The organism is Pantoea rodasii (genome assembly GCF_002095465.1).
In the GTDB taxonomy this organism is placed as follows: domain Bacteria; phylum Pseudomonadota; class Gammaproteobacteria; order Enterobacterales; family Enterobacteriaceae; genus Pantoea; species Pantoea rodasii.
This window is the reverse complement of the sequence record NZ_MLFP01000001.1, coordinates 230687-288357: the sequence shown is the minus strand read 5'-3', so window position 1 is coordinate 288357 and position 57671 is coordinate 230687. Positions and strand designations below refer to the sequence as shown.

Annotated in this window: 50 protein-coding genes and 6 pseudogenes (2 of these 56 running past the window's edge); 26 read left to right on the top strand and 30 right to left on the bottom strand. The window is 54.3% G+C overall.

Annotated elements, in window-relative coordinates:
* Positions 1–477 carry the 5' portion of a TonB-dependent hemoglobin/transferrin/lactoferrin family receptor gene (locus tag HA45_RS01380; protein ID WP_100703484.1) on the bottom strand. Its footprint begins 1893 nt before the window's first position, so the window shows 477 of its 2370 coding nt (coding positions 1–477); it begins with the start codon at positions 475–477; its stop codon lies off the left edge, out of view.
* Positions 478–707: 230 nt separating this feature from the next.
* Here HA45_RS01380 and HA45_RS01375 point away from each other — a divergent pair, with 230 nt between their 5' ends.
* The gene (locus HA45_RS01375) at positions 708–998 is read left to right on the top strand and encodes an Rdx family protein (RefSeq protein WP_100703483.1); all 291 of its coding nucleotides are present in this window, start codon (positions 708–710) and stop codon (positions 996–998) included.
* Here HA45_RS01375 and HA45_RS27810 read toward each other — a convergent pair.
* The 9 genes from HA45_RS27810 to HA45_RS01330 all read right to left on the bottom strand — a co-directional run bounded on the left by HA45_RS27810 (position 995) and on the right by HA45_RS01330 (position 8426).
* Positions 995–1261 carry a hypothetical protein gene (locus tag HA45_RS27810; protein WP_244563351.1) on the bottom strand — a complete coding sequence of 89 codons (267 nt, stop codon included), beginning with the start codon at positions 1259–1261 and terminating at the stop codon, positions 995–997. The two genes, HA45_RS01375 and HA45_RS27810, sit on opposite strands and share 4 nt — an antisense overlap.
* A gap of 38 nt (positions 1262–1299) precedes the next feature.
* Positions 1300–1872 carry a LysR family transcriptional regulator gene (locus HA45_RS01370; protein WP_244563350.1) on the bottom strand — a complete coding sequence of 191 codons (573 nt, stop codon included), beginning with the start codon at positions 1870–1872 and terminating at the stop codon, positions 1300–1302.
* Between the two features lie 70 nt (positions 1873–1942).
* Positions 1943–2665, bottom strand: a complete 723-nt coding sequence (locus HA45_RS01365; RefSeq protein WP_100703481.1) for a DUF554 domain-containing protein — start codon at positions 2663–2665, stop codon at positions 1943–1945.
* Between the two features lie 10 nt (positions 2666–2675).
* Complete coding sequence (locus HA45_RS01360) at positions 2676–3254, bottom strand: UbiX family flavin prenyltransferase (protein WP_100703480.1); 579 nt, start codon at positions 3252–3254, stop codon at positions 2676–2678.
* An 11-nt stretch (positions 3255–3265) separates the two neighbouring features.
* Entirely contained in the window at positions 3266–4747 is a 1482-nt protein-coding gene (locus HA45_RS01355) for a UbiD family decarboxylase (protein ID WP_100703479.1), read from the bottom strand.
* A gap of 210 nt (positions 4748–4957) precedes the next feature.
* A complete protein-coding gene (locus HA45_RS01350; RefSeq protein ID WP_100703478.1) occupies positions 4958–5497 on the bottom strand; it encodes a PadR family transcriptional regulator in 540 nt (179 codons plus the stop codon).
* 90 nt (positions 5498–5587) lie between these two features.
* A complete protein-coding gene (locus HA45_RS01345; protein WP_100703477.1) occupies positions 5588–6370 on the bottom strand; it encodes a siderophore-interacting protein in 783 nt (260 codons plus the stop codon).
* Between the two features lie 52 nt (positions 6371–6422).
* Positions 6423–6866 (bottom strand): GlcG/HbpS family heme-binding protein, encoded by a 444-nt coding sequence (locus tag HA45_RS01340; RefSeq protein ID WP_100703476.1) that lies wholly within the window; start codon positions 6864–6866, stop codon positions 6423–6425.
* A 693-nt stretch (positions 6867–7559) separates the two neighbouring features.
* Positions 7560–8426 (bottom strand): helix-turn-helix domain-containing protein, encoded by an 867-nt coding sequence (locus HA45_RS01330; RefSeq protein ID WP_100703474.1) that lies wholly within the window; start codon positions 8424–8426, stop codon positions 7560–7562.
* Between the two features lie 412 nt (positions 8427–8838).
* Here HA45_RS01330 and yghX point away from each other — a divergent pair.
* Positions 8839–9728, top strand: a pseudogene (yghX, locus tag HA45_RS01325) (YghX family hydrolase).
* Positions 9729–9767: 39 nt separating this feature from the next.
* Here the strand turns inward: yghX and HA45_RS01320 are convergent.
* A complete protein-coding gene (locus HA45_RS01320) occupies positions 9768–10139 on the bottom strand; it encodes a winged helix-turn-helix transcriptional regulator (protein ID WP_100703472.1) in 372 nt (123 codons plus the stop codon).
* 101 nt (positions 10140–10240) lie between these two features.
* Here HA45_RS01320 and HA45_RS01315 point away from each other — a divergent pair, with 101 nt between their 5' ends.
* Positions 10241–11095: an SDR family oxidoreductase gene (locus HA45_RS01315; RefSeq protein WP_100703471.1), complete on the top strand. Its 855-nt coding sequence runs from the start codon at positions 10241–10243 to the stop codon at positions 11093–11095.
* A gap of 57 nt (positions 11096–11152) precedes the next feature.
* Here HA45_RS01315 and HA45_RS01310 read toward each other — a convergent pair whose 3' ends face one another.
* A complete protein-coding gene (locus HA45_RS01310) occupies positions 11153–11344 on the bottom strand; it encodes a hypothetical protein (protein ID WP_128598863.1) in 192 nt (63 codons plus the stop codon).
* A gap of 68 nt (positions 11345–11412) precedes the next feature.
* Here HA45_RS01310 and treF point away from each other — a divergent pair, with 68 nt between their 5' ends.
* Positions 11413–13068: an alpha,alpha-trehalase TreF gene (gene treF, locus HA45_RS01305; RefSeq protein WP_100703470.1), complete on the top strand. Its 1656-nt coding sequence runs from the start codon at positions 11413–11415 to the stop codon at positions 13066–13068.
* Positions 13069–13186: 118 nt separating this feature from the next.
* Here the strand turns inward: treF and HA45_RS01300 are convergent, their stop codons facing one another.
* Positions 13187–14011, bottom strand: a complete 825-nt coding sequence (locus HA45_RS01300) for an alpha/beta fold hydrolase (protein ID WP_100703469.1) — start codon at positions 14009–14011, stop codon at positions 13187–13189.
* Between the two features lie 216 nt (positions 14012–14227).
* Here HA45_RS01300 and HA45_RS01295 point away from each other — a divergent pair.
* A pseudogene (locus HA45_RS01295) lies at positions 14228–15816 on the top strand (MFS transporter).
* A gap of 586 nt (positions 15817–16402) precedes the next feature.
* On the opposite strand, the gene HA45_RS01285 reads toward HA45_RS01295, so the two are convergent.
* Entirely contained in the window at positions 16403–17311 is a 909-nt protein-coding gene (locus tag HA45_RS01285) for a LysR substrate-binding domain-containing protein (protein WP_100703467.1), read from the bottom strand.
* 129 nt (positions 17312–17440) lie between these two features.
* Here HA45_RS01285 and HA45_RS29400 point away from each other — a divergent pair.
* Both HA45_RS29400 and HA45_RS01280 read left to right on the top strand, forming a co-directional pair.
* Positions 17441–17914 (top strand): annotated as a pseudogene (locus HA45_RS29400) (antibiotic biosynthesis monooxygenase); the annotation flags it as partial.
* A gap of 105 nt (positions 17915–18019) precedes the next feature.
* Complete coding sequence (locus HA45_RS01280; protein WP_420849074.1) at positions 18020–19888, top strand: amidohydrolase; 1869 nt, start codon at positions 18020–18022, stop codon at positions 19886–19888.
* Positions 19889–19984: 96 nt separating this feature from the next.
* Here HA45_RS01280 and HA45_RS01275 read toward each other — a convergent pair whose 3' ends face one another.
* Positions 19985–20932, bottom strand: coding sequence for a sensor domain-containing diguanylate cyclase (locus tag HA45_RS01275; protein ID WP_100703464.1), 948 nt, complete (start codon positions 20930–20932; stop codon positions 19985–19987).
* A gap of 395 nt (positions 20933–21327) precedes the next feature.
* Between HA45_RS01275 and uxuA the strand changes: the two genes are divergently transcribed.
* Positions 21328–22392: a mannonate dehydratase gene (uxuA, locus tag HA45_RS01270; RefSeq protein WP_100703663.1), complete on the top strand. Its 1065-nt coding sequence runs from the start codon at positions 21328–21330 to the stop codon at positions 22390–22392.
* 103 nt (positions 22393–22495) lie between these two features.
* Here the strand turns inward: uxuA and HA45_RS01265 are convergent, their stop codons facing one another.
* Complete coding sequence (locus tag HA45_RS01265) at positions 22496–23584, bottom strand: oxidoreductase (RefSeq protein ID WP_100703462.1); 1089 nt, start codon at positions 23582–23584, stop codon at positions 22496–22498.
* A 200-nt stretch (positions 23585–23784) separates the two neighbouring features.
* On the opposite strand from HA45_RS01265, the gene HA45_RS01260 reads away from it, so the two are divergent.
* Complete coding sequence (locus tag HA45_RS01260; RefSeq protein ID WP_100703461.1) at positions 23785–24846, top strand: sugar ABC transporter substrate-binding protein; 1062 nt, start codon at positions 23785–23787, stop codon at positions 24844–24846.
* Between the two features lie 7 nt (positions 24847–24853).
* A pseudogene (locus HA45_RS01255) lies at positions 24854–26094 on the top strand (LVIVD repeat-containing protein).
* Positions 26095–26156: 62 nt separating this feature from the next.
* On the opposite strand, the gene fabF reads toward HA45_RS01255, so the two are convergent.
* The 13 genes and pseudogenes from fabF to HA45_RS01195 all read right to left on the bottom strand — a co-directional run bounded on the left by fabF (position 26157) and on the right by HA45_RS01195 (position 38789).
* A complete protein-coding gene (gene fabF / locus HA45_RS29255) occupies positions 26157–27452 on the bottom strand; it encodes a beta-ketoacyl-ACP synthase II (RefSeq protein ID WP_211280894.1) in 1296 nt (431 codons plus the stop codon).
* Positions 27441–28988 (bottom strand): annotated as a pseudogene (locus HA45_RS29250) (DHA2 family efflux MFS transporter permease subunit); the annotation flags it as partial. The gene fabF and the pseudogene HA45_RS29250, both read right to left, overlap by 12 nt.
* On the bottom strand, positions 28985–30025 hold the full coding sequence (locus HA45_RS01245; protein ID WP_100703457.1) for an HlyD family secretion protein: 1041 nt from the start codon (positions 30023–30025) through the stop codon (positions 28985–28987). The gene HA45_RS01245 and the pseudogene HA45_RS29250, both read right to left, overlap by 4 nt.
* Positions 30022–30564 (bottom strand): winged helix-turn-helix transcriptional regulator, encoded by a 543-nt coding sequence (locus tag HA45_RS01240; protein WP_034823322.1) that lies wholly within the window; start codon positions 30562–30564, stop codon positions 30022–30024. Before HA45_RS01240 ends, HA45_RS01245 begins: the two co-directional genes overlap by 4 nt.
* Before the next feature lie 222 nt (positions 30565–30786).
* Positions 30787–31479: an amino acid ABC transporter permease gene (locus tag HA45_RS01235; protein ID WP_100703456.1), complete on the bottom strand. Its 693-nt coding sequence runs from the start codon at positions 31477–31479 to the stop codon at positions 30787–30789.
* A gap of 16 nt (positions 31480–31495) precedes the next feature.
* Positions 31496–32185, bottom strand: a complete 690-nt coding sequence (locus HA45_RS01230; protein WP_205960974.1) for an amino acid ABC transporter permease — start codon at positions 32183–32185, stop codon at positions 31496–31498.
* Positions 32186–32263: 78 nt separating this feature from the next.
* The gene (locus tag HA45_RS01225; RefSeq protein ID WP_100703454.1) at positions 32264–33079 is read right to left on the bottom strand and encodes a transporter substrate-binding domain-containing protein; all 816 of its coding nucleotides are present in this window, start codon (positions 33077–33079) and stop codon (positions 32264–32266) included.
* Between the two features lie 20 nt (positions 33080–33099).
* Entirely contained in the window at positions 33100–33837 is a 738-nt protein-coding gene (locus HA45_RS01220) for an amino acid ABC transporter ATP-binding protein (protein ID WP_100703453.1), read from the bottom strand.
* 12 nt (positions 33838–33849) lie between these two features.
* On the bottom strand, positions 33850–34416 hold the full coding sequence (locus tag HA45_RS01215; RefSeq protein ID WP_100703452.1) for a peroxidase-related enzyme: 567 nt from the start codon (positions 34414–34416) through the stop codon (positions 33850–33852).
* On the bottom strand, positions 34413–34895 hold the full coding sequence (locus tag HA45_RS01210) for a CMD domain-containing protein (protein WP_100703451.1): 483 nt from the start codon (positions 34893–34895) through the stop codon (positions 34413–34415). Before HA45_RS01210 ends, HA45_RS01215 begins: the two co-directional genes overlap by 4 nt.
* On the bottom strand, positions 34892–36346 hold the full coding sequence (locus HA45_RS01205) for an NAD(P)-binding domain-containing protein (RefSeq protein WP_100703450.1): 1455 nt from the start codon (positions 36344–36346) through the stop codon (positions 34892–34894). Before HA45_RS01205 ends, HA45_RS01210 begins: the two co-directional genes overlap by 4 nt.
* A gap of 413 nt (positions 36347–36759) precedes the next feature.
* Positions 36760–37722: a LysR family transcriptional regulator gene (locus HA45_RS01200; RefSeq protein WP_100703449.1), complete on the bottom strand. Its 963-nt coding sequence runs from the start codon at positions 37720–37722 to the stop codon at positions 36760–36762.
* Between the two features lie 158 nt (positions 37723–37880).
* Positions 37881–38789, bottom strand: a complete 909-nt coding sequence (locus tag HA45_RS01195) for a LysR family transcriptional regulator (protein WP_100703448.1) — start codon at positions 38787–38789, stop codon at positions 37881–37883.
* Between the two features lie 156 nt (positions 38790–38945).
* On the opposite strand from HA45_RS01195, the gene HA45_RS01190 reads away from it, so the two are divergent.
* The 10 genes and pseudogenes from HA45_RS01190 to HA45_RS01145 all read left to right on the top strand — a co-directional run bounded on the left by HA45_RS01190 (position 38946) and on the right by HA45_RS01145 (position 50305).
* Entirely contained in the window at positions 38946–40229 is a 1284-nt protein-coding gene (locus HA45_RS01190) for an MFS transporter (RefSeq protein WP_128598860.1), read from the top strand.
* A gap of 14 nt (positions 40230–40243) precedes the next feature.
* The gene (locus HA45_RS01185) at positions 40244–41338 is read left to right on the top strand and encodes a tartrate dehydrogenase (RefSeq protein ID WP_100703446.1); all 1095 of its coding nucleotides are present in this window, start codon (positions 40244–40246) and stop codon (positions 41336–41338) included.
* Positions 41339–41798: 460 nt separating this feature from the next.
* Positions 41799–42578: an MrpH family fimbial adhesin gene (locus HA45_RS01180; RefSeq protein ID WP_128598859.1), complete on the top strand. Its 780-nt coding sequence runs from the start codon at positions 41799–41801 to the stop codon at positions 42576–42578.
* Positions 42579–42732: 154 nt separating this feature from the next.
* Positions 42733–44126, top strand: a pseudogene (locus HA45_RS01175) (MFS transporter).
* Positions 44127–44666: 540 nt separating this feature from the next.
* Positions 44667–45206, top strand: a complete 540-nt coding sequence (locus HA45_RS01170) for a fimbrial protein (RefSeq protein ID WP_100703443.1) — start codon at positions 44667–44669, stop codon at positions 45204–45206.
* Positions 45207–45281: 75 nt separating this feature from the next.
* The gene (locus tag HA45_RS01165; protein WP_128598858.1) at positions 45282–45830 is read left to right on the top strand and encodes a fimbrial protein; all 549 of its coding nucleotides are present in this window, start codon (positions 45282–45284) and stop codon (positions 45828–45830) included.
* A gap of 20 nt (positions 45831–45850) precedes the next feature.
* Positions 45851–48358, top strand: coding sequence for an outer membrane usher protein (locus HA45_RS01160; protein WP_100703662.1), 2508 nt, complete (start codon positions 45851–45853; stop codon positions 48356–48358).
* Positions 48359–48417: 59 nt separating this feature from the next.
* Positions 48418–49179, top strand: coding sequence for a fimbria/pilus periplasmic chaperone (locus tag HA45_RS01155; protein ID WP_128598857.1), 762 nt, complete (start codon positions 48418–48420; stop codon positions 49177–49179).
* Between the two features lie 6 nt (positions 49180–49185).
* Positions 49186–49812, top strand: a complete 627-nt coding sequence (locus HA45_RS01150; RefSeq protein ID WP_100703439.1) for a fimbrial protein — start codon at positions 49186–49188, stop codon at positions 49810–49812.
* A complete protein-coding gene (locus HA45_RS01145; RefSeq protein ID WP_100703438.1) occupies positions 49805–50305 on the top strand; it encodes a fimbrial protein in 501 nt (166 codons plus the stop codon). The genes HA45_RS01150 and HA45_RS01145 overlap by 8 nt, the downstream gene beginning before the upstream one ends.
* A gap of 87 nt (positions 50306–50392) precedes the next feature.
* Here the strand turns inward: HA45_RS01145 and HA45_RS01140 are convergent, their stop codons facing one another.
* A complete protein-coding gene (locus HA45_RS01140) occupies positions 50393–51346 on the bottom strand; it encodes a MurR/RpiR family transcriptional regulator (protein ID WP_100703437.1) in 954 nt (317 codons plus the stop codon).
* Between the two features lie 292 nt (positions 51347–51638).
* On the opposite strand from HA45_RS01140, the gene HA45_RS01135 reads away from it, so the two are divergent.
* The 6 genes from HA45_RS01135 to HA45_RS01110 all read left to right on the top strand — a co-directional run.
* Entirely contained in the window at positions 51639–51944 is a 306-nt protein-coding gene (locus HA45_RS01135) for a PTS sugar transporter subunit IIB (RefSeq protein WP_100703436.1), read from the top strand.
* A gap of 61 nt (positions 51945–52005) precedes the next feature.
* Positions 52006–52347 carry a PTS lactose/cellobiose transporter subunit IIA gene (locus HA45_RS01130; RefSeq protein ID WP_100703435.1) on the top strand — a complete coding sequence of 114 codons (342 nt, stop codon included), beginning with the start codon at positions 52006–52008 and terminating at the stop codon, positions 52345–52347.
* Entirely contained in the window at positions 52340–53656 is a 1317-nt protein-coding gene (locus tag HA45_RS01125; RefSeq protein WP_100703434.1) for a 6-phospho-beta-glucosidase, read from the top strand. The genes HA45_RS01130 and HA45_RS01125 overlap by 8 nt, the downstream gene beginning before the upstream one ends.
* 185 nt (positions 53657–53841) lie before the next feature.
* Positions 53842–55194 carry a PTS cellobiose transporter subunit IIC gene (gene celB / locus HA45_RS01120; RefSeq protein WP_100703433.1) on the top strand — a complete coding sequence of 451 codons (1353 nt, stop codon included), beginning with the start codon at positions 53842–53844 and terminating at the stop codon, positions 55192–55194.
* Positions 55195–55416: 222 nt separating this feature from the next.
* Positions 55417–56034 carry a glutathione S-transferase family protein gene (locus HA45_RS01115; protein ID WP_100703432.1) on the top strand — a complete coding sequence of 206 codons (618 nt, stop codon included), beginning with the start codon at positions 55417–55419 and terminating at the stop codon, positions 56032–56034.
* Positions 56035–56044: 10 nt separating this feature from the next.
* Positions 56045–57671 carry the 5' portion of a 2Fe-2S iron-sulfur cluster-binding protein gene (locus HA45_RS01110; RefSeq protein ID WP_100703431.1) on the top strand. It continues 419 nt past the right edge of the window, so the window shows 1627 of its 2046 coding nt (coding positions 1–1627); it begins with the start codon at positions 56045–56047; the stop codon falls past the right edge of the window.

Sequence of the window (57671 nt, the reverse complement as noted above, 5' to 3'; positions counted from 1 at the left end):
GTCGATGTAATCGCGGCCAATACCAAAGGTGTCTAAACCGGCACGGCTGACGTAGCTGCGTCCGGTGGCATCCGGCAGAGAAACGCCGTCAACGTTGATATCAACGCGGTTACTTTCCAGACCACGGATGTTGTAGCCGGTATAACCCGCGCGATCGAAGCCACTTTTTCCTGCGGAAGAGCCACCGCTTGCACCGGTTGCCGTCACGCCCGGTTCGTAGCGCATGATGGTGCCGAAATCATTGCCACCATCACGCTGCATATCGGCGGCGGTAATAGTACTAGTGCTACCGGCTTGTTTCTCCAGCTTCGGCGCAGTTACCGTCATAACCGGCTCTGCGCTGGTGGATTTGTCAGAAGATAAAGCAAGTGTCGTGTCATCGCTGGCCGCATAGCTGCAAGCGACGTGAATAGCAGAAGATAAAATGGCAACTTTAAACAGACGTTGCTGGGCCTTTCCCTGAAAGAGTGAAGACATGCGCGAAATACCTGGTTAATTGTTAGTATTCGCTCACTGGATTGCTGCCAAAAAAACGCGAAAAGCGTTAATAAACCGTAAAATGTGTGGACTTATTTTATGTAATAAATAATTTCGTCAGGAATGTAATGCAATTGGTAATCATTATCAATAAACTTTACACTAAGATGTATCTTAGACCGCACATTTTGTTAACTTGTTTATTATCAATAATTAAGAAGAGACGCGCGATGTCACAAAAACCGGCAGTGACCATTTATTACTGTACTCAATGCAACTGGCTGCTACGTTCCGCGTGGATGGCGCAGGAATTGCTGCACACTTTTGCCGAAGATTTAAGCGCGGTGACGCTGAAACCCGGCACCGGCGGCGTGTTCGAAATCAGCATTGATGGCACGGTGATTTGGGAGCGTAAACAGGAAGGCGGATTCCCGGATGCAGCCGCGCTGAAGCAGCGCGTGCGCGATTTCTGCTGGCCGGATCGTGAATTAGGGCATGTGGATAAGAAAAAGCCGGGTTAACTCTCCGTCTCATGTTCCAGCGGCCACAACAAACGATCCTGTGCGGTGCTGAGCGTGACGATGGCAGGATGATAGATCATCAAAGGCTCGGCCAGCGGGCACGCGAGGTATTTGCCCTGCTGACTCGGCACGAACTCCGAGCGCGGTAGAAAAGCCGCGCCCTCAAAGCCCTGCTCCATCATCTCCAGCACCAGACGCGGTTCTGATACTTTGATACTGATATTGATGTGGCTCAGGTTGCTAAAAAGCGTGTTGCGCAGCATCTCATAAGTGCCTTCACCGCCAATACGATGCAGCAGAATCAGGGGAATGCCGTTGAGATCGGCAAAGTTGAGGTTTTTCCCGCCAGAATGGCGCTGTAATGCGTGGAAACTACGGTGATGGTATCAATCGGTTCCAGCTCGCGCACAAACCAGGGTTGACGATCGTGCGGCACCTGCATCAGTGCGATATCCACTCGGTGATCGACCAGCATCGCTTCCAGATGGCTGGAATCGGACACCACCACGTTAATATCCCAATCGGGTCGGTTCTGGTAATAATCCATCAGGATTGGAGTGAAATAACGCAAATAAAGGTAAGAAATACCAATGGTGACGCGGCGCTGCTTGTGGGTGGCAATCGTCACCGTCTGCCGCTTTAAACTGTTTACCTGGCTGAGGATATCGCAGGCGCGGCGATAGAGAAAACTGCCCGCTTCAGTTAATACCATGGCGCGCGGCGTGCGCGTAAAGAGTGGCGACCCAATCTCCTCTTCCAGCTCCTGCAGACGTTTCCCCAGCGGCGGTTGTGCGATGTTCAATAGCTTCGCGGCTTTACTGATCGAGCCCTGTTCCGCTATCGTGCAAAAATAATGCAATCGTTTCAGATCCATAATCCCTCCGCGCCCTGTTCGCGCTTACTTTACCATGGCCGAAATCGATCCAACCGCGCTGAGCGCAAGCTTAATGGATATACATGCTCCACAGGTGACTGATCGGCATCACCAGCACCAGTGCAGGTAACATATTCGCCACCGGGAAGGATTTAATTCCGGCGATACGGAAACCGGCGGCCAGCATGACAAAGCCCCCTGCCGCAGTAAAATCACTCATCATTGGCGCCGTGGTATGCGGCATAATCAGCACCGCCGCCGAGGCCAGCACCAGTTGCACGATCAGCTGTGGAATGGCAATCACCGCCACCGCATAACCGAGCAGCGTGGCAAATATCGCTGCCGTGAAGATATCCATGATCGATTTCACCAGCAGGATATTGGCGTCGTGGGTCATTCCTTCAGTCATGGCACCAATAATGCCAGTGCCACTGGCGCAGAACAGCACCATGATTGCCACATACTTTTCAGTAAACGCTTCGCCACTCAACCCGCCTTCTGCGGGCTGGCTTTGAAAACGGCTTACCAGTCCTTTCGCCAGATTTCCTAACCGGCCAATCTTCTGCTCCAGATAGGCGAATTCGCCCAGCGCGGCACCGAGGATCAGCGCCAGGATTACCGCCGGTAAACTGTGGATCTTGCCGATCAAAACGATGCCGAGGCCCATCGACGACAGGCCGAACGTCATGGGCAACGCGACGCGTAACCTTTCTGGTACTTTTGTACCGAGAAAAGCGCCCGCCAGTCCGCCAATCAGCACCGCGCTGCCGTTGACAAAGGGTCCCACTACCATAATTTACTCCTCATTTATCGTTATGCTTCTCACCCCAACGTTTCAGGTTAGCCACGTCGAGATCGAACAGATCGAGGGCGCGCGCCACGCTGTGATGCACCATCTCATCCACCGACTGCGGCTGCTGATAAAAAGCCGGAACCGGAGGATAAATAATCCCGCCCATCTCCGTGACTGACTGCATATTGCGGATGTGCGCCAGATTGAGCGGCGTTTCTCGTACCATCAGCACCAGCCGACGCCGCTCTTTCAGGATCACATCCGCTGCTCGCGTTAGCAGATTGCTGGTCAGCCCATGGGCAATCGATGCCAGCGAGTTCATTGAGCAGGGTGCCACCAGCATGCCGAGGGTTTTGAACGATCCGCTGGAGATCGACGCGCCGAGATTACTGATGCTGTGCACCTCATCGGCCAGATCCACCACCTCCTGTCGCTGCCACTGGGTTTCCATCGAACGCGTCACTTCTGCGCCTTTGGTCACCACCAGATGCACCTCAACATCCTGATCGCGCAGCAACTGCAGCGCCTTCATGCCGTACTGAAATCCTGACGCGCCGCTAATGCCGACGATAATGCGCCTTCTGCTCACTGCCACCTCACTTACTCAAAATCAGGAAGAAAACGTTCCACATCCACCTCTTTGAACTTCGAACGTTCGAAGTGCGCCTTCATGTGCCACGGCACGGTGCAGTCAAAGATGGTTTTGCAGGTCACGCCCTGCTGGCTAATGCTGACGCTGTATTCCGGCACCTGTGAAGGATCGAGCGGATGGCAGCGCACACCGGGAATGGTGAGGTGATCGACATCGCCCTGATAGCGGGTTTGCATCGCCCACAAAATGTCGTCGGTATCGAACACATCGACATCGTCATCCACCAGGATCACATGCTTGAGTTCGGAGAAGGCGGCAAAGGCGATTAAGGCCGCCTGACGCTGGCGCCCTTCATCCACTGCGGAGGCTTTTTTAAACTGGATCACCGCCAGTAATTTGCCGCCGCCAGAGGTGTGCGCATTGACGTTCAGCACACGGCCCGGCATCGCACGTTCCAGCATATCCAGAATGCTGGCTTCGGTCGGAATGCCTGCCATGCTGACGTGTTCGCCACTCGGGCCCAAGGTGGTTTGCAGGATCGGGTGTTTACGATGGGTGACGGCTTTCACCTTGATTACCGGCAGTTCAGCTTTGGCTTCGCCGGTATAACCCGGAAACTCTGGCATCGCTTTACCGGTGTTGGTGTTCTGATCTTCGCGCACACGCACGTTGGGCAGCAGTTCACCTTCAATCACAATTTCGGCATGGGCGATGGCTTTTTCGTTAATGCTTACGCACGGCGTTAACTGCACCGGATAGCCGCGCAGCGCACCAGCAATACTGAGTTCGTTGTAGCCCAACGGCGTGGTCGGTGGTTCAAAGCAGGCGGCGATCTCAATTGCAGGATCGACACCAATACTGATCGAGATCGGCAACGGCTGTCCGGCCTTTTCCGCTTTTTCACGGAAGGCGTCGATGTGACGACCCGGCGTCAGCCACATCGACAGCTCATCACGGCTCTGAATGCACAGGCGATGGATGGTGATATCCGACTCGTGGGTTTCCGGATCGGAGGCGTAGCACATGCCCATGGTGAAATAGGGACCGGCATCCTCTTCGGTATTGGTGGGCGCAGGTAACAGCGTGCGCAGATCGAAAGCCGGATCTTCTGCGTAGTGCACCACTTCCTGGCACTGCGGTTTGGTGCTGGTGACCACCGGCGCAATTGCGTGGTGGACGGAATCTTTCAGCAGGAAGCCTAGCTTTTCAGGCGGACAGTTGAGCAGATGACCGACGCGCTCACGAGTCGACATCAAACCGGTGACGACACGCACATCGGGGAAGCCTTTAACCTTATTGAACATCATCGCCGGGCCTTTGCGCGTTGGACGTTCACAGGTGCCACCTGCGCCGACATAGCGATAAACACCTGACAGTTCGGCGTGTGGATCGACTTCAGTATCGGTGCTGACAAACTCGCCTTTCAAGCTGGTGAGTAGCGCGATGGCCGAGCGCAGATCGTGCACGGCTGGGGTTTTATTTTCAGACATACTTCTCTCCATAAACGCGTTAACTGCGATGAAGAAAAAGTAGCGCCAAAATAAAAAAAGTTAAAAACTACCGTTTATATTCACAGGCTAAACCTTTTTGGTATGCCTGTAATAAAGGATGTAGGGATGTTTTTATTTTATTAATTTCGTAGCAGAAAGGTTAATACCACAGGCAATAAAAAAGGCGCGATAAGACGCGCCCTTAACCTGTTAACTGTTCGAGATTTTTTCTGTCGCTTCGTTCAGTGCATTAATCACAATACTCAGCGACTCAGGCGAAATATCTTCCTGGGATAAGCGATGATTTAGCGTATGCCGAATATGATGAATCGCCTGCTCGACTTCCGGAATACTGCGGTTATTCACCAGAATCGCCAGCGAGGTCAGGCGCTCAATAATATTCGCAATATTCTCGCCGTTCTCGGCTAATAACGCACGACCGCCATCATTAAGCGCGTAGGCTTTACGTGATGCATGCGCATCCACCACGCGGATCGCATCCATCTCTTCGAGTAACGTGAGGTTTGGATAGATGATGCCCGGGCTGGGGGAGTATTCCCCTTTCGACAGCTCTTCAACCGACTTAATCAACTCATAGCCATGAGCTGAACTGTTGGCGAGAAAGTGCAGCATCAGCAATCGGATATCACTGGCATCCAGCATCCTTTCACGGCGCTTTTTACGCGCACCTGCACACATTGCACGTTGTGCATTATCGGACTGCCATGGAAAATCCCGCTGATGTTTCATTGCCTTCCCTGAGGTCAATTAAGGGAGGTTGATAGTAGTCTGCCACCTGGCAAAATTCAACACAGGCGGCAACGGGCGCGGCGAAGTCAGTTATTTCTGATGCCAGTACGCCACCGCACGCACGAAGTCAGTGTGTGCACCACGGCGTTGCGTGAAGTAGTCGCTCAGCAATTTCACCGCTTCGCCTTCTCCGGTCAGCCAGATGAAGTACTCTTCGGTTGGCAGTGAGATCTGATCCAGCTGCGCAATCAGTGGACCGAGGTTATCCACCTGCATAGTGCCGCTGCCGAGCCACGTCACCTGCACATTTGGCAGATCGCCGAGGTAATCGCGGCCGGTGTTTTCATCAGCGTAGGCCAGCAGATGAATCTGCTGTGCCTGCATTTCAGCGTAACGACGCTTAAAGGCGGGCAGACCGGTCTCATCGCACACGTAAATCTGGCAGGCATAATCCACCGGCACCACACAGGAGCCACGCGGTCCACCCATGGCAATCTGATCGCCTGGCTTCGCTTCATTGGCCCAGCTGCTGGCCACGCCGCCATCGTGAATGTAAAAGTCGAGCGTGAGAGAATCCGCACCGTTAAACGCCAGCGGCGTGTAATCACGTGCCGCCGGGCGCACACCGCCTGGCCACATAATGCCTTCATCGGTCATTTGCGGTAGCACCAACGCGCTGCCCGCACTTTCCGGGAAGAACACTTTGATGTGATCGTCGAACGACGGCGAATTAAAGCCCGCCAGATCGCTGCCGGTAAACTCAATGCGCCAGAATTCTCCGGCGATTAAAGTTTTGCTCGCCACGGTGATATGGCGGAAGCGTAATTCATTACGTACGCGCTTTGGCGCACGATCGTGAGTGTTTTTTTGCAAGTGTTCTCTCCAGGCAGATGCATCATGATGACGTCCCTGCCACTCAATGTTTTTAAAGTGTTGCCAGTGCTTCAGCCGCCATTTCCGCCACCTGTGAGTCGTTGGCGCCGTGCGCCCCGCTCACGCCAACGGCACCGATCACTTCGCCGTTCAGCCATAGCGGAATGCCGCCTTCCAGCGGTGTGACGCCAGGTGTGGCCAGAAAACTCGGGCTACCGGCGTTGATAAAGGTCTCAAATTCTTTTGAAGGTGCGCGCAACAGAGCCGCCGTGCGTGCTTTGCCTAATGCCACCGTCGGGCTGATGCCAATCGCCTTGTCACTGCGATCCAGACTGACGACTTCACCCGCCCGATCCACCACTGCCACACTGATGTGCCAGCCGAATTCTGCTGCCGCTTCGAATGCGGCGTTGATCACCACACGTGCGGCCGCTAAAGAGATGCTGTGATAAGGATTTGCCAGCGCACTGCTGGCCGATGCTGATTGTTTATCCATAATTTTGCCCCGTACCGGACGTCAGAAGTCCGCGCATGAATCAAATGTTATCGAAAATCATTCTCATCTGACGCCAGGAAGAATAGCTATGATATATCTTGGACGCAATGCCGAAAAATGCTATTGGGAAAAGTTGCAGAATCTTAGGTGTGGCTTTCGCCGACTGGGCTTCAAGAGGGAATCGCGGCTAATGCCATTAGAGAAAGGGTTAAGTTCGATTAGCGGGCAACGATCGCGCCGCAACAAACGTGCGGCGTGTCATCGATATTAATGGGGTAAAGCGCGGTAAAGAGAGAGAACTCAGGCCTGATGATTAGTGCAGTTCACGAAACTATTGTCATCCTGACTGCGCTGCATAAGTGCGTTATCGCCCACAATTTCGTGTTGCTGGCAGTGAGGCTGGTGCGGATGCAGTCCACCCGGCGGCGTAAAGGGCTCAGCCATCTGTGCACTTGCCAGCGAGGAAAACGCCACAAGCGCTGTCATGAGGAACAACGGTAAAAGTCGCATAATTTTTCTTTTTCACTTTGACGGTCCAGAGAGGACCAGGAATGCAGGTGATTATCCAGCCTGATGAGTGGCGGCTGGTGTTTTACGCGGCCAATCAGGTTTCAATGGAGGATTTTACGCCAGTTATGGCAATAATTTTATAAAATCGTGCGGTTAGTCACAGTTAACCGCACGTTTTATGCATTAACAGGTCGAGACCGGAATATAGAAGGTGCCCTGCAACAGATCTGGCGTGCTGTATTTCAGATCCAGCTTGAGCAGATCCTTACCGGCACGACGCGCCACGCCTAGCGCGGGCAGATGGTTGTAATAAATCTCGGCGGTAAATGCATTGATCTCTTCCGGCGTACCGTGCCAGTCAATCTCCGCATATAAACCGCTTTCAACGGTCCAGTTCTGCACGTTGCGCGGCAGAACATCGGCATACTGACTCTCCAGTGCCTGGAACATGCTGATGTGCTGCTGGTCGGCCGAATTCACCCCAGGGCTAAACTGGAACCCCAACCAGCCACGGCTGACATGCTTACCGGCAAAGTTCACAAAATCTCGGGTATGTTGCGCCACCACTTGATTGTGATGCTCGATGTATTCACCGAAGCGGCATTCCCATTCAATCACCTCGCCACACAGCTGTAGCTCAGGCTTTTCGGCCAGACGCGCACTCACCCACGAACGTTGCGTGGAGATGCGGCTGTGAAAATCCTTCATCAGCATATCGGGTATGCGGCGATAGGCCCCCGGCGTCAGTGAGAAGTGGCTTTTGAACACACGGGTGAAATTCTGCTGGTTATCAAAACCAAAGCGCACGGCGATATCGATCAGCGGCATGCTGGTCAATCGCAGCGCCATCGCTGACATGGTCAGTCGGCGTTTGCGCGTGTACGACGCCAGCGTTTGGCCGGTCATCTCTTTAAACATGCGCTGCATGTGCCACTTGGAGTAACCAGATTTCAGGGTAATCAGATCGATATTAAGCTCGTCGGTCAGATTCGCCTCTATCCAGTCCACCAGATCGTTGATGTACTGTTTTTTTAGATTCAGGCTGAGCATGATTTTATTGATCGAGTGATGAGAGTGAAGGTAATGAATTTGCGCGATTAATCACATAAATATAACAAAAACGTATTACTAACGTAAGGAAGAGTAAACGTAGCGAGACGGGAAAAGCATTAATTGCTTAGGTTACTAACGTTTTTAGCTAAAGCTTGTCCGGGAATTTTGTGAGAAAGGTCGCCATTGTAGGCGATTGAGCACTGATTTCTGTTAAGCGAAGCACATTGCCGCACGACGTCAGATCACTGATAACTCAGCAGGTATCCAGCACTGCCGCGTCCAATATCATATAAAACAGTGATATCACGCCTTCCAGCCTTAACCCTTTGCGCCATGGCGTTTGCAAGCGTTAACCAGCTGTGCTTTTTTAAAGCGGCAAAGCAATCGGTTAATCAGCGAAGGAGAGGTTATGACCCGTCTTACCGCACAAGATTTTCCCCAGGAACTGCTTGAGTTATACGACTATTACGCGCACGGCAGGATCAGCAAACGAGAGTTCATCACCCTTGCCGCCAAATTCACTATCGCAGGCATGACCGGCGCCACTTTACTCACCGCCATGAGCCCCAACTACGCGCTGGCGCAGCAGGTTGAATTCACCGATCCGGAAATCAAACCCGAATATATTCACTATCCCTCACCGCAGGGCCATGGCGAGGTGCGCGGCTATCTGGTGCGCCCGGCCAGGGCAACCGGCAAGGTGGGCGCGGTAGTGGTGGTGCATGAGAATCGGGGTCTGAATCCTTATATTGAGGACGTGGCACGCCGCGTGGCGAAAGCCGGATACATCGCGTTGGCACCCGACGGATTGAGTTCAATGGGCGGCTATCCCGGCAATGATGAAGAAGGCCGCGCGATGCAGGCCAAAGTCGATCCCACCAAGCTGATGAACGATTTTTTGCTGCGGTGGATTTCCTGATGCACCACGAAGAAGGCACCGGCAAAGTCGGCATCACCGGTTTCTGTTACGGCGGCGGCGTGGCGAATGCTGCTGCGGTGGCCTTTCCGGAACTGGCTTGTGCAGTGCCGTTTTATGGTCGCCAACCCAAAGCGGAAGATGTGCCGCGCATCAACGCCCCGCTGCTACTGCACTATGCCGCGTTAGACAAAGGCATCAACGAGGGCTGGCCAGCCTACGAAGAGGCGCTGAAAGCTAACCATAAAACCTATGAAGCCTACATCTATCCCGGCGTTAATCATGGCTTCCATAATGATTCGACCCCGCGTTATGACAAAGCGGCAGCGGAGCTGGCGTGGAGCCGGACGTTGGGGTGGTTTGAGAAGTATCTGCACGGCTAATCGTGCCATTTAGGCGTAGCAGCGGGAAAATGTGCCCCGCTACGCCTCCGCGTTATCCTTCACAATGCGATGCACATTGCTTTCCAGCCAGTCGGCCAGGCCAATCACATGGCCTTCGACTTCACGCCCGAGCGGCGTCAGGCGATATTCCACATGCGGCGGCACCACTTGATAGGCGATGCGCTCGATAAATCCATCTTCTTCCATATAGCGCAGCGTTTGCGCCAGCATGCGTTCACTGACGCCACCAATCTTGCGGCGCAGTTCACTAAAACGCAGCGTTTCTTCGCGCAGCGCTAATAATACCAGTACGCTCCAGCGGCTAGTGATGCGCTTGAGCACGTCGCGTGAAGGGCAATTCACATTAAGCAGCTCGCCACGGATAAATTTATTACTCAATTTTTCAGACATTTATGCTGCCTCTTCCAAACTAACAAATCTGTAAGTACTTACTAAAAGTTAGTTTATCCCTTAGGCTGATTTCATTCCAGCTCAAACTGAAGGAGAACATCATGATTGCGATTACCGGTGCCACTGGCCAATTAGGCCGTTTAGTGATTAACGAGTTACTGAAAAAAGTCCCTGCCAGCGAAGTGATTGCCGCAGTGCGTTCACCTGAAAAAGCCGCAGATTTACAGGCTCTGGGCGTGACCTTGCGTACAGCGGATTACAGCAAACCAGAAACGCTGCAGAGTGCGTTTAGCGGCGTAGACAAACTGCTGCTGATCTCTTCCAGCGAAGTCGGTCAACGTGAAGCGCAGCACAAGGCGGTGATTGATGCAGCGAAAGCGGCGGGCGTGAAGTTTATTGCTTACACCAGCCTGTTGCATGCGGATACCTCCACACTGGGCCTGGGCGCAGAACACCGCACCACCGAAGCGCAGTTGAAAGCCTCTGGCGTGCCGTTTGCTCTGCTGCGTAATGGCTGGTACACCGAAAACTATGCCGCCAGCATTGCGCCAGCGCTGGCACACCACGCCTTTATCGGTGCCGTGGGTGAAGGCCGCATCGCATCAGCCTCACGCGAAGACTACGCAGCCGCAGCGGCTGAAGTCATCAGCCGTGACGATCAGGCCGGCAAAGTGTATGAACTCGCCGGCGATAAGAGCTACACGCTGGCCGAGTTCAGCGCCGAGATTGCGAAACAGTCTGGCGAGCAAGTGGATTACATCAACCTGCCACCTGCGGAGTTCGAAGCCGCGCTGAAAGGCGCCGGTTTGCCGGATGGATTGGCAGAACTGCTGGCGGATTCCGATGCCGGTGCCGCGCAAGGCGGATTGTTCGATGACAGCCGTTCGCTGAGCAAATTGATTGGTCGCCCGACCACGCCGTATGCTGAAGTGATTAAAGCCACACTGGCGAAGTAATGCCTCTCCAGGCCAGCGAAAGCTGGCCTGATTCCCGCCTCGTATGCCACCAAATGATCAAAGCAAAACACGATATTTAAGCCAAATAATGGCGATTTTCTTATTTACAGATAATTCCGTAACCTGATTTAAACCACCATTTGAAACGCTGCTTTCAATTCCTGAAATATAGCTTGTTGTAATCGCTGTAAATTCACCAAAAAGCCGGATCAATCGACAAGATTTATTACGTTCATAGATATTTCGCATTGTTGTCTCGGCTATTCAAAGCTCTATAATTTGTCCTTTGAGCAACCAGGCAATTTCAGGAGGCCGCTATTAATACTAACCAGCAACATCAAGCTTTCGGGGAACACGAAGCCCATGCTGATCTGGGGTATCAATACGATCCTCACGAATTTATCCGCGAAGGCATGGAAGATTCCGAGCCGGAACCGGAGCTGATTCAGGGTCTGCCTGCGCCAGATGCGCTAACCCCTGCCGATCGCTATCTTGAACTGTTCGAGCACGTGCAGATGTCACGCATATTTGCCGATGGAAAAACCTTCCCGGACTGCGCGCCCAAATTCGATCCGCTGGATATATTAATCCGCTATCGCCGCACCCGACGCTCGGCTGAGTTTGATCTCGAAAAATTCGTGCATGACCATTTTTATTTGCCGCAGGTGAATGAAAGTTTCTATGTCTCCAATCCAGATAAATCGCTGACGGAACATATTGACGATCTGTGGCCGGTGTTAACCAAAATGCCGCAGCAGCATTTATCGCACTCATCGCTGCTGCCGCTGCCGAAACCTTATGTGGTGCCGGGCGGACGTTTTGGCGAGACCTATTACTGGGACTCCTATTTCAGCATGCTCGGCCTGGCTGATGCGGGACGCGACGATTTGCTGCGAGACATGGCAGACAACTTCGCGTGGCTGATTGATAACTACGGTCACGTGCCGAACGGCAACCGCACTTATTATCTCAGCCGTTCTCAGCCACCGGTGTTTGCGCTGATGGTCGAACTGTTCGAAGAGGATGGTATTCGCGGTGCGAAACGCTATCTCGACCAGCTGATGAAAGAGTATCAGTTCTGGATGGATGGCGCGGGCGAGCTGATGCCGCATCAGGCGTATCGTCACGTGGTGCGCATGCCGGATGGTTCGCTGCTCAACCGTTACTGGGATGACCGCGACACGCCGCGTGATGAGTCGTGGATGGAAGACGTGGAAACGGCCAGCAAATCGAGCCGACCGGCCAATGAGGTGTACCGTGATTTGCGTGCAGGTGCCGCTTCAGGCTGGGATTACTCATCCCGCTGGTTGCGCGATCCGCAACGTCTGGCCAGCATTCGCACCACGCAGTTTATCCCGGTGGATCTGAATGCGTTTCTCTACAAGCTGGAGCTGATGATCTCCACGCTGTCGCACGCCAAAGGCGAAGAGCTGACGGCGCTGGCGTGGCAGAAAAAGGCCGACACGCGTAAGCAGGCGATTCATCGCTATCTTTGGGATGACACCGCAGGCGTCTACCGTGATTACAACTGGCGCGATGAGCGCTTTGGTGCCTTCACGGCTGCCGCAGTGGTGCCGCTGTTCCTTGGCCTCGCCTCGCCAGAACAGGCGCATCTGCAAGCGATTGCGCTGCGTCAGTTGCTGCTGACTCAGGGCGGCCTGCTGACATCAATGGTGGAAAGCGGCGAGCAGTGGGATAAACCGAATGCCTGGGCGCCGCTACAGTGGATGGCGATAGTTGGCCTGAATCATTACGGTGAAGAGACGCTGGCGACAGAGATTGCCGTTAACTGGCTGACCACGGTGAAGAACTTCTATTCGCTGCATCACAAGCTGGTGGAGAAGTATGACATCAGCGGCGATCGTGCCCGTCCGGGTGGCGGCGGTGAATATCCGTTGCAGGATGGATTTGGCTGGACCAACGGTGTGACACGTCGATTAATGACAATGTACGGGCATTTGTTGGCGGATTAACAGAGAAAGGTCGCATCAGCGCCCTTTCTTATTGGTGGTCATTATCGGAGCGGCGCAATGTATTGCGCTTGTCACAGCGACTCAGCTGAACAAAAACGCGCCGCTACGCAACCTCCGCTTATTTATTTCCTTGCAGGAACGCCAGCAGATCGTCGTTCAACTGATCCTGATGGGTCACCGCAAATCCGTGCGGGCCGTTCTCGTACACTTTCAGCTCCGAGCCCTCGATCATCTCGTGCACCAACTTACCGGTGGCTTCAAACGGCACGATCTGGTCATTGCTGCCGTGAATCACCAGCGTCGGCACATCCACTTTGGCGATATCTGCACGGAAATCGGTTTCGGCAAACGCCGTCACACAATCAATCGTGCCTTTGAGTGAAGCCAGCAGCGCGATATTCAGCGTCTGCGTCATCACACCATCAGAAATGGTCTGGCCTGCGTTAGCACCATAAAACGGTGTGGCGAAGTCTTTGATAAACTGCGCACGATCTTTCAGCAGACCCGCTTTGATGCCATCGAACACCGCCGCTTCAACCCCTTCCGGATGATCATCGGTCTTACCAAAGATTGGCGTGACCGCGCCCAGCAGCACCAGCCCTTTCACTTTCGTCGTGCCGTAACGGCCGATATAACGTGAAACATCACCGCCGCCCATTGAGAAGCCCACCAGCGTGATGTCGTCCAGTTGCAGATGCTCAATCAGCGCATGGATATCATCGGCGAAGGTATCGTAATCGTAGCCTTCCCACGGCTGCTCAGAACGACCGAAGCCGCGACGGTCAAACGCAATAGCACGATAGCCGCGTTCGGCGAGGAAATTCAGCTGGCTATCCCACATATCTGCATCCAGCGGCCAGCCGTGGCTGAACAGAACTGGCTGACCTTTGCCCCAATCTTTGTAGTAGAGGTTAACGCCGTCTTTCGCTTTGAATGTGCTCATGTTTTTTGCTCCGTTAAGTGAGTGATGTTGTGTCTGCTAATCAAACTACATTCGGTTGCTGCAAAAACCTAAAGCAGAGATTTTGACAACTTGTTCAAAGATTTTTGCCCTGTGAAGCTGTCAAAAAAGCCTGAACAAGTTGGCCGATTTTTCCGCTATCAAGCATCTCGCGGGATTCGTAAGGTGCATACATCGCACATTTACAGGAACATGATGATGAGCCAGCAAACCCCAACGACGCCACGCGGCGGCGCATTTTCTCCCTTCGCTTACGGGCTGTTCGCCCTGATCTGGACCGCCTCGGTACTCGGCAACACCGGCAGTTTTATCCGTGACGTTGCCAGCGCCTGGCTCGTCACCGGATTATCCGATAACCCCACCGCCGTGGCGTTAATGCAAACCGCCGCCACCCTGCCGGTGTTTTACTGGCGCTGCCGGCGGGCGTGCTCTCTGATATCGTCGATCGCCGCCGCCTGCTGATCGTGGTGCAAATCCTGATGGCCAGCGTCAGCGGCACGTTGTTGGTGCTGTCGCACAATCACTGGCTCACCGTGGAATGGTTGATCGGCCTGACCTTTGTCGGTGGCATTGGTGCCGCGCTGTTTGGCCCGGCCTGGCAGGCGATTGTCCCCGAGTTGGTGCCGCGCCATGAGCTGAAAAACGCCGTGGCGCTCAACTCGCTAGGGATCAATATTGCCCGCGCCATCGGTCCTGCCACCGGCGGTTTACTGCTGGCAAGTTTAGGCGCCATGGCGGCCTACGGTGCCGATGTGGCGAGTTATTTTTTCGTTATTGCTGCCCTGCTGTACTGGAAACGCCCGGCGAAAGCCAAAACCGAACTGAATGAACACTTCTTTGGTGCCTTCCGTGCAGGGCTGCGCTATGTGAAAGCCAGCCGCGAACTGCATCGCGTGTTGTTCCGCGCCGCGATGTATTTCGCCTTTGCCAGTGCCATCTGGGCGCTGTTGCCATTAGTGGCGCGCACCATGCTGCACGGCACCGCGGGCTTTTACGGCTTGCTGCTGGGTGCAGTCGGTGGCGGTGCGATTGCCGGTGCGCTGCTGTTGCCGCGTCTGCGCAGCAAACTCAGTAACGATGGCTTGATGTTGCTCTCTGCGGTGCTGAGTGCGCTGGTGATGCTGGCGCTGGCGATGAGCCCGCCGCAGTGGCTGGCGCTACTGTTGATGCTGGTGCTGGGCGTCGGCTGGATTATTGCACTGACCACGCTGAACGGCGTGGCACAGGCGGTGTTGCCCGATTGGGTGCGCGGTCGCGGTCTGGCGGTGTACTTGATGGTGTTCAACGGCACGCTGGCCGCTGGCAGTCTGGCCTGGGGCTTGCTCGCGCAGCAACTCGGTCTGGCCAACACGCTGCTGATTGCCGGGGCTGGCCTGGTGATCACCGGCGTGCTGCTGAAACGTCTGGCGCTGCCTGCTGGAGAAGCGGATTTGCAACCCGCTGAGCATTGGGCCGCGCCGGTGGTGCACGATGATGTCGATGTGCGTCATGGCCCGGTTTTGATTCAGATCCGCTACCGCGTACCGCAGGAAGACCGCGCCGCGTTCAAAAAGGCGATTCACAAACTGGCGCAGTCACGCCGCCGTGATGGTGCCTATTCCTGGGGATTGATGGAGCAAACCGACGATCCGACAGCGCTGCTGGAGTGGTTTATGGTGGAGTCCTGGCAGGAGCATATGCGTCAGCACCAGCGCGTGTCGCACGCCGATGCCGAGTTGCAGCAGGCCGTTCTGCAATATCATCAGGGCGAGGAAGCCCCGCAGGTCAGTCATCATATTGCGATATAACGGCGCTTTACGCGGTAACTCATGCCAGTTAAGGCTTTAATTACAAAAGCTGTCACTGTTAAAAGTGGCAGCTTTTTTCGTTTGGGTGAGCATGTCGGAGTGCGGGCCAGCGCACCTCTGCTGCTGCCGGGCCGTCCTCGCGCCGCTGACGCGGTGCCATCGGCTTCCACGTCGTGCCGACGGACCGTTCGGGTAAGGCCATCCAGGCCAACCCGAACTGCCAGTCGCATCCATGCGACTGGCTCCTGGCCCAACGTAAAAGCCTCAGCGCTGCGGATAGCCCTTGCAGCAGCAGAGGTGCGCTGGCCTCTACTATCGTGCCCTTTTTTACCACACGCACAAATGCTTCCGAGCAGGCGGGTGCCGTTCAGGGGCTGGCAATCCGCAGCGCTGAACGTAATGAGTCTGCCAGGATAGCCCGCAAGGATGCGGGCGTAAGGCGGGGCGGCACACGATGTGCCATCCCCGCCGTTCCGTCAGGCAGACGAATGAAGTGAAGGTACCGCGCAGCGGCGCGAGGACCGCCGGCCCCTGTACGACACCAGACTGCGTTATCACCCGTCGCTTAACTAACGAGCATTACGCTTTACGCGGGAGAATAAATCTCCTGCAGCCCTGCCAGCGTAAGCAGGTGCTCGCGCCACCAGGTAGCCGCATTGCCGGTCGCGGTCTCATTCCACGCCAGATACGCCATATCGCGTCGGCATTCGCTATCCAGCTGACGCGCCACCAGCGCCCCACTCTCCAGATGCGGTCTTGCCAGATACAGCGGCAGATAACCACAGCCGAGCCCATCCAGCTGCGCCTGCAGTTTCGCCGGGAAGTCATGCACGCTCAGAGTCTTTTGCTCATCCAGCACGCGTAAATCAATGCCTGCGCCGTGGCGAGACGAGTCATGTACCGTCACCGCACGGTACTGGCGAATCTGCTCGCGCAGCAGCGGCTCAGGGGCCGAGGCCAAAGGATGCTCGGGCGCGACAGCAAACACATAATCCAGCCAGCCCAGCGGTTGGCAGACAATCTCTTTGCGCGTGGCGGGTTCCTGCACCGCGCCAAAGACAATATCCGCTTCGCCATAGTTGAGCGCTTCCCAGCAGCCGGAGAGCACGTCCTGACGGAATTGCAGCTGGGTATGCGGGTGCTCCTGATAAAACTGATCGATCAGCGGGGTCAGAATGCGAAACGGCAACGAGGCATCGACGCTGATCACTAGCTGGCTCTCCCAGCCGCTTTCGACGTAGCGCGCCTGTTGCTCTAACTCGTTGACCGCACGCAGCAAGGTGCGACCTTTCTCCAGCATCAAGCGACCGGTCGGCGTGAACGTGGCGCGATGGCCAGAGCGATCGAGCAGCGTGATCTTGAGATCGCTCTCCATTTTCTGCACGGTATAGCTCAACGCCGACGCGGTTTTAAACAAGCGCGCAGCCGCAGCGGCAAAGGTGCCGTGACGATCCAGCGCATCCAAAATCAGCAACGCTTCAAGGTTTAAACGCATTCCTCTGCCTCCCCAAAAATTGTTGAACAACAACCCAAAATCTATCCGTTATCAATAAACGCTCTCATTTCGTATTTTTTTACTCAACGAAGCAAGCATTTTCACCAGCGGAAACTTTAGGAACCGACCATGAATTACTCGCAGCAAGCCAACCACGTGACGCTGGTGATCACCCACAGCATTCTGACGGAAAAGCAGGCCGACTATGAGCAATGGCTCGATACCATCATGCCGCAAGCGGCAAGCTTTCCCGGCCATCTGGGCGTTAACGTGCTGCGTCCGGTGCACGGCGACAACGCTTACACCGTACTGATTCGTTTTACCGGACTGGATGAGCTGTACGCGTGGCTGAAATCGGATCAGCGCAACGCATTGATCAAAGACCTGCCGGCAATGCTGGCGCAGCCGGAACATATTGAAGTGCGTCCCGGTGCCGCGTTCTGGTTTACCCCCGCGCAAAAAGGCCAGGTCAAACCGGCGAAATGGAAGCAATACTTACTGACGCTGGGGGTGATTTTTCCCTCTACCAACCTGGTGCCGTGGTTCTGGAATCAGGTATTGCCCGCCGCGCACGGCACGCTGTGGGGCCACTTGCTGAATGATGCCAGCGTGGTGGCACTGGTGGTGTTCTTGTGGATGCCGATCGTTACCCGAGTGTTAAACAGTGGCTTATTGGCCGCAACGCGTAATCTAACTGGAGAAGAGATGATGACAACGGCCTCACTGATTTTTACTAACGGCAAATTCCACACCGTGGATCGCGCCAACCCTTTAGCCACTGCAGTCGCGATCAAAGACGGCAAATTCCTCGCGGTGGGCAGCGAAGCGGAAGTGATGCGCTTTGCGGGTAGCGATACGCAGATTATTGATGCAAAAGGCCACACCGGCATTCCCGGCCTCAACGACTCGCATCTGCACCTGATTCGTGGCGGTCTCAACTACAATCTTGAACTGCGCTGGGAAGGCGTTCCGTCGCTCGTCGATGCATTGCGCATGCTGCGTGAACAGGCCTTGCGCACACCTTCACCGCAATGGGTGCGCGTGGTGGGCGGCTGGAGCGAATTCCAGTTTGCTGAACGCCGCATGCCGACGCTGGACGAGATCAACGCCGCCGCGCCGGATACGCCAGTGTTCATCCTGCACCTGTATGATCGCGCCCTGCTAAACCGCGCTGCGCTACGGGTGGTGGGTTACACCAAAGACACGCCAAACCCACCGGGTGGCGAAATCCAGCGCGACAGCAATGGCAACCCGACCGGCATGCTGATTGCGCGCCCTAATGCCATGCTGCTGTACGCCACGCTGGCGAAAGGCCCGAAGCTGCCGCTGGAACAGCAGGTCAACTCCACGCGCCAGTTTATGCGTGAGCTGAATCGCCTCGGCCTGACCAGCGCCATTGATGCGGGCGGCGGCTTCCAGAACTATCCCGATGATTACGATGTGATTTCCGAACTGCACGCCAAAAAGCAGCTGACGGTGCGCATCGCCTACAACCTGTTTACTCAGAATCCCGGTAATGAACTGGGCGATTTCGAGAAGTGGACCGATATGCTGAAGCCGGGCCAGGGCACCGATTTCCTGCGTCACAACGGTGCGGGCGAGATGTTGGTGTTCTCGGCGGCGGATTTCGAAGACTTCCTCGAACCACGCCCCGATCTGGCACCGGGTATGGAAGATGAGCTGGAGCGTGTGGTGCGCCATCTGGTTGAGCATCGCTGGCCGTTCCGCCTGCACGCCACCTATAACGAATCGATCAGCCGCATGCTGGATGTGTTCGAGAAGGTGAATCGCGATATTCCGTTCAACGGTCTGCACTGGTTCTTTGACCACGCGGAAACCATCACCGAGGCTAACATTGAGCGCGTCAAAGCGCTGGGCGGCGGACTGGCGGTGCAGCATCGTATGGCATTCCAGGGCGAATACTTTGTCGATCGTTACGGTAAAGAAGCGGCCAAACAGACACCGCCAGTGGCACGCATGTTGGATGCAGGCGTGCCGGTCGGTTTAGGCACCGATGCCACGCGTGTTGCCAGCTACAACCCGTGGACCGCACTCTACTGGCTGGTTTCCGGCCGTACCGTCGGCGGCATGCAGTTGTACGATGACAATGCGCGTATTGACCGCGAAACCGCACTGATGCTGTGGACCAAAGGCAGCGCGTGGTTCTCCAGCGAGCAGAATGCTAAAGGTGAAATCAAAGTCGGTCAGTTGGCGGATCTGGTGCTGCTGTCGAAAGATTTCTTCAGCGTGCCGGAAGAGGAAATTAAAGGGATTGAATCGGTGTTGACGCTGGTCGATGGCGAAGTGGTGTATGCCGCAGGCGGATTCACGCCGCTGTCTCCGCCGCCGGTTCCGGTGCTGCCAGAGTGGTCGCCGGTCGTCACCGTTCCGGGCCACTATCGCAGCGCCCCGCCACAAGCCAACGGCCGTGCGGCGATGATGCCGAAAGTGCACCAGTGCAGCGGCCCCTGTGGTGTTCACAGCCACTCGCATGATGTCGCACGCCAGTCTTCGGTGCCGGTATCGGATAACAATGCGTTCTGGGGTGCGCTGGGCTGTTCTTGTTTCGCGTTTTGAGTGAGTCGTGGTTTGAAGCCCTCTCCTGCTGAGAGGGCTTTGCTGCAAATAGACTCTCTTCATATGGCGCGGATCGGTGTCCCCAGCCACAAAAGTCTATCCTGCTAATCCGAATCCGTGCTTGCCGTTCTTCTTGATGTGGTACATCGCTTCATCCGCACGTGTTAACGCTTCATCGAAATTAAAGTGCGGTTGCACCGTCGCCACGCCAATCGAGGCACCAATCTGCGCATGGCCGTTATCGACATCGAACGGCGTTAGCGCGGCATCCAGCACCGCCTGCAACATGATGCGCACTTTGGGGAAGTCGATCAGGAACGGCATCAGCAGCACAAACTCATCACCGCCGAGACGCCCCACCACTACGTTCGGTGGCACCTGGTCGAGAATGCGCTGGCTGAGCTGAATCAGCACCTCATCGCCACTGCGATGGCCAAGCGTATCGTTCACATGCTTAAAGTTATCGAGATCGATAAAGGCCACGCAAAGCGGCCCCTGCGCTTTCATCTTGCTGAAATGGGTTTGCAGCGCGTGGCGGTTGGTCAGGCCGGTCAGCGGATCGTGATGAGCCAGGGAAGAGAGCTGCGCTTCATACTGCTTCTCTTTGGTCATATCGATGTGCGTGCCAGTGACTTTAAGCGGGTTACCCTCTTCGTCCCACTCGGTGACGCGCCCGCGATCCAGCACCCACTTTATTTTGTCGTTTTTACCGAGCATGCGATGCAGCGCTTCATAGTAAGGCGCACGACCTTCGATATGATCGTAAAACGCCTTGAGCACTTCATCGGCGTCATCGGGATGCAGGCGATCGCGCCAGACGTCAAACTGCGCTTTGGTTTCTTTCGGCTGGAATCCCAGCATCGAACCCCAGCGTCGATTGAAAATCACCAGTTTGCCGCTGGGAATATCCAGCTGCCACAAACATAAACCGGTTCCGTCCAGCGCCGCACTCAGCTTGTTACGCGCGTCATGCGCTATGCGCTTTAAGCGCGCATTATGCTTTTTCAGGTTCTGAACCTGCTGACGTAGCGCTTCTTCGGACATGATGGCTGACAGAGAGGAAATAAGGACTATTCTGCCTGCCAGGAAGTTTCTGATAAATAAAACAATTGAAAAGCCGATTAGCAGCGGGAAATTGCATCAAGCTCAGAGGGAACGGCGAAGCATTGAGGTTATTTCAGCTAACAAAACTTTCTTTATTCACTCCAGGCAGTGGAAAGCGCGCCTGTAAAATGACGCACCTCTCCTTTTCATTCTCGTTGCGTTAGCGCCCGTATTAACGTTAGGCCGCGTAAATCCCCCTTACCGCCTGCCTTCGACGGAGAAATTGTGTTCTGTGACGCGGATCAAGAGATATTCACCGGTCGATGCTGGGATCATGTTTACTAGAATGGTAGTTTAACAGTTATCGCAGCAACACGATGACGGTGGATGAGATTATGCAACTGACAATGCGTTGGTTTGGTCCCAAAGAAGATAAAGTTTCACTGGAATATATTCGCCAGGTACCGGGTGTACGTGGCGTGGTCGGCGCGCTGTATGACGTGCCCGTCGGGGAAACCTGGCCGAAAGATAAGATTAAAGCGCTGGTTAATCAGGTGCATGCCGCCGGTCTGACGGTGGAAGTGATCGAGAGCGTCAACATTCACGACGACATCAAAATCGGCCTGCCGAGCCGCGATCAGTATATTGAGAACTACCAGCAGAGCATCCGTAACCTCGCTGAAGTCGGCGTGAAAGTAATCTGCTACAACTTCATGCCGGTATTTGACTGGATGAAGACCGACATGAATTACGTGTTGCCCGACGGCTCACTCACCATGGCGTTCGAGAAGAAAGGCATCGATAAGAGCCTCGACGAAGTGGTGCAGGAAGTGTTGGGCAACTCGAACGGTTTCGCGCTGCCAGGCTGGGAGCCAGAGCGTCTGGCGAAAGTGCAGGATCTGTTTGCCCAGTACAAAGACGTTGATGACAACAAGCTGCGCGAAAACCTCGCTTACTTCCTGAAAGCGGTGATCCCGGTATGTGAAGAAGTTGGCGTGAAGATGGCGATCCACCCGGATGATCCACCGTATTCGATCTTTGGCCTGCCACGCATCGTGAAGAATCGCGAGGATCTCGATTGGATCTGTAACGTGGTGGATTCGGAGGCTAATGGCATCACGCTGTGCACCGGATCGATTGCGGAAGATCCGCAGAATGATGTGTATGGCATTCTGGCCGAGTTCTCACGCCGTAAACGTATTCCGTTTGCGCACGTGCGTAACATCAAGATTATTCAGGACAAAGATTTCTACGAATGTGCGCATCCCACCGAGTACGGCTCGCTGGATATGTACAAGGTGCTGCAATCGATGCATGACAACGGTTTTGATGGCTATATCCGTTCCGATCACGGCCGCTTTATCTGGGGCGAGACCGGACGTCCAGGCTACGGTTTGTATGACCGCGCGTTAGGCACGACTTACCTGATGGGCCTGTGGGAAGCGTTGGATAAGCGTTGATACTTTGCCAAGTGCGCATGAATGCGCAGCTGGCAATGCAATGCGCCATATTGCCGTAAGGTCGCCATTTTTGGCGACCTTAAGCGATTAGGTATCACTATTGTTATTGCCCCAGCGCCTCAACTTTCTCCAGCGCCGCCCATAAAATTTCAGGCGTTAACCCAATCGGCAGGTAATGGATCGACTCCACCGGACGCAAGGTGTGCTGAATGATCCGATCCACCTGATCGCGTTGCTGGATATCGACGTCCAGTTGAGCCAGCGTGGTGGGCAGATCAAAGCGTTTGTACGCCTCAATCAGTTGCGCGGTGATCGCATCCTGCCCCAGCAGTGCACTCTGTACCAAAATGCCGTACGCCACTTTGGTGCCGTGCAAGTACTGCGCGGTTTGCGGCAACACGGTTAAACCATTATGGACTGCATGCGCCGCCGCAATACGCGTATAGCGCTCGCCCAATCCGCCCACCATGCCGCCGCCCGCCACGATCGCATCCACCACATCGCGAAACGCCAGCGATAGATGCTGCGCTTGTTGATCGGCTAAGGCAGCCTCGCTTTTTTCTAACAGCACATCACGTAAGGTTTTCGCCACATCCAATCCCAAACGAACCGTCAGCGGTAACGTATCCGGTTCCGGTGCCAGCACCACCGCTTCATACCATTTCGCCAGCGTGTCACCGATGCCCGCCTGCAAATAACGCGCCGGAGCCTGCAAAATGATCTGCGGCTCAAGCAACAATAAATGGTTGGCCTGCGGGAAGACTTCAAACTTCAGCGCTTCACCGGCATCGTTGTACCACACTGATAGCGGAGTCCAGGCGGCACAGGTCGCCGCAATGGTGGGAATCGTCACCACCGGCAATCCTAACCGATGCGCCAGCGCCTTGGCAGTATCCAGCACCGTGCCGCCGCCCACGCCAATCACCACCTGACGATCGTCTCCCGCCTCCTGCGCCAGCTTTGTCACCGCCGATGCGCTGCAATGTCCCGTAAACAGCGAAAGTTTCGCGTCTGGCAGATCCAGCCAGGGTTCCAGCCACGGCTGCGCGGCGGCAAGTGCCTGCTGTCCGGTGACCCAAAACGCCTTAGCCAACTGCGCTTCGCTATAATAGTCGGCTAATCGGGCAATGGCACCGGGATGAGAATAGTAATTTGCCGGGCCTGGCACGACCTGAATATGGTGTTCACTCATGAGATTTCCCCGTAGAAATAATGCGCTATGGTCTGCCGCCCGCCCCGGCAAAGCTAATGATTTTTCTGACTTAACTTATGCCATTTCCTTGATTGCCAAGCCGCAACGGAGGATGAAAAATCCGCTCAGATCGCCCGCTTATTACAACCACAACGGGCGAGCCACCACCGGCAACTGACTTATCTTCTTCGGGGAAAATCATGAAAAAATGGGCCTTATCACTGACCGCGCTGGCTCTGCTCAGCACTACCGCCACGGCTGACACGCTGGCACCGTTACCCGCTAAATTGGCGGATCATCAGGGGCCGATTCGTATTGCGGTGATCCGTAACCTGGGTTCGGACGATAACACCACGCAGTTTGTCGCCGGTGCGGTTCAGCAGGCGAAACAGTTAGGCTTCAAGGTCAGCACCTTCCTCAGCCAGGGTGATGATGCGCGCTTCCAGGACTTCGTTAACCAAGCCATTACGCAGAAATACGACGGCATTATTTTGTCTCAGGGCCGCGCGCCTTACTCCGAAGATTTAGTGAAACTCATCCACGACAGCGGCATTGCGGTATCAGTGTTTGATACCGCCGTGGATAAGGTGCCGGATGGCGTTACCGTCACCCAGCAGGATGATGCATCGCTGGCCGAGGAATCGCTTAAACCGTTGATCAAAGATTTCAACGGCAAAGCCAATATCGTCAAGCTGTGGGTCGCCGGATTCCCGCCGATGGAGCGCCGTCAGGCCGCATGGCAGCAGATTTCAAAAGCCAATCCGGGCATTCATGAACTGGAATCCATTGGCGCGGTGTCAGCCGATGTGCAGGGCGATACCGCCAACAAGATCGGTGCGATTCTGGCGAAGTACCCGAAAGGCAAAATCGATGCCATCTGGGGAACATGGGATGCCTTCAGCCAGGGCGCTTATAAAGCGCTGCAGGAGAACGGCCGTACCGAAATCAAGCTTTACAGCATTGATATCTCGAACCAGGACCTGCAACTGATGCGCGAAAAAAACAGCCCGTGGAAAGTCAGTGTGGCGGTCGATCCCAAGCTGATTGGGGCGGTGAACGTGCGCTTGCTCGCCTACAAAATTGCTGGCGAACCGACGCCTGCTCACTATGAATTTAAAGGGGCGGTGATTACGCAGGATCTGGTTAATGGTCAGCCGGGTGCCGCGAACGTCGCAGGATTACAGAAAGTGATTCCAGGCTGGGGCCAGAGCAGCGATTTCGTCGCACCTTGGTTTGCCACGCTCGCCGCGAAAGCCAAGTGAGGCCAGCATGACTCAGCTTCCCACTCCCGAATACAGCCGTAATATGCGGCTGATAGGCCACAGCGATCAGGGCGGCCGTCCTGACGGCGTGCAGGTGATGGTGCATCGCGGCTTTGCCTACGTTGGCCACATGGTGTCGCAGGGATTTAGCGTGATTGATGTACGCGATCCGCGTCAGCCCAAAACCGTTAATTATGTTGCCGCACCGCCCGGCACCTGGAACGTGCATTTACAGGCTCACGACGACCTGCTGCTGGTGATTACGCCCGCGACCTGTTTGCCGACGTGCGTTTCGCCGATGAGAAGGTCTATTACACGCGTTCCGTCGGCCACACCATCGCCGATATTCAGGAAAAGAGCTGGCAATCCGGGCTGCGGATTTTTGATATTTCGTCCCCCGCCCAGCCACGCGAAATCGCTTTTCTGCATCTTGATGGCATTGGCATTCACCGCATCTGGTATGTCGGCGGGCGCTGGGCTTATGTCTCTGCCTTGATCGACGGCTTCAGTGATTACATTTTGCTGACCCTCGATCTGGCCGATCCGCGTCAGCCGCAGGTGGTCGGACGCTGGTGGCTGCCGGGCATGCATACCGCAGCCGGTGAAACGCCCGACTGGCAACAAGGCAAACGTTTCGCGCTGCATCACGCCATTATCAGCGGCGATACCGCGTACGGCTGCTGGCGCGATGGTGGCTTAACCTTGCTGGATGTCAGCGATCGTGCGGCGCCGCAGTTGATCAGCCATCGCAACTGGAGCCCGCCATTTGGTGGTGGCACGCACACCGCGTTGCCTTTGCCATCACGCGACCTGCTGGTGGTGCTGGACGAAGCGGTGCTCGACGAGCAGCAGGATGGCGAAAAATTGATTTGGCTGTTTGATATCCGTGAACCCGCCAACCCGATCAGTATTGCCACCTTCCCGCAGCCGGATGAACGTGATTATGTCGCCAAAGGCGCGCATTTTGGTCCGCATAACCTGCATGAAAATCGACCCGGCAGTTTTGTCAGCGATACGCTGATTTTTGCCACCTATCAAAATGCCGGCGTACGCGCCTATGACATTTCTAACCCGTATCAGCCCATAGAAACCGGTGCGTTAGTGCCTGCTGCGCCCGAACGCATGATGGACACCCGACCGGATCGCCCACAGGTGATTCAAAGCTGTGATGTGTTTGTCGATGCCGAGGGGATTATTTACAGCACCGATTACAACGGCGGGCTGTCGATTATCGAATATCGAGGATAATTGTAGGGTGCGCACTGGCGCACCCGCATACGATTACGGGCGGTCTGAAGGCCGCATCGTGTTTATGACTCCCAGCTCTTAAACAGCAAGCTGGCATTCACGCCACCGAAGCCAAAGCCGTTCGACAGCACATACTGCATCGCCATCGACAGAGGTTTCAATGCCACCAGATTGAGCCCCGCTGCGGCTTCATCGGGATGCAGTAGATTGAGCGTTGGCGGTGCGATCTGATCGCGCAGTGCGAGGATCGAGAAAATCGCCTCCACGCCGCCCGCCGCGCCTAACAAATGCCCGGTGGCGGATTTGGTCGAGGTGATAGCCACATTACTGTCCGCAAACAGCGTGCGAATGGCCGCCAGCTCGCCTTTGTCACCCACCGGCGTGGAGGTGGCATGAGCGTTGATATGCTGCACATCTGCTGGCGTGATGCCCGCCTGCGCCAGCGCGGTTTCCATCGCGCGGCGCGCTCCTTCGCCGGTTTCCGGTCCGGCGGTAAGGTGATACGCATCAGCGCTGGTACCGTAGCCGACCAGCTCCGCCAGCGGTGTCGCCCCGCGTGCCTGCGCATGCTCCAATGACTCAATCACCAGCAAACCTGCGCCTTCGCCCATCACAAAGCCATCACGGTCACGATCAAACGGACGAGACGCCTGCTCGGGATGATCGTTAAAGCCACCCGACATCGCTTTGGCGGCAGCAAAACCCGCGAGACTGACGCGATGGATCGCCGCTTCCGTGCCGCCGCACAGCGCGATATCCGCTTCACCGCTGCGAATCATTCGCGCCGCATCGCCAATCGCCTGCGCACCCGCCGCGCACGCCGTTACCGGTGCGCCAATCGGGCCGCGAAAACCGTGGGCAATCGACACATGCCCCGCCGCCAGATTGGCGAGAAAGGAGGGAATGGTAAACGGCGATAAGCGACGCGGGCCGCGATTGGCGGTGGTTTCAACCGCATTAGCGATTTCATTGAAGCCGCCGATCCCGGTGGCGATCACCGTCGCGGTGCGCTGGCGGTCGGCCTCATCCTGCGGGAACCAGTTGGCCTGCGTCAGCGCTTCGTGCGCCGCCACCAGCGCGAACTCAATAAAGCGATCCATTTTCTTGCGATCTTTCGGCGCGATCACGCGTTCGGGATCGAAGCCATGTTGGGGATCTTGATCCAGCGTGGGCACCTGTCCGGCGACTTTGCAGCTGATGTCCTGCACCATCTCGTCCGGTAAAGCGCTGATGCCGGATTTTCCCGCCAGCAATGACTGCCACACTGCTTCTGTGCCGCAGCCGAGCGGGGAAACCATTCCCATGCCTGTAATCACAATACGTTTCATCGATAACTCCTTAAGCCGCGGGCTTTTCATAAAAGGAACCAGCAGCGCAGCGATACAAAATCCGACCATAATCAGCCAGAATGCGTCCGAAAATGCCTGCGTGCGCGCCTCGCGCAGGGTGAGTGAAGCCAGCGATTGCAGCGATGCCGTGTGAGCGGCATCCGGGCTGAGTCCGCTGAATATCAGGGCTGCCGTGCGCGATTGCAGATAGTCGCCAAGCGACAAACTGGCGCTGTTGAGGTGATCGGCGAGGCGGCTGAAGTGCAGATTGGTGCGGTCATTCAGCACGGTGCCACACAGCGCAATGCCGATGGCACCCCCAAGATTACGCATCAGATTAAACAGTCCTGAGGCTAATTTTAGTCGTGCGGGCGGCAAGCTGCCGAGCGTCAACGTCACAGTGGGCGCTACCGCAAACTGCTGCGCCATACCGCGAAATGCCTGCGGAAACAGCAGCTCTTTTGCGCCCCAGTCGTGGGTGATCGGCACGAAGAAAAACATCGACGCGCCAAAACTGATCAAGCCAAACGCCAGCAAAATGCGCAGATCGACGCGATTCGCCAGCCAGGCATAAAACGGAATCGACAGGATCTGAAAAATGCCGGTGGAGAAGATCGCCAATCCGATCTCCAGCGCGCTAAAGCCGCGCACCTGGCTAAGAAACAGCGGCGTGAGATAGATGGTGGCGAAGATGCCGACCCCGGCCATAAACGAGAAATAACAGCCGAGGCTAAAGCTCGGATCCTTCAGCGCCCGCAGATCCATGATCGGCTTCGCGTGATTCAGCGTACGGAAGATAAACAGCACGCCGCACACCAGCGCGATCCAGCCAGTGGTGGTGATGGTGCTATCGTCAAACCAGCCCCAGCGCGGCCCCTCTTCTAAGGTGTATTCCAGGCAGCCCAGTGACAGCGCCAATAGCACAATGCTGAAGTAATCTGCGCCACGTAGCAGCTCACGATTCGGCTGGTCGATTTTTACCAGCAGCGGCACCGCAATGGTGATGTAAATACCGGGAATGATGTTGATGTAAAACAGCCAGTGCCAGCTGAAGTTATCGGTGATCCAGCCGCCCACCGTTGGGCCCAGCGTCGGTGCTAATGAGGCCAGTGCACCCACGGTGGCGGCCGCAATTACCCGCTGCTTGCCCTGAAAAAAAGCAAAGGCGGTGGTGAACACCAGCGGAATCATCGAGCCGCCCGCCAATCCCTGCAAGGCACGAAAGGCGATCATGCTCTGGATATTCCACGCCCAGGCACACAGCAAACTCATCAGCGTAAAGCCGCATGCCGACGCGGCAAACAGCCAGCGCGTTGACATCACGCTCGCCAGCCAACCAGAGAGCGGAATGATGATGATTTCTGCAATCAGGTAGCTGGTTTGCACCCATACCGTTTCGTCATCGCCCGCTGATAAGCCGCCGCCGATATCCCGCAGCGAGGCGGAAACAATCTGGATATCCAGCAAGGCGATAAACATGCCGATGCACATAGTGGCAAAGGCGAACACCTTCTTGCTGACCGGCATCTCCGCCGGAGACAACCAGGGTGCGGCAACGCTGCTCATCGCGCGCTTCTCTCATCCACCGTCACCGTGACGGACAAGCCAGGACGCAACAGACCGAGCACCGACGCATCGCCATCCAGCACAATGCGTACCGGCACGCGCTGGACGATTTTGGTGAAGTTGCCGGTGGCGTTTTCCGCCGGAAGAATACTGAAGCGCGAACCGGTGGCCGGTGACAAACTGCCAACGTGCCCGTTAAAGGTACGGCCGGGTAACACGTCCGCCACGATGCGGGCAACCTGCCCCGGCTTCATATTCGCTAGCTGGCTTTCTTTGAAATTGGCATCGATCCACAGCCCTTGCGCAGGCACCAGCGACAGCAATTGCGTGCCGCTGCTGACATAAGAGCCTGACCATGCGCGACGGTTGCCGACCACGCCATCAAATGGGGCGCGGATTTCAGTGTATTCAAGATTGAGCTTCGCCATCGCCAGCCCCGCCTGAGCCTGGGTTAAGGCGGCTTTGGCCTGCTGCTCACGGGCATCCAGCACCTGTAACTGGCGCTCGGCAACGGTTTTATCCGCACGGGTTTTGCTCTCTTCGGCCATCGCCTGATGGTAATCGGCCTGCGCATGGTCGCGGATCTGCTGTGATACCGCAGCGCTACTGGCCAGCGCGCTGTAGCGACGTTGGTCGGAGGTGGTTTTCAGTGTTACCGCCTGCGCTGCCAGCAGAGAGGCGTGCGTGCCCGCAATAGTGGCAAGTTGCAGCTGGCGCGTAGCGGCGATATCGCTTAACGCGGCCTGCTGTGCCGCCACTTCACCCGTTGCCTGATCCACCGCTGCCAGATAATCACGGTTATCCAGCTGCACCAGCAAATCGCCCTTTTTCACCTGTGCGTTGTCCTGCACCGCCAGCGTGTGGATGTAGCCAGACACTTTGGCGGAGATGGCGCTGATATCTGCGCCAACATACGCATCGTCGGTGGAAGGCATAAAGCGCGCGGTGTGCCACCAATAGTAGCCGTAGCCTGCCGCCGCGATACCGCCGATTGCCAGTGCCAGCAGCAGAGCGGATTTTTTGCGCGTGCGGGTCATGGCTGTTTCTCTGTAACAGGCGGAGAGAATTTCAGCGTGCTGTCACCGGCACGTTTTTTCTGCAGATAATCATGGCGATAGTGCATGATCGGCGCCGCTGCCGGGCCGGGCACCATTTGATATTTATCGCTGGTGAGCGGCTGGCCGTTTTCGCTATCGACCAGCTGCGGTTTCACTGGACGCTGAGTGGCGGTTTCCACCAGTTGCATCTGCCGTCCTTCCGGCGAGAAGTGGGTGCTGCCCCACTCGGCCAGCGCCAGGATGACGCCACGCAAATCACGTCCGGCGGGCGTAAGGTGATATTCGAAGCGCATCGGCGTGGTGCTGTAACACACCTTTTCCAGCAAACCATCTTCTACCAGCTCTTTCAGGCGACGCGACAGGATGTTTGGCGCCACGCCGCTGTTTTTCTGGAATTCGTCAAAACGGGTAAAACCGGCCAGCGCATCGCGCATGATCAGCATGCTCCAGCCATCGCCGACGCGGCCAAGGCTGCGCGCAATCGGGCAGGCCATTTGATAAAGCGGTTCGTTTTTCATGCTGAGTATTCCGCAGAGGATCTTATGCGGCATACTGTTGCAGAGTGACTATCATTTTGCAAGTGACTTGCATAATGAAAGCAAGGAGTGTTCATGGTGAAGCGCAATGAATTGCGCTTCTACCCAACCAGTGCAGGTCCTGTAGCGGCGCGATTTATCGCGCAAATTAGCAAAAAAAACGGCAGCCACATGGGCTGCCGTTTCCTCACAACTTATCAATTTTTAGGTGCGCACGCGCAGCGCTGCCTCGATCTTGTCGGCGATCTTGGTGACCACATAGGCAATCACCATGTAGAACACCACCGCAATCAGGAAGGCTTCGAGGTAGTAGAAATTCAGTGCCGCCGTCAATTGCGCCTGGGCAAAGATATCCACCACTTCAATCGCAAACGCCAGCGACAGCGCTTTCATGATCACCATAAACGCATTCGCCAGATCGGGGATCGCCGCCACGATAATCTGCGGGAACATCACCCGACGGAACAGCTGTCCGCCGCTGTAGCCCAGCGACAAGGCGGCATCCGATTGTCCACTGTCGAACGAGTTCAGCGCGCCCTTCCACACTTCGGCCTGGAATGCCGCTACGCAGGCACTCAGCGCCACAATAATGATCACCCAGTTCGGCAATGAGTGGGCGTTCACCTCAACGCCAAACAGCGTGGCAATGAAGTGCAGCGCCGGTGGCAAGCCGTAATAGGCAAGGAAAATCACCACCACCATTGGCACGCCTTTGAAGGCGATTTTGTAGGTGATCACTAGCTGGCGCAGCACTGGAATACGGCGATGCTCGATAAACGCAAACAGCCCGCCCAACAGCGTCGAACAGATAAACACCGTCACCGCCATCAGCAGCGTTACCGGTACCGCATCGAGAATGCTCCAGAAGTCCGGCAGCAAAACCTCAGCATCAAACATGGTTTTTCTCCCTCACTCAGACGCTGGTGGTGAACTTCACGCGCGCCGCAGACTTCGAGCTGTACTTCGCATGACGTTGTTCAAAGTATCGAATAATCAGCCACGCTACACCGCACAGCAGTGAATAGAGCACGGCCAACACCAGATAGGTGCCGAACTGATACTGGTTATAGTCGCGTTCCATGATCAGGTGCGCAGTCGCCATCACATCCGCCGCCCCGATGTACATCACCAGCGCCACGTTATGAATCAGATAGATAATCGCATTGCCGTAACCCGGCAGCGCGAAGTGCACCGCCTGCGGACCAATCACACGCAGCATTTTCTGGCGGAAGCTATAGCCGAGGCTGTCGGTGGCATCGTGCTGACCACGCTCTACCGCAAGATACGCCGGACGCATCACTTCAGACAGATAGCCGCCGTGATACAGGCTCAGGCCAATCATCGCCGCCACGTTGGCGGTAAAGAAGTCGCCAAAACCAAAGTTATCGGTGATCAGCGGCATGCCGTAGAAGGCCACAAACAGCTGCAACACCACGGGCACGCTGCGCGCGTAGGAAACATAAAGATCGGCCAGCTGGCTGATGACGGGAATACGGCGCACGCGGAAAAACGTCGCGATCAGCGCCAGAAAGAACCCGACAATCATCGCGACAAACATGATGCCGAGCGTCAGAGGCAGCGCCGACAGCAGTTCTGGAATCATGGAGGATAGATTCACGGTGAAACACTCCTGCTAAAAAGGACAGCATGCGCCGGCTCAACACCGGGCGCAGTGAATCTATTACTTCATGTACTTGGTGACTTCTTCGCCGAACCACTTCTGCGCCAGCTTATCCAGCGTGCCATCTGCCTTCAGCTCTTGCAGGGTTTTGGCGATGTCATCGTTCAGCGCCTGGTTTTCGGCAGAGCGGTGGATCAGCACATAGGTGTTGTTGATCACCACCGGCTCACTGGCTTTGATCGCCAGTTTCTGGTTGTCGATCACCGTCTGCTCACCGAGATTTGAAGGCAGGATCAGCGCATCATATTTGCCGCTCTGCACTTCTTTCAGGCGATCCGGGTAAGGCACGCCGGCGCTGGACGCTTTGATGGTGATTTTGTCGTTCGGGTTGTCCTGCTGCCACTGGGTGACGAACTTATACACGCCGCCGCCTGCGGTCACCGGCACGATGTTTTTGCCGACCAGATCCTTCATGCCGTTGATATTGCTATCGCTGCGGCTGTAGATCTTCATCAGGCTGGCACCGATCGGGGCATCCGGGATCAGGAACTGTTTGCTGCGCGCAGGCGCTTTGTAGTAACCGCCGGTCGCCATGTCGTACTTGCCAGTCACCAGACCGGTTTCCTGTGCAATATCCGCCGCACCTTCCATCACGAATTTGTACTGTGGCAGCTTGGCGTTGATGGCTTTCAGCACGTCCGGCTCGTAACCCTCTGGCTCGTGACCGATCGCGCCCCATGACAGCGGTTTGGATTCGGCTGCGGTGGCGATTTTGATGGTACGAACCGCGTCAGCAAAGCTGTTACCGCTGATCAGTGCCAGTGCGATGATGCCAGGCGCGGCCAGGCGACGTAATGTAGTTTTGATTGCAGGCATGTCTGTGATTCCTTTAATTATTAGAATACTTTTTCTGAGTTGAGGAACTGGGCAAGGCGCGGCAGAGTTGGGTTATCAAACATCTCTGCTGGAGTCCCCTGCGCGGCGACCACACCCTGATCCATAAACACGATGCGATTCGAGATGCTTTTTGCGAACTGCATCTCGTGCGTCACCAGCAGCGAGGTAATGCCGGATGACGCCACATCTTTAATCACTTTTAATACTTCACCCACCAGCTCAGGATCGAGCGATGAGGTCGGTTCATCAAACAGCATCACATCCGGACGCACCGCCAAAGCACGGGCGATACCGGTACGCTGTAACTGGCCGCCAGACAGCTGCGACGGATAGTGATCGAGCTTGGCACCCAGACCCACACGCTCCAGCTCCTGTACGGCGATGTCGCGCGCTTGCTGTTTAGTTTTACGCTGGATCACGATCAGCGGATCCATCACGTTTTCCAGCACTGTCATGTTTTTGAACACGTTAAACTGCTGGAACACCATGGCGGTGCGCAGACGGATCGCCTGGATCGCGGCTTTATCCGGGGACTGGTAATCCATGCGGATCTGATCCAGCTGAATAGTCCCGGCTGACGGCTTGGCCAGATAATTTATGCAGCGCAGCAGCGTGGTTTTCCCGGTGCCGCTTGGCCCGATGATCGACACCACATCGCCACGTTTTACCGACAGATCGACCCCTTTCAGGATCGGATTGCTGCCGTAAGCAAGCGTAATATTGTTGAGTTCTAACATCCGGTGCAGCCCTTATTTGTTCAGGTCAGCATGGCCGAGCACATGCATCAGACGGTTGGCCCAGCCGAAAATGGCGATGGCGTGGATCAGATCAACAATCTCCTGATCGTTCATGCCGACGGCGCGCAGCGCAGCCACATCTTCCGGCGTGGCTTCAGAAGGAGTCACCGATAAACGACGCGCAAAGCGGTAGATCGCCGCATCGCGTTCACCTAATACATCCGCTCTATCAAAATAGATGGCACTGACCACGGTGTCACTGTCGGCCAGCTGAGCGTGACGGCGCGCGTGCACCACCGCGCAATAACGGCAGCCGTTAACGATCGAAGCACCTAGCGCGCCCAGCTCACGATCCGCACGATCGAGGCCACCTTCGACATACATGATGGCGTTGAACAGCCCGGTACGTGCGGTGTAGCTCTCGGGATCGTGCACCAGCGTGCGCACGTACTCGGAGATCTTCTTGTTCGACGGCGTCACTTTCATCGCATCCAACTGCGCCGGTGTCGCCTGTTCAACATCTACTGGCGTGATATACGGATGCCAGTGCAGCGGCTTGAGATTAACCGACGGAATCATGCTGACCTCATCAAACGTAAGCCAGCCGCCACGCGCGTCTGGAAGTTAACAAAGGCGATCAGTTCAGAGAGCGCAACGATTTGCGGATTGGTTAAACCAGCCTGCTCCAGCAAGCGAATGTGCTGTTCGGTGGCCTGCGTCGGCTGCTGTGTCACCATGTCGGCATGGCGGGCAATCGTCGCCAGCGGCTCTTCCGATACGGCACAACCCGATGCCAGCGCCAGCAGGGCTTCAGACGGGTTTAACGCCGCCAGCTGCGCCTGGTAATCACGTTGCAGCGGCGCATCGTAGTTCAACACCGCCATACGCTGGGCCAGTGCCAGACGCAGATCCGCAGGTAAACCCTGATCGTCCTCCGGCGCGAGTACTGACACACGGCACGCTTCCGCACCTTCAACAAATTCGGGACGCAGGCGGCGCGTCTGATACAGCGCATCTTCTGGTGTTAATCCGGCTGCTTGATCAATAGCGTCGCTCACAACGCGTTCTCCTGTTTTAGTAACGGGGTTGAATCCACCCATTCATCGCCCTGTAGTTCAGGGGTGTCAAAAGCTTGTAAGTTGGCGTAGTGCTGCTCAACGTCCTCGGCAAACAACGAGGCGGTAATGCCGCGCACCAGGCGATCGGCACCGGCGCTCACCGCTGGAATATCGCCGGAGACTTTGCCGTGCGTCAGCATCGCGGCATCGTTGAAGCAGTGGATGTGTGCCAGCATCGGACAGGCATCGGGCGTCAGTTCGCGGAACTCGAATGAAGGACCGAGATCCGGCGCTTCCAGCAGGCTGTGACGCGCATTGCCCATCTCAGGCTGATAGCGACCATCGGACCAGCTGCGGATATGCGGCGCAATGGCGGCAAACTCCGGGCGGCCGTGGAAATCGTTGGTAAAGCCGGTGGCGGCTATCAGGAAGTCGTAATGCAGTGGGCCCTGAGTGGTTTCAATCAGCAAGCCTTCTTCTTCCTGTCTGACGGCGTTGATGCCGCAATCAAGGAAAAAGCGCGCATTGTCATGGCGTGATACACGCAGGGTGGAAGAGCGCGGCGGCGGGGTTTGGGTCGCGGCGGTGTAATCGACAAATTTCCATTTCCACGCGTCCGGTAGCTGATGCATACCGTGCACCACGCCCTGGCTGCCAATGCCGGTCATCTTGTTGATGCGCGGCATTTCTTTGCGGCGAATCAGCAGATCCACCGCGCCTGCACCTTGTTCCAGTGCAGTGGCGGCGTTATCCATCGACGAGGCGCCTGCACCAATCACCGCAATGCGCTTGCCCTTTAAGGCGGCAAAATCGATGTCATCAGCGGAGTGAGCCCAGAACTGGCGGTCAATGTCTTGCAGGAAGTCCGGCACAGCAAAACCGCCAAGACCGGAACGTCCGGTGGCCAGCACCAAACGGCGCGTATAAACACGACCGGTTTCGGCACCGTCCAGATCCAGTGCAATCAAATCCCCGGCCTGAGCGATGTTGGTAATGCGCACGTTGTTGTGCACCGGCAGATTCAGCACTTTGCGATACCAAATCAGGTAATCCATCCACTGCGCTTTAGGGATTTTGTCCAGCTCCTGCCACGCCTCTTTGCCCCACTGCGCGGTGAACCAGGCGCGGAAGGTCAGTTGCGCGAGGCCCAGTGCCGGGCCATGCAGCGTTTTCGGTGAGCGCAGGGTTTCCATGCGCGCAAAGGTGATCCACGGACCTTCCAGCCCAGCGGGTGCGGCGTCATAAGCCACCACATTGCTGATGCCGGTGAACTGTAATTTGGCGAGTGCCGCCAGACCGCACATGCCCGCACCAATCACCACCACATCGCGTACCGGTGCACTCTGAAAGGTGCGTTCCGGTACCCAGGATTTGGCGGGCAGTTCCAGAAATTCCAGATCCTGCTGTAGCTGAGCTTCCAGCGCGGCAAGACCGTTGGCGGCATTCGTCATAGAGAGATTTCCCTGGTGTCAGCGATCGCTTTGAGAGCGAGCGAAAACGGTTAAAACGCGCCGATGGCACTGCCTTTTTTATTATCTATAAATCGCATAATAGGCAGCTAACAATCATCAATACGCATAATAAAAACTAAGTTTTCGCATAATCCTCTTGCCCTAAATGTGAGTCAAGATTTTCGCTCAGGATTTGACCAATGGATTTCTTATATCTTATGCCGAAAAAGTTATAAGCGTTGAAAATGAAGGGATTCATCGCGCCTGTTAAGTCAGGAAGCCGCGGTGCTATATCTTGCCGCTGTAGCGTAATAGGGCTATTGCGTGCCTTGATGCATTCGGTTCTGATGCGTAGCGATGCGCTTCATCTTTAATTGAAGTGCTAATGCTGTTGGATGAACTCAATCGCCTCGCTACGACTCCTGGTTGATCACTCGCATAATGCGAGGATGTTCACTGGCGGGCAGGCGTTCAAATCCTGGCAGCAGATGAGCAGCGGCGTCTGCCAGCGCTTCCACCAGTGCCTGCGCCGCGCTGGAAATCTGGCGGCCTTGCGGCGTGATCACGCCAAAGAAGTAAGGAATATCTTCCTGAATCGGACGAATCGCCACACCAGCCAGCGGCATGCCCCAGCCGGTGACTGGTTCAAGGATTGCCACGCCCAATCCGGCGCGCACGCAACCCAGAATATTCGCCGACGAGTTGGTTTCGATGGTTTCCAGCAGCGGTGCTTTGACTTTCTTCAGCGCTTTTTCGTAGCGGCCGCGCAGACGCTGCGGGCTCCATGGCGCGATCAAACGACGGCCTGCCAACTGGCTCAGCGATAGCTCGCTGTGCACCGCCAGCTCATCCTCTTCCGGCAGCGCAATTACGCACTGTGACTGCCCGATCCAGTGCAAATCCACCGCATGATGCTCCAGCGGCAAGCTGCATAAGCCGATGTCCGCTTCTGCGGTGATCACCGCATGCGCCGTCTGAACGGCGGACTCGCTGATGATTTGCACTTTGTTTTGCAGGTTCAACGCCGCCAATGCTTGCGGCAGCAACCCGGCGGCCAGTGCTGGCGTGGCGGCAATACTGAGTGGACGATGTTGCTGATGCGCAATCTCTTGTGCGCGCAGTCGGATCTGTTGCAGCGACAGCAGCGCTTTCTGCACATACTGATGCAGCTGCAGGGCCTCTTCCGACGGATGAATGCGCGGACCATTGCGGATAAACAGCGGATAACCCAGCGACTGCTCCAGCTCCTGAATCAGGCGAGAAACCGCAGGCTGCGAGCGGTTCAGTGCTTTAGCCGCAGCCGTCACGCTGCCGGCTGAAATTACCGCCGAGAAGGCTTCCAGCTGACGCAGGTCGAGGTCGTTTAACAGAGTCATCGCGTGGTTACTTCCCTAAGTCATTGATCGTTCCCGACAATCACGCGGGAAAAAACCATCATAAAGAGACTCTGACTAATTCGCTACTGTGGAGAAGGTAATAACAAAACGCGCTGATTGGGTGTCGCGCCTCTAAAAGGTCGTTAAGCGATTGAGGATCACAGTTTTTCCGTTAGCTCGCGCTTGTTGTCATTAAACAGGCGCAGCATCTCACGCAGATAATCATCTTCATTGCCTTTTTGCCAGGCAATACTCAGCGGCAGGCCCTTTATTTGCTCCGGCAATTCCAGCGCAATATAGCTGACGCTTTCGCTGTTCATGGTGCGATAAGAGGCAGGCACCACCGCCAGACCTAACCCCGCGCTGACCAGACTCAAAATGGTCTGCTTCTCTTCGGCGAATTGCGCAATATGCGGTGTTAACCCGGCAAGTTTAAACAAACTCATAGTGAGTTCATGGCTGTGCGGGCGAGTGCGGCGATCGGGAATAATCATTGCCTCGTGCTGAAAGTCCCCAACCGCCACCTGCGATCTTCCCGCCAGCGGATGATTAGACGGCACGGCCAGCACGCAGCTTTCTCGGGTAATAAAGCGAATAGCTAATGAGGAATCAATGGCCTGCGGCGCACGAATAAAAATCATATCCAGCCAGCCTGATTTTAATTTAGGGATCAGGTTGATGGTTTTATCTTCAATAATATGAATGTCGCTAGTGGGATGCAGCGGTATAAAGAGATTTAATAAGGCGGGTACTAATCCTCGTGCCGCACTATCAATCGCGCCAATACGTAATGTGCGGCGTTCATCTTTTAAACCCACTTTAAAACGCTGGCCCAGCGCATCGAATTGATCGATAAGTTTGCTGGCTTCATCAAAAAATATCGCCCCTTCCGCTGTTAATGAAACATTGCGCGTTGACCGGTTCAACAAGCGCACGCCCAGGTCCTCTTCGAGTATTCGGATGAAGCGAGAAAGTGACGCAGGCATCATTTCCAATCTTTGGGCCGCCCGGCCGAAATGGAGTTCTTTGCCTACTGCCACAAAACAACGCAGTTGATTTATATCCACATTTTCCTCGCCATTCGATTATTCAAATACTTTATATAATCCACGATTAATGATTCACCAAGTCAAAACTGCATACTGAACTCGATGACAAAAAAATAACACTACCCTACACAATCTGGAGCACTTTAATATGAACTCTCACCTCGAAAAAGGGTGATGCGTAAAGTGACGTTACGCATTGTGCCCTTCATCATGCTGCTCTACTTCATCGCTTTTCTCGATCGCGTCAACATTGGTTTTGCCGCGTTAACCATGAATCAGGATTTAGGATTCTCGCCCACAGTATTTGGTTTGGGGGCTGGGATCTTTTTCCTCGGTTATTTTCTTTTTGAAGTTCCGTCTAATTTAATTCTGCACAAAGTCGGTGCACGCATCTGGATAGCCCGCGTGATGATCACCTGGGGATTAGTCTCTGGATGCATGGCTTTCGTGCAAGGCGCCACCAGCTTCTACACCCTGCGATTCTTGCTCGGTGTGGCGGAAGCGGGTTTCTTCCCCGGCATCATCCTCTATCTCAGTTACTGGTTCCCGGCAGCAAAACGCGCGCAGGTCACGGCGATTTTTATGGCTGCGGCCCCGCTCTCAACCGCACTGGGATCGCCCATCTCCGCCGCCTTGTTGGAGATGCACGGTTGGCTCGGCTATGCGGGCTGGCAGTGGATGTTTGTTCTGGAAGCGATTCCTGCGCTGGTGCTTGGCGTGGTGGTGCTGTTCCTCCTCACTGACCGCCCGGCCAAAGCCAAATGGCTGACTGACGAAGAGCGTGCGTGGCTGGAAAATACGATGCAGGCTGAAGAGCAGGCGCGGGCGGCAACGCAAAGCCATAGCAGCGCATGGCGCGGATTGGCCGATAAGCGCGTGCTGGCACTGGCGCTGGTCTACTTCGGCACCTCCGCCGGGTTGTATACGCTCGGCATCTGGTCACCGCAAATCATCCGCAGCTTTGGCGCTTCTTCGATGGAAATCGGGTTCCTCAATGCCTTCCCGGCGGTGATTGGCGTTATCGCGATGATCCTGTGGGCGCGTCATTCCGACCGCACCAAAGAGCGTAGCTGGCATGTAATTGGTGCCTGTTTGCTGGCGGCGGCAGGACTGATTTATGCCGGTAACGTCAGCACGCTGTTCGCCGTGATAGTCGCCCTGACGCTGGTGACCGTGGGCATCAGCGCATCGAAACCGCCGTTATGGAGCATGCCAACGCTGTTCCTCAGCGGCCCGGCAGCGGCCGCGGGTATCGCCACCATTAACTCCATCGGCAACCTCGGCGGTTTTGTCGGCCCGATGATGATTGGTGTCATCCGTCAGCAAACCGGTAGCTACACCTGGGGGTTGTACTTTGTCGCCGGATTACTGGCGCTCTCTGCCCTCGTGGTCCTGATTCTTTCTGCCAAGGCGAATAAGCCGCAAACGGCAGAGATTCCTCATCCTCATACTCATTGACTGGAGAAGTAACCATGCGTAATTACAAAATTGCAGCCATTCCCGCTGACGGTATCGGCCCGGAAGTGATTTCGGCAGGCGTGGAAGTGTTACACGCTGTGGCGCGTCACGATGAACAACTGAAGTTTGATATTGAAACTTTTGACTGGGGTTCGGATTACTACAAACAACATGGCGTGATGATGCCTGAAGATGGCCTGAACACGCTGAAAAAATTCGATGCGATTTACTTCGGCGCGGTAGGTGCACCGGATGTGCCAGACCACATCACCCTGTGGGGCCTGCGTCTGCCGATTTGCCAGGGCTTCGACCAGTACGCCAACGTGCGTCCAACGAAGATCCTGCCGGGCGTGACTTCGCCGCTGCGCAATCGCGGTCCGGGTGATCTCGATTGGGTTATCGTACGTGAGAACTCTGAGGGCGAATACTCTGGCAACGGCGGCCGTGCGCACCGCGGTTTGCCGGAGGAAGTCGGCACGGAAGTGGCGATCTTCACCCGTGTCGGCGTCACGCGCATTATGCGTTATGCCTTTAAACTGGCGCAGTCACGTCCACGTAAGTTGCTGACCGTGGTGACCAAGTCCAACGCCCAGCGTCACGGCATGGTGATGTGGGATGAGATTGCCGCCGAAGTGGCGCTGGAGTTCCCGGATGTGCAATGGGACAAGATGCTGGTTGATGCGATGACACATCGCATGACGCTGCATCCGCAGACGCTGGATACCATCGTTGCCACCAACCTGCATGCCGACATCCTCTCCGATCTGGCCGGTGCTCTGGCGGGCAGTCTGGGCGTGGCTCCGACGGCTAACATCGATCCGGAACGCCGCTTCCCGTCAATGTTTGAACCGATTCATGGCTCAGCGTTTGATATCACTGGTAAAGGTATCGCCAACCCGATTGCGACCTTCTGGACGGCGGTGCAGATGCTGGAACATCTGGGTGAACATAATGCGGCAGCGCTGATTATGGCTGGAATCGAAAACGTGTGTGAGAAAGGGATTTTGACGCCGGATGTCGGTGGTACGGCTAATACCGCCGATGTGACCCACGCCGTGGTGCAGTTTATTGAGTCCAGGGCAAAGGCAAAAGTGGCTGAGACCACATAACCATGAGAAATGAACAGTTCGCAAACCTGGCCACTTTTGTACGCTGCGGCTGGAGCAATGATGCCCCAGTGATTTGGGTAAACGAGGTGAAAAAGGTTCGCGAGTCGTCATCTGCGGTTAAGAAGTAAGGTGTTGGTGCGTTTACGTCTGGAAGAAAGGCGTAAACGCTTATTTGGTATCTTATGCAAGGATAATCAATATTAATTAACGACCACTTGGTCTATTTTTATAGGACTTCAGCTATCAATAATTAACAAACCCCATTAACCTCAAGGGTAAACATTAACCTCCCGTAGGGATTTATTACATCCTTCGCATTAAAACACTACTTTAACCCCATCCAAAAATTACTTATCAAAAATTAAATAAACGATCATAATAAAAATAATTATTACAGCCTAAAAACTCACAATCATCACTTGATACCATTCCTCAAGCAAATCCTTTAAACAGGAATAACATGAAAGCGCTATATTTACTCATCACGTTCTTTTTATCTATCCTTTCAAACACCGCGAATGCAGTAATCAGCATCACACGAGCGAATGTTCCTGCGGGTACCAATATCCTAGAAATTAGTTATAGCTCGTCAGGCAGCAACTCTACGGCCTCAATAGGATGTGCAACGCGTTATTGTCAATTTGGTATTTGGGTATTAGATGCGACAGGTAAGGTGGAAAGAGCGCCACGAACCGTGCTTGATAGTGGAAGTGGCGGTATACCAGGGACCGACACATGGTCAAATGCGAATATTGTTTTTTTAAGAAACTATCCTGCAAGTGGTTCATTTAATGCTTCGTTTTCCGTATCTGGGCCCGGACCTCATTCTGTATGCGTCGGTGGCGCTTCAAATAGCCTAGGAGCGCAATATAGGAATCAGCCCGGGACTTCATGCCAGACTGTTTCCGTCCCGCCCATTCCTACCAGTTGCGCCTTCTCGGGTTCACCCAACATCGATCACGGCACACTTCAGGCAGACAAAGTGAACGGTAAGCAAGATAGCGTATCAATCAATGTGAACTGCAATCGTGCGACCAATGCGACGATTGGCAGCCTGGATGGCACCATTAACCTCGGCGGTGGCGTGACTTCAACGCTGACTTTTGATGGTCGTAGCTCAGGAGCTATTTATCTGCCCAGCGGCGCCTCCACTCACACGGTAGCCTCAACTTTGGCAGCCACAAATCCTACGCCCGGTGATAAGAGCGGCAGCGGTACCATTGTGATCAATTTGCCGTAATGTCATCGATGTAAAAGCTGCGTTTAGCCATTTTCAGGTTTCACCGCCCGGCAATTGCCGGGTTTTTTATCGCTACACTTGCATAGAAAACGATTGCGCCCGAAACTATTCTCTCCCTAATCCTGATTCACATGGAAGAGAAAGGAATGGCGTTATGACGCAGAATGGCATCCCAGCTAAACGCACCTTGTTGCTCGCACTACTGGTTGCAGTCACCTTCTTTATGGAAAACCTCGACGCCACCGTCATCACCACTGCTATTCCCCAAATGGCGCGCGATTTCGCTGCCAGCCCGGTGGCGCTTAATGTGGGTGTGAGTGCGTATTTACTGGCTGTGGCGGTGGGCATTCCCATGAGCGGCTGGTTAGCCGATCGATATGGTGCACGTACTCTCTTTGCCTGCGCGATTTTGATTTTTACCCTTGCATCAATATTGTGTGGCCTCAGCGAAACGCTGCCGATGTTCGCATTAAGCCGCATTTTGCAGGGAATTGGCGGCGCGATGATGGTGCCAGTCGGTCGCATGGTGGTGCTGCGTGTGACCGAAAAAAAGACATGGTGAAAACCATCGCCTTTATTACCTGGCCGGGATTGATTGCCCCAGTGCTCGGTCCACCGCTCGGTGGCTTGATAGTAACTTACGGACATTGGCCGTGGATCTTCTGGCTCAATATCCCACTCGGCATTATCGCCATAATTGCCACCGTTTATCTGGTGCCCCAGTTTAAAGCAGAACATCCGCGTCCGTTTGAGGTGCGTGGATTTGTGCTGACCGCGACCGCCTGCACCGCGCTGATTGTCTCGCTGGAAGCGCTCGGACAAATGCATCTCAGCCTTGGCATTCCATTACTGTTACTTGGCGTGTTGTGCAGTGTGCTGGCCTATCGTCACAGCTTCAGCCATCCGCAGCCGCTGTTGCCGTTCAGTGCCATGACCATTAATACCTTCCGAAATGCGGTTGTCGGCGGTTCATTGTTCCGCGCATCCATTAACGCCGTCCCTTTCCTGTTGCCATTGCTGTTTCAGCTTGGTTTTGGCTGGAGTGCTGCGCAGGCAGGCGCCATGGTGCTGTGGGTATTTGCCGGAAATCTGGCGATGAAGCCTGCCACCACCTGGCTAATGAAGCGCTTTGGCTTCCGTCAGGTGCTAATGGTGAACGGCATCATCAGCCTGGCCGCGATGTTGGGCTGCTTGCTGCTCAGCCCCTCGCTCGGTTACTTTGCGATTGCTGCCATACTGTTTATCGGCGGGTTATCGCGCTCGCTGCAGTTCAGCTGCTACAACAGCCTGGGGTTTGCTGATGTGCCACAAGCGAAAATGAGTGATGCGTCTGTAGTGTTTAGTATTTTCTTCCAGTTCAGCATGAGCGCCGGCATTGCGCTGGCCGCCCTGTTCTTACGCGGAGCCATGCTGTGGCATGAGCATGCAACCATTGAGCAGAATGACATTCACATCGCATTTGCGGGTGTGGCCTTGTTGGTGTTGATGTCTCTGTTTGATGTCTGGCGGCTGGAGAAAAATGCGGGTGCGCAGGTGCTGATTAAATAATGGAAGATGCCCACTGCTGCGACTTCGCGTGGGCTTACCTGATTAACCCTACAGACAAACTGAATATCAGAAAATCATAGCTGAATTAGTTGAATTCATTAATTGTTCAACTAATAACACGGCAGCGATCACATTCATGCTCGTTCTTAAATGATATTGTTTTTAGCTATCGCAACGATAGCTTCCATCACCCCATAATACGTCAACCACATTAATAACACCCTCCTTGTCATATTTCCCTGACAGATGCCACATTCCCCCATTACATAAACAACCAATTAATCCGATTTCTATCAACATAGCCTTTCCCCATAATCTCTTCCAACGAAGCCAAGAAATAAAAAATATTATCAGGCTCATCGTACTAGACCATGCGAATAAGTATGGAAAAGGAGCACCTGTTAGTTGTGCGTAAATGCCCATGTTTCACCATCATCAGGGACGCTATATATCGTTAGCACACCTAATGAAACATCGGTAAAAGCCATATTTCGTCATTAAAATAGAAATATGGGTAAATAACAAAATGGAAGATATTAAATGAAAAAGTGTATTATTGCCCTGTCTATGTTAAGCCTGTTCACTGCTTCCTCTGTATATGCTGCAGGCAACACCGGAAAAGTCACTTTCACCGGTTCAATTATTGATTCTCCATGTTCCATCGCACCGGGGTCATTAGACCAAACGGTGTCACTGGGTGCGATTTCAAATGTACTGCTGGCAGAAAGCGGCAATACCGGCAGCTCAACCCCACAGATTTTCAAAATTGAACTGGAAGATTGTGTTATCGCCACTGCCGGTACGAACGACAAAGTGACTGCACGTTTCACCGGTGCTACCTCTTCCTATGATCCAGAAAGCCTTGCGTTGACCGGCGGTACTGCACGAGGAGCATCAATCCAGATGTTCACCAACGATGGCGAAAAAGTAAAAATCAATACGCCGACTACCGCTCAACAAGTATTTAACGGCTCAAATACCCTTAGCTTCACCGCTAACGTTAAAGGTGGCGGAGCTGCTGCGACTATCGTTCCCGGCACATTCCAGGTACCTGCTAACTTCGTGCTGAGCTACAACTAAGCAGCCATTTCTCCCCCTTAACCTGCGGCGATTTTGTCGCAGGTTTTTTCAACTGGATAAACTGGGAGCGAATCATTGAAGCGTATGATCTCAAGTAGTTTTAAATCAGTAATTCTACTGACCATCATACATATATCGATGCTGACGAAATGTGCCTTTGCCTCGGATGAAAGCATTTCAAAGGTGCATATTACAGGCTCCATTGTTGGAGCCGCTTGCAGTATTAGTCTAGGTTCGCCCGACCAAACGATAGATATCGGAAACCATCCCGTTAGCGAAATGCTCAAAGTAGGTCGCGGGCCAAACCACTTCTTCTCAATCGCTTTATTAGGCTGCATGTTGTATGAAAATGACACTCAGCAATCTGAAATAACCACGATTAAATTAATGTTTGATGGTGAGGAAGATGGTGAACATTTTAAAGTGTCAGGCTCTGCAAATGGCATCGCGATGATGATTAGCGATCATCATGGAAATCTGGCTTTTCCCGGAAAGCATCTTAATCAGAGCAAATTAAACAGTGACATGCAATTTAACTATCGGCTAAACCTGATTGGCAACAAGGATGTCATTCGCTCAGGCGATCTGCATTTAACGCTTCGTTTTAGAATAGATTACAATTAAAAAGGAAAACTATTATGCTGATGCGTTTTTTTTGGCATGTATTTGCCATTTCGTTTATATGCATATTAGTGTTTTTTTCCTGCATCCTGGGAGCAAAAATCACGCTCGCGGGCTCAGACATTCAGTTCAATACTGATGTGCTGGTTCTGAAAGATCGCAGTAACATCGACATTAGCCAGTTTGCACGCAAGGGGTTTATTTTACCTGGTGCCTATACTCTCACATTAAACATCAATTTAATCACGCTGCCAGAACGCGTGGTCAATTTCTATGCCTCTGAAGAAGACGAAAATGAAACCTTATCCTGCATCACTCAGGAAATGATTCCTCTTCTGGGTTTAAAGGATAAGTTCTCTTCGCAGCTTAAATGGTGGCATAACGGCGAATGCTTAAACCTGAACAGTGTTGCAGGGATGTCAACGCGAGCAGATTTGGGCAAATCAACGTTACTGATCAGCATTCCTCAAGCATTTTTGGAATATAGCAGCTCTTCATGGGATCCCCCGGCACGGTGGGAAGAAGGTATAGCTGGCGCGCTTTTTGATTATAACCTTAATTTTCAAACTATTAAGCAAAATGCGGCGGGCAGCAAAAGTAATACCAATTTATCGGGAAATGGCACGACCGGCACCAATCTGGGTGCCTGGCGCTTTCGTGCGGATTGGCTAGGTCGATATGACCACCAAACTGCAGGTCGCGGTTCACAATCTCCGCAGAGTTGGGATTGGAATCGGTTCTACGCCTATCGTGCATTGAAAAAAATGGGCGCCAAGTTAACGCTGGGCGAAGACTATCTGAACTCATCGATTTTCGATGGCTTTCGTTTCACCGGTTTAAGTCTGGCGACAGATGACAATATGCTGCCTCCGAATTTACGCGGATATGCGCCGGAGATCAGTGGTGTGGCGAAGAGTAACGCTAAAGTGATTATCAGCCAGCAGGGACGCATCATTAAAGAGGTGCAAGTTGCTGCTGGCCCCTACCGCATTCAGGATCTTGATAACGCCGTATCCGGCAACCTGGACGTTCGCATTGAAGAACAGGATGGCAATATTGAACAATTTCAGGTCAATACAGCCACTATTCCTTACCTGACTCGCCCTGGACAAATTAGATACAAGTCCTCAATCGGCAGACCTTCGAATTTCGCTCATCACACTGAAGGGCCACTTTTCGCGACGGGCGAACTCTCATGGGGAATCAGTAATGGTTGGTCCTTGTATACCGGTGGAATGGGCGGTGGCGACTACCATGCCCTGTCTCTTGGCGTCGGTCGGGACTTACTGGCACTGGGCGCAATATCTACAGATGTCACTGTCTCAAATTTAAAAGACCATAACCGTGACACTCAGAGAGGCAATGCGTGGCGCGCAAGTTATGCCAAACGATTTGAGGAATCCGGCAGCCAGGTAACTTTTGCTGGTTATCGTTTTTCAGATGATGGTTTTCGTTCGATGGGCGATTACCTCAATGGTTTAAAAGGTAATGTCGATAACGGGCGCAGCAAAGAAATGTATACGGTTTCTTTGAACCAGCAATTCGAATCGCTGAATCTTGCCACTTATCTCAATTACAACCATCAGACGTATTGGAATCAGCAGGCAAATGACCGCTATGACTTCTCATTATCAAAAAACATGGATTTGATGAAGTTTAAAAATATCAGTCTGTCATTAACTGCATATCGAAGCGTATTGGGTCAAAGCAATGATAAAGGCGTATATATGTCATTGTCATTACCATGGGGACAATCAGGCACCGCCAGTTACAATGGCTCTTACTCGAAAGGAAATAACCTTAATAGCGTGAGTTATTATGATCGCATGGGTGACGCTGATTCTTATCAGATTAGTGCTGGCGTGGCTAACAGTGATACCGATATCGGTGGTTATTACACGCATAAAGGTAGCCTCGCTCAAGTAAATACGTCAGTGAGCTACCGTGAGAACCAGTATCAAGCATTGGGCATGTCACTGCAAGGCGGTGCGACTCTGACGCCAAAGGGTGGAGCATTTCACAGCAGCAGCGTTGCGGGTAGAACACGCATGTTAGTTGACACCGATGGCGTTGCGGGTGTGCCGGTATCCGGCTTCGGTCACTCAATCAACACCAACTATTTTGGTAAAGCTGTCATTACGGATATCAATAGTTACTATCGTAATAGCATCCGAATTAACGTCGATAAATTAGCTGATGACATAGAAGTTATGAAATCTGTTTCACAAGGAACATTAACGGAAGGGGCTATTGGCTACCGCTCGTTCAATGTGACCCATGGTGGAAAAGCCATCGCCACGGTCCGTCTTGAAGATGGTTCAGCACCACCTTTTGGCGCAAGCGTATTTAATCTAAAAAATCAGGAAACCGGCATTATCAATGATGATGGCAATGTCTATCTGAGCGGTATTCAGCCTGGCGAAGCAATGACGGTGCGCTGGAACAATGCCGATCAGTGCACGATAACGCCTCCACTGAATCTAAGCCATGAAATAACCACAAACTTACTGCTTCCTTGCATTAAAGTTTAAGCAAAAAATCACTTATAAAGATAAAATTTCATAATTAAGAGATCAATTTTCATGAAAAAATAACATTAAAAAAAGCAGCCATCATCACATTAACACTCAGCGCTGGCATCCAATCTGCGGTGGCAGCAGTCTCTCTTGACCGAACACGGGTCATCTATCCGGGTTCGGAGAAATCAGTCAGTTTGACGGTCAGTAACAAAAATGAATCGCTGCCTTATCTCGCTCAGGGTTGGCTTGAGAATGATAAAGACGAAAAACTTGAAAGTAACAGTCCTTTTATCGTCGTCCCACCTATTCAACGCATCGAACCGAAAGAAGAAAGCCAGGTCAAAATTCAGGCTTTAACCTCATCTGAGGAATTTAAAAAACTTCCTGGCGATCGTGAGTCGCTCTTTTATTTTAATTTAAGAGAGATTCCACCTAAAAGTGACAAACCTAATGTCCTGCAGATTGCATTACAAACACGGATCAAATTTTTCTATCGTCCGGCAGATTTAGCCGAAGCCGCTGCGGCACAGCATGCAACGCCTTTTCAGGAAAAAATGACATTATTGAAACTGGGAGATAAATATACAGTTAAAAATCCCACCCCTTATTACATTACACTGATTGGTGCGAGCGCCCAAAAAGAAGGCAACGTTATTAAAGGTTTTGAATCCATGATGATCCCCCCTTTCAGTCAGGCGCCATTAGGAGGAAGTGCATCATCATTAGGTAAAAACCCTGTTTTAGTCTACGTGAACGATTACGGTGGTCAGCCCTCACTGATATTCAGTTGTAAGGGAAACGCATGTCATGTGGATCCGCAACACAATGGATAACCTGGCATGATGAATATGAGAATAAATTCGTTTATGAAGAACTCCGCCCAAAAATTCATGACATTACACCTATGCGTTTCCATCGTGGTCATGTTATTTTCACCACTGGCATTAGCAGTATTTAAAAATGGCGCAATTGAGAGCCACTTTGGTGTATTGCGCGTTTATGGGACGTTAACTGAAAGTGCATGCTATCTGGATATGCATTCAGCCGATCAGTCGATTGATTTAGGTAACATTACGACTGCAAACTTCCATAACGTCGGTGACCAGGGCCCATTAATTCCTGTGTCGCTAAAATTACATGATTGTTTACGTAATGCATCAGACCCTCAACGGGAGAGAGATAATGTCGCCTGGAGTGCATATCAACCGGCTGTGTCGTTTTCTTTTAATGGCGTAGAGGATGCGGCTAATCCTGAACTTTTTCAGGCCCAGGGGGTTAAGGGTATCGGACTACGTTTAAAAGACGCATCCTTCAATAACATGATTATTGGTCAACGAGGCAAGCCAGTATTATTGCAACCTGATGATAGCCAGGTCGTTTATTATATTGCTGCGGAACGCACACGAGGTGAATTAAGAGCAGGCAACTACTCCGCCAACATAAATTTCAGGTTGAGCTATGAATAGTCAGGTCTCAACGTTTACATATCCCTGTGTTGCCATATGCTTAATGAGCTTGGTTCTGACTCAGTCTGCATATGCTTTTTCTGTGGGGGCTAGCGTTAAAGTCAAAGTCCTCGCACCTCCCTGTGATCTCAACAAAGGAAACGACATTACTGTCGATTTCGGTAAAGGAATTCTTGCTTCGACGATTAACGGGAAAAATTATGAAAGAACGCTATCTTACACACTTGAATGCCCTGCAACGGTGTCAAAACTGCTAAAAATGCAGTTTTCAGGCACGGGTGCTGCATTTAATTCAACCCTATTGAGTACCAATAAAAATAACCTGGCCATTGAGCTTAAATATGATGGCGCTAAGGTGCCTGTTAACGATTGGTTCAACTTTACCTATCCCAATCAGCCTGTTTTAACGGCTGTCTTAGTGAGAAACAGTACGGGTGGGATTAGTCTGGGATCATTCTCTGCGACAGCAATGCTGACGGTTGAATATCAGTAAATGTTATTCAGTGATGAAGAGCTTTGGCTCGGTCCCCCTCAAGGAATGCTGCAAGATGGCAGCATTCATATGGCAGAGTTTTACACATTAAAATGACGTCAATGCCGTTTCCAGCCGATCCAGCGCGCAGAGAATGCCATAGCTGCGCGCCTGCTGTTCATCCGGCAGCGGCAACCAAATATCAGCCTGACTTGCCAGATCCAGCTTAGTCGGGCAAATCGCAATCACCGGCGTTTTTTGAATATGTGCATGATGCACCGCGCTCAACACGCTGCTATTCACCGCATCCGGCGCGAGGATCAGCAGCAAATCATCCGGCTGTAATCGGCTCAGCGTCATACGCAGCAGGTTATCGTCCTGAATCCATGCCAGCGCCAGACCTGTCGCCGTTAATCGCTGGTGAACTTCAGCCACCAGCGGCGTGGTCTGCCCTGCCGCACCAATCAACAGCACGCTGCGAGCTTTACGTAACATTCGCGCCGCACGCTCCCAGGTCGCGGTTTCAGCCAGTGACCACTGCTGGGCTAACGCCTGATGAATCGCCTCCAGCTGCGGAATACCCTGCGCGGTTGGGGCTGAAGGCACAGAACTGGCACGCGCCAGCCGCATACGTAATTCGCGAATATCTTCACAACCCACAGAACGGGCAAAACGGGTGATGGTGGCAGCACTGACTTCAGCGCGCCCGGCTAATTGCTCGATCGTAGCCGATGCAGCAAACGCGATATCGTTAAGGATCGCCAGCGCCACACGATTTTCCTGCTGGCTCAGCGATGGCTGGCGCTGCCGGATGCCATCGATAAATGCCCCTTCCTGCTGCCCTGCTTTGCGCACCTGATGCAGGAAATCATCCAGATCGCGACAGCCCGCTGAAGCGGCAAAACGGTGCAACACATCCGTACTGACGCCCGCCTGCTTAGCCAGACTCTCCATGGTGGCCTGCGTGCTGACATGCAGGTTTTCCAGAATAAAACGCGCCAGCTTAGATTCCGGCGCATCCGCGCGTGCCGACTGCTGCCGCAGTTGCCAGACAATATCCATCCGCTCACCACATCCTCTCGTTGCGAACGCCCATCATGCATGAAAATATTTTTCATTGTGAGCTTTTTTTCAACGATTTCACCGCTATCAACGTCAAAACCCGCTTATGTTAACGATAAATTACAGCATCGATCACAGTCGTGAAAAATATTTTCACAAACAATCACACAATAACCAACTGATTTTAAATGCATAATTATCCATTCATCAGAAAATCGTCTGTCCGGAGGGTATTTACACCACCTACAACACAGGTCTTAAATGGCCCCGACAAATCACAGGAGGAAATCATATGCGTATCGTACTTTGCTGTGCTGCAGGGATGTCCACCAGCATGCTGGTCAACAAAATGCAGAACGCGGCTCAGGGGCGCGGGCTGACCATTGATATCAAAGCGGTGCCGGTAGCGGAATTCGAACGCATCCTGCCGGATGCCGACGTGGTGCTGCTCGGCCCGCAGGTGAAGTTTGAAGCCGCCCGCCTGACTGCCATCGCTGAACCGCAAGGCAAAGCGGTCGCCGTGATCGACATGATGGATTACGGCATGATGCGCGGCGAACAGGTGCTGGATACCGCCCTGGCGTTGCACGCCTCTTAATACTTCCGTTTTACCCAAACTGACCGAAATAAACACGGCCTTGTGCTGTGGGGGATTCTGCATGTCCGAAGAAGTGGTTATCGAGTTTGAAGAACAGATCATGCTGCTGCTGGTGCAGGCCGGTGCCGCTCGCAGTGCGGCACTGAGCGCGCTGCGAGCGGCACGAGAAGGCCAGTTTGCCGCCGCCGAACAACAGCTGACGGCCGCGAAAGAGAGCATCAACGGCGCACATCAACAGCAAACGGCGTTGATCAGTCTCGATGAAGGCAGCGGCAAACTGCCTGTCACCCTGATTTTGGTACATGCCCAGGATCACCTAATGAACGCCATGCTGGTGCAGGATCTGGCGGGCGAAATCATTGAACTCTACCGCCGCACTGCGGCAGGAGGAACCGATGCTTAAGATGGCAATTATTGGTGGTGGCAGCAGCTATTCACCGGAACTGGTTGAAGGGATCATCAACCGTTACGCGCAGTTGCCGGTGACTGAACTGGCACTGGTGGATGTGGAATCGGGTCGCGAGAAAGTGAATGTCATTGCCGATCTCACCCGCCGCATGCTGCAGCAGAACGGATTAGAGCAGGTCACAGTCAGCGTACACTTTGAACTGGACGATGCGATTCGTGGTGCCCGCTTCGTGCTAACCCAACTGCGCGTCGGCCAACTGGCGGCACGCGCAGCCGATGAACGCCTTGGCCTGAAATACGGTCGTCTCGGTCAGGAAACCACCGGCGTGGGCGGATTTGCCAAAGCGCTGCGCACCATTCCGGTGATGCTGAACATTGCGCGCAAAGTGGAAGAGCTGGCGCCCGATGCCTTTATCATCAACTTCACTAATCCCGCCGGCATCGTCACTGAAGCGGTCTCGCGCTATAGCAACGCCAAAATCATCGGCCTGTGTAACGTGCCGGTGAATACGCATCATATGATTGCTGGCATGCTCGACGCGCCATGGGATGATGTGCAACTGCGCTTTGCCGGACTCAATCATCTGGTATGGGTGCATCAGGTGACCTGTCGCGGAGAGGATGCCACTAAACAGGTGATTGAGCTGCTGTGTGATGGCCAGTCGCTGACCATGAACAACATCAAAGATATGCCGTGGTCACCACAGTTCCTGCGCGCGCTGAATGCTATTCCCTGTCCGTATCATCGCTATTACTGGCAGACGCCGCAGATGCTGGCCGAAGAGCAGGAGAAAGCTAAAAATGGTCATGAAGGCACCCGCGCTGAGCAAGTGATGAAGGTTGAAGCCGAGCTGTTCGCGCTGTATGCCGACCCGGATCTGGCGCACAAACCAGAGCAGCTGAGTTTCCGCGGTGGTGCTTATTACTCTGAAGTGGCGGTTGAGCTGATCAGCGCGATACACAACAACAGCGGCAAGAATCTGGTGGTGAACTGCCGCAATAACGGCGCGATTCACGGGCTGCCCGATGACGCGGTAGTAGAAGTGAATTGCCTGGTAGATGCCCAGGGTGCGCATCCGTTGATGTTCGGCGAATTACCGCCGCTGATGAACGGCCTGACGCAGCAGATTAAAGCCTTCGAGCGCTTAACCATTGAGGCGGCAATACACGGTGACCGCAATCAGGCACTGCTGGCGTTGTTGGGCAACCCACTGGTGGGCGATGTCGCAACAGCGGAAGCTCTGCTGGAAGAAGTGTTAACCCTGAACAAACCGTGGTTGCCGCAGTTCTCATCGGCTCAATAGCGCCGTAACGGTGCAATCGCGAGAATGCGGCTCCAGATATGCCCGATAAACCGTGCCGCTGTGCAAATCTGGCAATGTAAGGTCACCTGCACCAACGCTAGCCGCGCGGATTATCCGCCGCTAGCGTTGGTGCAATTGGACCGCTTATTATCATTTTGTTGCGCCATTGAGCCTGAGGAGGCCCTGTGTCCAACCGTACTTTTATTGAACGTTATGTGTTGCCCGCAGCGCTGAAAGTCGCCGGCCAGAAACATGTGCTCTCGGTGCGTGACGGCATCATTCTCAACATGCCGTTTATGCTGATTGGCAGCTTCTTCCTGATCTTCGCCTACCTGCCGATTCCGGCGTGGTGCCATTTGATGGCGGATCTGTTTGGTGACACCTGGCGCAACAAACTGCTCTATCCGGTGCGTGCTACCTACGACATCATGGCGCTGATCTCCAGCTTCGGTATCGCCTATCGTCTGGCGGAGAAGTACCGCACGCTGGACCCGCTCACCAGCGGCGCCATGGCGTTAGTGGCTTTTGTGATGACCATTCCGCAGCAGACGCTGTTTGCCCCAGTCGAAAATGCGCCCGCACAGCTGGTGACTGGCGTCCTGCCGATCTCGATGATTGGCAGCCAAGGCTTGTTCGTGGCGATTGTGATTGCGCTGATGTCGACGGAGATTTATCGCTTCGTCCATAGCCGCAATCTGGTGATCAAAATGCCGGAAGGTGTGCCGCCTGCGGTGGCGAAATCCTTCCTCGCGCTGGTACCGGGGTTCTGCGTGCTGGCGGTGGTGCTGATCATCCGTCTGGCGGTCGAAGCCTCGCCATTTGGCGACATCAACAACCTGATCGCCACCGTGATTGGACTGCCGATGCACCACGTTGGCGGCACGCTGCCGGGCATGATCTTCTCGGTGCTGCTGATCGGAATTCTCTGGACGCTGGGATTGCACGGCGATGCCATTGTGCTGGTGTTTATCCAGCCGGTCTGGCTCTCCAACATGAGTGAAAACCTTGAAGCGTTCCAGCATAACCAGCCGATCCCGCACATCTTCACGCAGCAGTTTTATGATCTGTGGATAGCGCCTGGCGGTACTGGAGCATTGCTGGGTCTGGTGATCTTTATGCTGATCCGCTCTCGCAGTCGCCAGATGAAACAGCTGGGTAAGATTGCCGGACCCGCCGCCCTGTTCAACATCAGCGAGCCATTGGTGTTTGGCATTCCGCTGGTGATGAACCCTTACCTGTTCCTGCCGTTTATTCTGACGCCGGTGGTGCTGGTAATTGTGTCATGGGCCGCCATGACCACTGGATTAGTCGCACCACCCGCCGGGATCGCCCTGCCGTTTACCACGCCCATTTTCGCCAGTGGCTATCTGGCCACCGGCGGCCATATCTCTGGCACGGTGTTACAGGTGGTCAATCTGGCGATTTCGATGGTGATCTACTATCCGTTCTTCCGCGTATGGGATCGTTTAAAACATCGTGAAGAGCAGCAAAGCGAGCAGCAGGCTCAAGCGGTGGCGGGAAATGTGGTCGTTTCTTAACACTTAGCCCACTTCTGCTTATTTATGCGCGCACCCTACAAAATCCACTCAGCAATTTTGTAGGGTCGCCATTCAGGTAAGACCGCGCATAGCCGCCATCTCCACTCTTCCATTTCCCGCAATAATGACTTCGCAAATCCGGCTATTCTGCCGCGTCACAGGCTGTGCCAACCTTTAGACAGGGTTCGGGATCATCCCGGCCACCACCAAAGGACACTGATGATGAAACTCTACCACTTCCCGCTTTCTGGCCATGCGCACCGTGCTCGTCTGTTCCTGTCGCTGCTCGACCTGCCGCACGAGGTGATTGATGTGGACCTCGCTAACGGCGAGCACAAATCCCCGGCGTTTCTCGCCATCAATCCGTTCGGCCAGGTGCCGGTGCTCGAAGATGATGGCGTGTATATCTCTGACTCCAACGCCATTCTGGTTTACCTCGTCAAGAAATCAGGTCGCAGTGAGTGGCTGCCAGAAGATGCATTAGGCGCGGCGCAGGTGCAGCGCTGGTTATCAGTGGCTGCTGGCGAGTTGGCCTATGGTCCCTGCGCGGCACGCCTGATTACCGTGTTTGGCCGCGCTTTCAACCCTGACGAAGTGATCGCCCGTGCGCACACGATTTTGGCGCTGATGGATCAACATCTGACCGGGCGTGACTGGCTGGTTGGCGATCGCCCGACCATCGCCGACATCGCGCAGTACAGCTACCTGATCGGCGCGCCGGAAGGCAATGTGGATCTTTCCGGCTATCCGGCGGTCAATGCGCTGTTACGCCGCATCGAAGCATTACCCGGCTTTGTTCCCTTCCCGCAAACCGCTGCCGGCCTGCGCAGCATCGCGTGAGATAACCATCATGGGCGAGAATCTTCCGGTATGGCATGCAGGTGAAATTGCCCTGCAACAACAGGCGGGCGTGGCCGAACGTATGGCGGAGATCGGACAGCGAGTGATCCGCGATCACATGCCCGATCAGCATCGCGACTTCTACGCACAGCTACCGTTTATCGTGGCGGGCAGCGTGGATGCGCAAGGCGATGCCTGGGCCACGCTGCTGGAAGGCCAGCCCGGTTTTATCTTCTCGCCCAACGCCACCACGCTGGATATTGCCGCCCAGCCCGATCCCCGCGATCCGGCTGCTGCCGGGTTCACTGACGGCGCATCGGTTGGGCTGCTAGGGATTGAGTTGCATACTCGCCGCCGCAACCGCATGAACGGGATAATACGTCCAATTGGCGATGGCTTTCGTGTACAGGTAGAGCAGAGTTTTGGTAACTGTCCGCGCTATATCCAGCTGCGCGATTTCCGCTTTGATCGTTCGCCCGATGAGCCTGCCACCGGTGAAGTTGAAGTTCTCAGCACGCTCGATGTGGCGGCCCGCACCACCATCGCCACCGCCGATGCGTTTTACGTCGCAACCTACGCCGAGCATCAGGTTGATGCTTCACATCGCGGCGGCAAACCCGGTTTTGTGCGTGTAGATGAAGATGGCCTGCTGACCATCCCCGATTTCAACGGCAACCTGTTTTTCTCCACGCTCGGCAACATCCATCAGAACGGCAAAGCCGGACTGCTGTTCGTCGATTATCTCAGCGGCGATACGCTGCAAATGACCGGCGATGCGATGGTGATCCTCGACTCACCGGAGATCGCCGCCTTTCAGGGCGCCGAACGGTTGTGGACATTTCGTCCGCGCCGCATCGTGCGTCGTCAGGCCGCCCTCGCCTTGCGCTGGCAAACCGAATCGGACGGCGTTTCACCGGCATCAGAAATGACCGGCGACTGGCAATCGGCTGACGAGCGCCTGCGTGCTAATGAACTGGCACGGCGCTGGCGGCCGTTTAGGGTGACGAAGATTGTCGATGAGAGTGCGTCGATTCGCTCGTTTCATCTGATGCCAGATGATGGCGCCGGTTTGCTGCCGCATCAGGCAGGGCAACATTTGCCGATCCGCGTGCAGCTTCCCGATACAGAGAAACCGCTGATCCGCCACTACACATTGTCGGTTGCGCCGTCGGACGGCTTTTATCGTATTAGCGTGAAGCGCGATGGTGTGGTCTCGCGCTATCTGCATGAACATCTGCAAGTGGGCGAGCGCCTTGAAACGCGCGCGCCAGCCGGGGATTTCACTATCGATGCGCAAGTAACTCGCCCAGCGGTGTTGATGGCGGCGGGCGTCGGCATCACACCAATGTTGGCAATGCTGCGCCATCTGGTTTATGAAGGACGTCGCAAACAGCGCATGCGCCCTATCTACTTTATTCAGTCGGCGCGCAACAAAGCGGAACGCCCGTTTGTACGTGAACTGGATGCGCTGTTGGCGGCTTCAGATGGCGCACTAAAACTGGTACGCGTGCTGAGCCAGCCGGACGATGCAGAACTGGGATTCGATTACGATGTCGCCGGACGTATCGATATGGCGCTGCTTTCGCAGGTGCTGCCATTCAACGATTACGACTTTTATCTGTGCGGCCCGCCGCAGT

Excerpts from the sequence above, each read along its gene's own strand:
- HA45_RS01375 (WP_100703483.1), top strand. The coding sequence starts at position 708 with ATGTCACAAAAACCGGCAGTGACCATTTATTACTGTACTCAATGCAAC.
- HA45_RS27810 (WP_244563351.1), bottom strand. The coding sequence starts at position 1,261 with ATGCTGCGCAACACGCTTTTTAGCAACCTGAGCCACATCAATATCAGT.
- HA45_RS01370 (WP_244563350.1), bottom strand. The coding sequence starts at position 1,872 with ATGGATCTGAAACGATTGCATTATTTTTGCACGATAGCGGAACAGGGC.
- HA45_RS01365 (WP_100703481.1), bottom strand. The coding sequence starts at position 2,665 with ATGGTAGTGGGACCCTTTGTCAACGGCAGCGCGGTGCTGATTGGCGGA.
- HA45_RS01355 (WP_100703479.1), bottom strand. The coding sequence starts at position 4,747 with ATGTCTGAAAATAAAACCCCAGCCGTGCACGATCTGCGCTCGGCCATC.
- HA45_RS01350 (WP_100703478.1), bottom strand. The coding sequence starts at position 5,497 with ATGAAACATCAGCGGGATTTTCCATGGCAGTCCGATAATGCACAACGT.
- HA45_RS01340 (WP_100703476.1), bottom strand. The coding sequence starts at position 6,866 with ATGGATAAACAATCAGCATCGGCCAGCAGTGCGCTGGCAAATCCTTAT.
- HA45_RS01330 (WP_100703474.1), bottom strand. The coding sequence starts at position 8,426 with ATGCTCAGCCTGAATCTAAAAAAACAGTACATCAACGATCTGGTGGAC.
- HA45_RS01320 (WP_100703472.1), bottom strand. The coding sequence starts at position 10,139 with ATGTCTGAAAAATTGAGTAATAAATTTATCCGTGGCGAGCTGCTTAAT.
- HA45_RS01315 (WP_100703471.1), top strand. The coding sequence starts at position 10,241 with ATGATTGCGATTACCGGTGCCACTGGCCAATTAGGCCGTTTAGTGATT.
- HA45_RS01310 (WP_128598863.1), bottom strand. The coding sequence starts at position 11,344 with ATGCGAAATATCTATGAACGTAATAAATCTTGTCGATTGATCCGGCTT.
- HA45_RS01300 (WP_100703469.1), bottom strand. The coding sequence starts at position 14,011 with ATGAGCACATTCAAAGCGAAAGACGGCGTTAACCTCTACTACAAAGAT.
- HA45_RS01285 (WP_100703467.1), bottom strand. The coding sequence starts at position 17,311 with ATGCGTTTAAACCTTGAAGCGTTGCTGATTTTGGATGCGCTGGATCGT.
- HA45_RS01280 (WP_420849074.1), top strand. The coding sequence starts at position 18,020 with ATGACAACGGCCTCACTGATTTTTACTAACGGCAAATTCCACACCGTG.
- HA45_RS01275 (WP_100703464.1), bottom strand. The coding sequence starts at position 20,932 with ATGTCCGAAGAAGCGCTACGTCAGCAGGTTCAGAACCTGAAAAAGCAT.
- uxuA (WP_100703663.1), top strand. The coding sequence starts at position 21,328 with ATGCAACTGACAATGCGTTGGTTTGGTCCCAAAGAAGATAAAGTTTCA.
- HA45_RS01265 (WP_100703462.1), bottom strand. The coding sequence starts at position 23,584 with ATGAGTGAACACCATATTCAGGTCGTGCCAGGCCCGGCAAATTACTAT.
- HA45_RS01260 (WP_100703461.1), top strand. The coding sequence starts at position 23,785 with ATGAAAAAATGGGCCTTATCACTGACCGCGCTGGCTCTGCTCAGCACT.
- fabF (WP_211280894.1), bottom strand. The coding sequence starts at position 27,452 with ATGAAAAGCCCGCGGCTTAAGGAGTTATCGATGAAACGTATTGTGATT.
- HA45_RS01245 (WP_100703457.1), bottom strand. The coding sequence starts at position 30,025 with ATGACCCGCACGCGCAAAAAATCCGCTCTGCTGCTGGCACTGGCAATC.
- HA45_RS01240 (WP_034823322.1), bottom strand. The coding sequence starts at position 30,564 with ATGAAAAACGAACCGCTTTATCAAATGGCCTGCCCGATTGCGCGCAGC.
- HA45_RS01235 (WP_100703456.1), bottom strand. The coding sequence starts at position 31,479 with ATGTTTGATGCTGAGGTTTTGCTGCCGGACTTCTGGAGCATTCTCGAT.
- HA45_RS01230 (WP_205960974.1), bottom strand. The coding sequence starts at position 32,185 with ATGATTCCAGAACTGCTGTCGGCGCTGCCTCTGACGCTCGGCATCATG.
- HA45_RS01225 (WP_100703454.1), bottom strand. The coding sequence starts at position 33,079 with ATGCCTGCAATCAAAACTACATTACGTCGCCTGGCCGCGCCTGGCATC.
- HA45_RS01220 (WP_100703453.1), bottom strand. The coding sequence starts at position 33,837 with ATGTTAGAACTCAACAATATTACGCTTGCTTACGGCAGCAATCCGATC.
- HA45_RS01215 (WP_100703452.1), bottom strand. The coding sequence starts at position 34,416 with ATGATTCCGTCGGTTAATCTCAAGCCGCTGCACTGGCATCCGTATATC.
- HA45_RS01205 (WP_100703450.1), bottom strand. The coding sequence starts at position 36,346 with ATGACGAATGCCGCCAACGGTCTTGCCGCGCTGGAAGCTCAGCTACAG.
- HA45_RS01200 (WP_100703449.1), bottom strand. The coding sequence starts at position 37,722 with ATGACTCTGTTAAACGACCTCGACCTGCGTCAGCTGGAAGCCTTCTCG.
- HA45_RS01190 (WP_128598860.1), top strand. The coding sequence starts at position 38,946 with ATGCGTAAAGTGACGTTACGCATTGTGCCCTTCATCATGCTGCTCTAC.
- HA45_RS01185 (WP_100703446.1), top strand. The coding sequence starts at position 40,244 with ATGCGTAATTACAAAATTGCAGCCATTCCCGCTGACGGTATCGGCCCG.
- HA45_RS01180 (WP_128598859.1), top strand. The coding sequence starts at position 41,799 with ATGAAAGCGCTATATTTACTCATCACGTTCTTTTTATCTATCCTTTCA.
- HA45_RS01170 (WP_100703443.1), top strand. The coding sequence starts at position 44,667 with ATGAAAAAGTGTATTATTGCCCTGTCTATGTTAAGCCTGTTCACTGCT.
- HA45_RS01160 (WP_100703662.1), top strand. The coding sequence starts at position 45,851 with ATGCGTTTTTTTTGGCATGTATTTGCCATTTCGTTTATATGCATATTA.
- HA45_RS01150 (WP_100703439.1), top strand. The coding sequence starts at position 49,186 with ATGATGAATATGAGAATAAATTCGTTTATGAAGAACTCCGCCCAAAAA.
- HA45_RS01145 (WP_100703438.1), top strand. The coding sequence starts at position 49,805 with ATGAATAGTCAGGTCTCAACGTTTACATATCCCTGTGTTGCCATATGC.
- HA45_RS01140 (WP_100703437.1), bottom strand. The coding sequence starts at position 51,346 with ATGGATATTGTCTGGCAACTGCGGCAGCAGTCGGCACGCGCGGATGCG.
- HA45_RS01135 (WP_100703436.1), top strand. The coding sequence starts at position 51,639 with ATGCGTATCGTACTTTGCTGTGCTGCAGGGATGTCCACCAGCATGCTG.
- HA45_RS01130 (WP_100703435.1), top strand. The coding sequence starts at position 52,006 with ATGTCCGAAGAAGTGGTTATCGAGTTTGAAGAACAGATCATGCTGCTG.
- HA45_RS01125 (WP_100703434.1), top strand. The coding sequence starts at position 52,340 with ATGCTTAAGATGGCAATTATTGGTGGTGGCAGCAGCTATTCACCGGAA.
- HA45_RS01115 (WP_100703432.1), top strand. The coding sequence starts at position 55,417 with ATGAAACTCTACCACTTCCCGCTTTCTGGCCATGCGCACCGTGCTCGT.